This window comes from Mesobacillus thioparans (assembly GCF_965138835.1).
GTDB classification, from domain to species: domain Bacteria; phylum Bacillota; class Bacilli; order Bacillales; family Cytobacillaceae; genus Mesobacillus; species Mesobacillus thioparans.
The window spans coordinates 172493-230163 of sequence record NZ_CBCSFH010000007.1 but is presented as its reverse complement, the minus strand read 5'-3'; the positions used below and the strand labels follow the sequence as shown (position 1 = coordinate 230163).

The window sequence follows — 57671 nt, the reverse complement described above, 5'->3', positions numbered from 1 at the left end:
GAATGGCATGAATGAGCAAATCAGGAATAAGCTTGCTCTTCTCCCTGCGCAGCCAGGATGTTATTTAATGAAGGACAGGCAGGGAACCATCATTTATGTGGGGAAAGCCAAGGTTTTGAAAAACAGGGTGCGCTCCTATTTTACCGGATCGCATGACGGCAAAACACTTCGGCTAGTGAATGAAATCGAGGATTTTGAGTACATTGTCACCTCATCCGATATGGAGGCCCTGCTGCTTGAAATCAATTTGATCAAAAAACATGACCCGAAATACAATATCATGCTCAAGGATGACAAGAGCTATCCTTTCATCAAGCTGACGGCAGAACGGCATCCGAAGCTGATCATCACGCGCAAGGTCAAAAAAGACAGCGGTAAATATTTTGGGCCGTATCCGAACGTCCAGGCAGCGAATGAGACGAAGAAGCTGCTCGACAGGATCTATCCGCTCAGGAAATGCTCGACGCTGCCGGACCGCGTCTGTCTCTATTACCATATGGGACAGTGCCTAGCACCCTGTATCAAGGACGTCAGCAAGGAAGAGTATAAGCAGATTACCGATGAAATCACGAAATTCCTGAATGGCGGTTATAAGGACATCAAGGTTGATTTGACGGCAAAAATGGCTGCGGCTGCCGAGGAACTGGATTTTGAGAGGGCAAAGGAATTCCGCGACAAGATTGCCCACATCGAGGCAACGATGGAAAAGCAGAAGATGACCACGACAGACTTTACCGACCGGGACGTGTTTGGCTATGCTGTCGATAAAGGCTGGATGTGTGTCCAGGTATTCTTTATCCGCCAGGGGAAATTGATTGAAAGGGAAGTTTCGATGTTCCCGATCCATAATGAGCCTGAAGAAGATATCCTCACATATTTGGGCCAATTTTATTCGAAAAATGAGCATTTCAAGCCGAAGGAAGTATTGGTGCCTGAAAGTGTTGATCTGGAATTAGCAGAGGGATTGCTTGGCGTAAAAGTCCTCAAGCCCCAGCGCGGCAAGAAAAAAGAGCTTGTCCATTTAGCTTCCAAAAATGCCACCATCGCCCTTCAGGAAAAATTCTCGCTGATCGAGCGCGATGAGGATAGGACCATCAATGCTGTCGAAAACCTTGGCAAACAAATGGGGATCTATACACCGCATCGGATCGAATCATTTGATAACTCGAATATCCAGGGGACTGACCCGGTTTCGGCGATGATCGTTTTCATTGATGGAAAGCCTGAGAAAAGGGAATACCGCAAGTACAAAATTAAATCAGTCAAGGGCCCGGATGACTATGAATCTATGAGGGAAGTCGTGCGGCGCCGGTATACCCGTGTGTTGAAAGAGGGGTTGCCGCTGCCTGATTTGATCATCATCGATGGAGGGAAAGGGCATATCGAGTCGGCCCGGGATGTCCTCGAGAATGAACTGGGTCTCGATATTCCGATTGCCGGACTGGCCAAGGATGATAAGCACAGGACCTCCCAGCTTCTATATGGCAATCCATTGCAGGTGATCGAATTGCCGCGGAACAGCCAGGAGTTTTACCTGCTGCAAAGGATCCAGGATGAGGTGCACCGCTTCGCCATCACTTTCCATCGCCAGCTGAGAGGCAAAAGTGCCTTCCAATCGATCCTCGATGATATCGCAGGCATTGGTGAAAAGCGCAAGAAAGCACTGCTGAAGCATTTCGGTTCGGTTAAAAAAATGCGTGAAGCCTCTGTGGAAGAATTGACTGCAGCCGGGCTGCCGGCGAATGTAGCTCAGGAACTATATCAGAAATTACAGGATTAAGGTAGCAATCTATTTTTTTGTATGCTATAATGATAAAAATTTCATATTGCTATCACTTTAGAGTACTAAAGTGAAGATAGAGGTGCGAGCTTCAAGAGTAAAAGTCCGGAGAATTTTAGGATTCGAAGAAGGCTTTGAAAGGGGATGCTTGCCGAAGTGGGGAAATGCCTATTCATTTTCTCGCTGGTCCTTCGTTGAATAAACGCTGGATTGTCAAGATTGCCATCTTGGAGTGCTATCTCATGTTGCAGCGTATATACACGTTTATTAAGCAATGGGAGCCACTTCCATTGCTTTTTCTGTTTTTACGGCTCTTTTTTAAAGGTACGGGGAAAATACATATGCGGATAAGCCATGAAGCTCTTACAGAGGCAAAATACTGAAAAAGAGGCAGGGGAAACTTATGGGATTAATTGTACAGAAATTCGGCGGAACATCGGTTGGCAGTGTTGAAAAAATCAGGAATGCTGCCTCAAGGACAGCAGAAGAATTGAAGAACGGCAATAATGTCGTCGTTGTCGTATCAGCAATGGGCAAGACAACAGACCATCTTGTCGACATGGCGAACGATATTACCAAATCGCCATCCAAAAGGGAAATGGATATGCTTTTGACAACGGGAGAGCAAATCACCATCGCGCTTTACTCGCTGGCTCTTGCACAGATCGGCATAGAGGCCGTTTCTTTTACAGGCTGGCAGGCTGGAATCAAAACTGAAGCCATCCATGGAAATGCCCGGATCATCGACATTGACACAGATAGGATCTCCAATGAGCTGGAGTCAGGTAAGGTCGTCATTGTCGCTGGATTCCAGGGGGTAACGGATGATGGAGAAATCACGACACTCGGACGCGGCGGCTCAGATACAACAGCTGTCGCGCTTGCAGCCGCATTGAAGGCGGACAAATGTGATATTTATACAGATGTAACAGGCGTGTTCACGACCGATCCAAGATTTGTGAAAAGCGCAAGGAAACTGCTGAGCGTTTCTTATGATGAGATGCTTGAACTGGCAAACCTGGGGGCAGGCGTGCTCCACCCGCGTGCGGTCGAATTCGCTAAGAATTACGGACTGCCGCTTGAAGTAAGATCCAGCATGGAAAAAGAAAGAGGCACGATCATCGAGGAGGAGAATGAAATGGAACAAAATCTAATTGTACGCGGAGTAGCATTTGAAGACCAGATCACGAGAGTTTCAGTACTGGGAGTGAGCACTTCATTAAAAGGGCTTTCGACGATTTTCACAACACTTGCCCAAAATCATATCAATGTGGATATCATCGTCCAGAGTCGCACAGAAGCCGGCACGGCCAATATTTCATTCTCTATCAAGAGCAATGATCTGCCAGAAACACTGGACGTACTGGAACGAAATAAAGAATCATTGAATTATCAATCCGTCGAATCAGAAACAGGCCTGGCAAAGGTATCGATCGTCGGATCAGGCATGGTTTCTAATCCCGGGGTTGCCGCGAAAATGTTCGAAGTCCTCGAAGGAAACGGCATCCAGGTGAAAATGGTAAGCACTTCCGAAATCAAAGTTTCCACAGTCGTAAACGAAAAACAAATGGTCCATGCCGTCGAATCACTCCATGAGGCATTCGAGCTTTATTCAGGAGCGGTTAAGGCGAACTAATAAATCAATCAATGCTTATTGCTTTCCTGGTTGCCCTCCAGGAAAGCTTTTTTATAAAATATCGCCGCTTGCCCGGTGTTCGGATGAAGGAGGAGAAAGCAATCAAGTCAAGCTGTCTGTGCCTGTCAGAGGGAAACGATGGAATTGTGGGATACAAAAAAGAGAAACATATGCCCGTGAAAAGGAAAAGAAAGAGTTGACGGGCACAAATTAGGCAAACATGTGCCCGAAAGGTGGAGGAACAAAAGATTTCGGTAACAAGTATGAGAAACTTGTGCCCGAAAATCGGAGGAACAAAGGATTTCGGTAACAAGTAAGAGAAACTTGTGCCCGAAAATCGGAGGAACAAAGNATTTCGGTAACAAGTAAGAGAAACTTGTGCCCGNAAAGTGGAGGAACAAAGAATTTCGGTAACAAGTAAGAGAAACATNTGCCCGAAAATCGGAGGAACAAAGGATTTCGGTAACAAGTNAGAGAAACATGTGACCGAAAAGCGAAGGAACAAAGAATTTCGGTAATGGGAGAGGGAAAAAAGAGGGTTGATGGCCATATAAAAGAAAATAGGGGTAACTGCTCCATTTCAAAACGTATCGGTCAAGCAACCGGAATATCTCAATTTTTCGGCCGAAATTAAAAGGCTACTGCGACCGAATTTCGAATCAATCCAAATTCGTGCGCAGTAACCCTCAAATAAGGCTACCATTATTTACTCAATAATATCAGTCTTATCCCACTTGATTGTAAACTGGACTTTCGATGACTTCTTATTGGGATGCTCGAATGCTTCTGCTGAAAATTTTTTCTGCTGTTCCATTTGCTGGGCAATGAAGCCCGCTTCCAGTTGGAATGTGGAGTGTGGATTTTTTTTCAGTCGGGAGGAAATCAGTTCGCTGCTGAGTTCCATCAGTATTTCTCTTCTGGATTCTTCCTTGACGGTGAGACGGCCCCAGCCTGCGTCCTGGAAAAACTGGATTGTCTCTTCAAGGTTTGTCAATGGATGTTTGCGGGCGATTCGTTTACCTGCCCAGTACAGGATTTCAGGTGTATCTTTGCCGAGCAGTTCGTTTAATAGTTCTTCCCTGATCAATTCATAGCCGAATGCGCTGACAACGGGTGGGGCGCATTCGGTTTTTTGTTCTGAAGTTGTTGTTTCGCTCATGTTCTCCCCTCTTTCTATGACTCTATTATAAACAATTTGCCGAAGAAACGACCGGCGTTGTTAAAAATAAGGCACTGTAAAATTTTTGTTTCCATTTAAAAATTTATAAATTATTTCCATGTTTATTCCATACCCGTAACCGGGGATTTCAAAAATTAATTTTTGAATATTTCATTGTACAGGGCAATAGTGTTATTTTAATATACTCTTTCAAAGGTTGGAATACATAAAAAGTGGGATTTTTATAATATCAATATATTTTAAAAATTTTATTTATATAAGCATTTTTATGTATACGTTTTCTTGACGCTCCAATATGATGGGAGTAAAATGAACATGTCACATAATTGTAAGAAATGCTTATTTATTTGATGTAGGGTTGAATCAATCTGTTAGGTTAATAGGGATGGGTAGAGAACCTTAACATCACGGCCAAATTTCAAGGGGGGTATACATATGGCAGGTAGACAAGAGTTTTATTGGCGGAGGCTGCATTCATTGCTGGGTGTCATTCCGGTAGGTCTTTTCCTCACGCAGCACCTTGTAGTCAATCACTTTGCTACTGGGGGAGAGGAATCATTCAACAATGCTGCACATTTCATGGAGCAGTTGCCTTTCAGGTATTTTCTAGAAGTTTTCATTATCTTCTTACCATTATTATTCCATGCTATTTACGGTCTTTATATTGCTTTTACAGCCAAAAACAATATAGGCCAATATGGCTATTTCAGAAACTGGATGTTCATGCTTCAGCGTGTGTCCGGTGTGGTTACTTTGATCTTCGTAGCTTGGCATGTGTGGGAAACACGTATTGCTGCGGCATTCGGTGCTGCTGTTAACTTCCAGATGATGGAGACGATTCTTTCAAATCCATTCATGCTATGGTTCTACTTGATTGGTATCATTTCTACTACTTTCCACTTTGCGAACGGATTATGGTCCTTCTTCGTAAGCTGGGGAATCACAGTTACACCGCGTTCTCAAGTGATTTCAACTTATATCACGATTGGTGTATTCGTTGCGCTTTCCATCGTCGGAGTCCGCGCGATCCTGGCGTTTGTATAAGATTTTCACATGAACAGATCAGCTAATGCTGAAAAAAAGATTTACCCATGAACGGATATGAAAGTCAGACTTGGATTTAAGGGAGTGAGTCACGATGAGTAAAGGTAAGGTTATCGTAGTCGGCGGCGGTTTGGCTGGCTTAATGGCTACTATAAAAGTTGCAGAAACAGGAACTCCTGTTGAACTGTTTTCTCTTGTGCCGGTAAAACGTTCCCACTCTGTTTGTGCACAGGGCGGAATCAACGGTGCAGTAAATACAAAGGGTGAAGGTGACTCTCCATGGGTGCACTTCGATGATACAATATACGGCGGTGACTTCCTTGCGAACCAGCCTCCTGTAAAAGCAATGGCTGAAGCAGCACCAGGAATCATCCACCTTCTTGACCGTATGGGAGTAATGTTCAACCGTACACCTGAAGGATTGCTGGACTTCCGCCGTTTCGGAGGTACACAGCATCACCGTACAGCTTTTGCTGGTGCGACAACAGGCCAGCAGCTATTATACGCTTTGGATGAGCAGGTTCGCCGCCATGAAGTGGCTGGTTTGGTCACCAAGTACGAAGGATGGGAATTCCTCGGAATAGTTAAGGATGAGGAAGGAGTGTGCCGCGGAGTTGTAGCACAGAACCTGACTTCAATGGAAATCAAATCATTTGCTTCAGATGCAGTAATCATGGCAACTGGAGGCCCTGGCATCATTTTCGGTAAAACAACAAACTCTGTCATCAATACTGGTTCAGCTGCTGCGATCGTATACCAGCAAGGCGGTTATTATGCTAATGGTGAATTCATCCAGATCCACCCTACAGCAATCCCTGGGGATGACAAACTCCGCTTGATGAGTGAATCTGCCCGCGGTGAAGGTGGACGAGTATGGACGTACAAAGATGGTAAGCCATGGTACTTCCTTGAAGAGAAGTATCCTGCTTATGGAAACCTTGTACCGCGTGATATCGCTACACGTGAAATCTTTGACGTGTGCGTAAGCCAGAAACTTGGCATCAACGGCGAGAACATGGTTTACCTTGACCTATCACACAAGGATCCTAAAGAGCTAGATATTAAGCTTGGCGGGATCATTGAAATCTATGAAAAATTCATGGGTGATGACCCAAGAAAAGTTCCGATGAAAATCTTCCCTGCAGTCCACTATTCCATGGGCGGACTTTGGGTTGACTACGATCAGATGACGAATATTCCTGGCCTGTTTGCTGCCGGTGAAGTTGATTACTCACAGCACGGTGCGAACCGCCTTGGCGCCAACTCATTATTGTCCGCAATTTACGGCGGAATGGTGGCAGGACCGAATGCGATCCGCTACATCAACGGGCTTGAAAAAAGCTCAGATGCTGTTTCATCAGCTCTGTTTGATGATGCTATCAAGGTGCAACAGGAGAAGTGGAATAATGTTATGTCATTGGATGGCACTGAAAATGCATACGTCCTTCACAAAGAGCTTGGCGAATGGATGACAGACAATGTCACAGTTGTCCGCTACAATGACAGACTGAAGAAAACTGATGATAAAATCGTTGAACTGATGGAGCGTTACAAAAATATCAATATCAACGATACAGCAAAATGGAGCAACCAGGGTGCGGTGTTCACGCGCCAGCTTCAAAACATGCTGCAGCTTGCACGTGTTATCACAATCGGTGCCTATAACCGTAATGAAAGCCGTGGTGCACACTATAAGCCTGAGTTCCCAGACCGTAATGATGACGAGTTCTTGAAGACTACTATGGCTAAGTTTGTTGATGCAAATTCAGCACCAGCTTTCCACTATGAAGAAGTTGATGTTTCCTTAATCAAACCGCGTAAGCGCGATTATTCCAAGAAGAAAGGGGAGTAATAAGGTATGTCAGAGAAAAAGACTGTCCGTTTTATCATCAGCCGCCAGGAAACTCCTGATTCAGCCCCTTATCAGGAAGAGTTTGAACTTGATTATCGTCCAAATATGAATGTCATTTCCTCATTGATGGAAATTCGCCGAAACCCGGTTAACGCCAAAGGAGAGGCGACTACACCAATTGCTTGGGATATGAACTGTCTTGAAGAGGTATGCGGAGCTTGTTCAATGGTCATCAATGGCCGTCCGCGCCAGTCCTGTTCAGCGCTGGTTGACCAGCTTGAGCAGCCAATCAGACTTGAGCCAATGAGAACGTTCCCGGTTGTCCGTGACCTTCAGGTTGACCGCAGCCGCATGTTTGACTCATTGAAGCGTGTGAAGGCATGGATTCCAATCGATGGAACTTACGATCTTGGACCAGGACCGCGTATGCCGGAGAAAAAGCGTCAATGGGCGTATGAACTATCCAAGTGTATGACTTGCGGTGTCTGCCTTGAGGCTTGCCCGAACGTTAACGACAAGTCAGATTTCATCGGCCCGCAGTCATTATCACAGGTTCGTCTGTTCAACGCTCACCCAACGGGAGCATTGAACAAAGGAGAGCGACTTGAAACAATCATGGGAGACGGCGGACTTGCAAACTGCGGTAACTCGCAGAACTGTGTCCAGTCCTGCCCTAAAGGCATTCCTTTGACTACATCAATTGCTGCCCTGAACCGTGATACAACATTCCAATCATTCAAAAACTTCTTCGGAAGCGACCAAGTGTAAAGAAAAGCGCAAGCGCCTTGGTCAGCCTCGACAAGCGCTGGAGGGCCGACCGGTGAAGTCGTTCTTTGACTTCAATGGGCAGACTGAAGCGACTCTGAGCTGCTCAAAGCTAACGCTTTTCGCAAGATACTCTAGGAAGTCCACTTGAGGGTGAAAACTGGCTAGGCGCTGGAGCTGGACACTCGTCTAAGTTTGAAAACTTTATCCTTAATGTAATACTGCCTCCTTTTCCATTTGGAAGAGGAGGTTTTTCATTTTATGCTTTTTTTACAGAAGCCCGGCTTGGTATACTGATATCAAGAACAAAATCAGGAGCGGTATATGAAAATATCAAAAATGTTAGCTATTGTCATCGTCATCAGTGGAATCGTGATTCTCGGCATTGGTTTGTTCCAATTATGGGATCTGAAGCGACAGGAGCAAGTTTCCCTTGAAGCGGCGAGGGAGCTGGTTAAAAAGAATCAAGAGACTGTGACAAAGGAAGAATTCATGCCAGATACAGGGGAAGCATCCGGCCTGCTGCTGATTCCGAAAATTGAAGCGGAATTGCCGATTGTCGAAGGGACCGATCCGGATGACCTTGAAAAAGGAGTCGGCCATTATAAAGACTCTTTTTATCCTGATGAAAAGGGACAAATCGTGCTTTCGGGACATCGTGATACCGTTTTCCGGAAAGCGGGGGATCTGAAATTGGGAGATCATATGACGGTGAAAATGCCTTACGGAGATTATACATACGAAATCGTCGGCACAAAAATCGTTAGCGCTGATGATACCAGCATCATCACTCTGCAGAATTCCGAGGAGGAACTCGTGCTAACAACCTGCTACCCATTCAGTTATGTTGGCGATGCCCCGGACCGTTATATTATCTATGCCAAGAGAACGGATGAAGGCAATTAAATATTGAGTTTTCCGCCAACCTTGTATTCATGGTTGGTTTTTTTGTATGGCCAAAGCCAAATAAGGTAAACTTATATACTCTTTATCTGTTTTTATTTCCAAAATCAATAAAAATACTTATAATAAAGAAAAGAATGAATGTTCATTCAGTTTACGGGAGGTTTCAACATGAAGAAGATGGAATACATTGACGAGATTGTCAGCTGGGAAAAAGAATTCGATTTTTTTTACCAGGTGAAGGTGCGTTTTTCTGAAACAGATATGTTCGGACATTTAAATAATACAGTGCCGTTTACATATTTCGAACAGGCAAGAATCGAATATTTCAAGAGTCAGGGATTCATGCAGGATTGGGTAAAGCCCGAAAACAAAACGATCCCGGTGGTCGCTGATCTGCAATGCGATTATTTAAGCCAGATCTTCTTTGATGAGGACCTGAGGATTTTCGTCAAGGCCAACTCAATCGGCAATTCCTCGGTCGACCTTCACTATATGGCAAAGAAAGCGGACGGTTCGATTTGCCTAACTGGCAGGGGAACGATTGTCCAGATCTCCAAGAAGACGGGCAAAGGTGAACCCTGGACAGAAGAGATGAGGGATTTATTTTTTAAAAGCAAAAAATCCACCGTTCGATAATAAATCGGCATTTTGTTATCCATTCACAAAGGAAAAGGTTTGTCCTAAAGCTTTATGCACAGGCATGGCTTTTCAGTGATTTGGCGCATTAGAAAACCAATCAACGTGCGGAATTCCGCCTATTTATAAAAATTGGCATGAAGTCCTTTAATTATTGTCACTCCAGTAGTTTCCTTCACATATGATATTTTGACTAAATTTATACCCACCCCGCAGTTCACAGCTGGCGAAGGCAAGGAGGGTTACAATACTTGAAGGAAAATGAATATACTCACAAGCCATTACTCACTAAACGCGAAAGAGAAGTTTTCGAACTGTTAGTACAAGACAAAACAACAAAAGAGATCGCTAGTGATTTATTTATCAGCGAAAAAACAGTTCGGAACCATATTTCAAACGCCATGCAAAAGCTTGGTGTAAAGGGGCGTTCCCAAGCTGTTGTAGAGCTCCTGCGAATGGGAGAGCTAGAACTTTAATCATGACCGGCCGACCCTTGATGGTGGGCCGGTTAAGATATTTATAGGGCGGATACTTGCTCAAATCAGAATTCTGTCTTGAAATTTGCTCGAAAAAAGTAGAAAATAAGGGCAATAGTATAATTATTATTTCGGCTTGGGTTCCAAGTTTTATGGATAAAGCATATTTTTAGGAGTTGTTACGGATGAAGCTTGAAGGGATTGACAATAATCAGACACTGGGAACGGTTGCTGATATTGAAAAGGATTTAAGGTACATATCGGGAATCATTAAGCAAAAGGGCCGGGAGCTTCTCAGCAATTACACGATCACGCCGCCTCAGTTCATTGCCCTGCAATGGCTGTTTGAAGACGGGGATATGACGATCGGTGAATTGTCGAATAAAATGTTCCTGGCTTGCAGCACGACGACGGATCTTGTTGACAGGATGGAAAAGAATCAGTTGGTTGTAAGGGTGAAGGACCCTAATGACAGGCGTGTGGTCCGCATCCATCTCCTGGACGAAGGGGAAAGGATCATTGATGAAGTGATCAAGAAACGCCAGCTGTACCTTCAGGAAGTCTTGAAGGATTTCTCCGGTGAAGAAATTCTGTCGCTTAAGGAAGGACTAACAAAATTACATCAAGAAATGCGTGGAGAATGAGGCGAGTTTTTTGAACCGACCAATCGGAATCATTGATTCAGGAGTAGGCGGGTTAACCGTTGCCAAGGAAGTCATGAGGCAGCTGCCTTACGAACAGATCATCTACGTCGGTGATACGGCCCGTTGTCCATATGGACCAAGGCCAGTTGAGGAAGTGAAGAGATTCACCTGGCAAATGACCCGGTTCCTGCTTGAGAAGAATATTAAAATGTTAGTCATCGCGTGCAATACAGCGACTGCGGTGGTGCTCGAGGAAATCAGGGAAGAGCTCTCCATTCCGGTCCTCGGTGTCATCCAGCCTGGCGCGAGGACAGCTATCAAGGTAACGGAGAATTACAAGATCGGAATCATCGGGACTGTAGGTACAGTGAAAAGCCGTGCGTACGAGCATGCGCTGAAATCAATCAACCGAAAGACTGCTGTTGAAGCACTTGCCTGTCCAAAATTCGTGCCGCTGGTGGAAAGCGGTGAATTTAATGGCCGTGTTGCAAAGAAAGTCGTGACAGAAACGCTGAAGCCATTGCAAGGACAAGGACTCGACACATTGATCCTGGGCTGCACCCACTATCCTTTGCTTGAACCGCTCATCAAAGAAGTCATGGGACCAGAAGTGAAGGTCATCAGTTCTGGAGAGGAAACAGCACGTGAAGTGAGTACCATCCTCGGCCACAATGATATGTTTGCCGACCGGGACGAGCTTCCTGAGCATTCGTATTACATGACAGGATCCAGGCCGATCTTTGCCACCATTGCGTCACAGTGGCTCGAAAGGCCAATCGAGAACGCGGAGAAAATCAAATTAGGTTGATGTTAGAGGCCTCCAGGGATGGAGGTCTTTTGTGGTTTTTAGTGAATTATAAAAGTATTTTNGTGTGGATAACTANATATGGGAGTCTTAATCCAGCTCCAGCGCCTAGCCAGTTTTCTCCCCTGAATAAACTTCCTCGAGTATCTTGCGATAAGCGTTAGCTTTGAGCAGCTCGAGACGCTTGGCTAGCTGCGGCTCCTAACTCCTCGAGACGTTTCGGTCCTGCCAATGAAGTCAAAGAAGGACTTCACTGTCCGGCCCTCCAGCGCTTGTCGGGGCTGAACAAGTCGCTTCCGTTTTTGTATAAAACTAGCATTCCAAAAAATCTTCCCAGAGACGGTCTAAAATATCGAAAGGCTCGTATACATGATAGTACAAACTGTCTTTGGAGGGATTTATATGTCAAAAAATAAAAAGGCTGTGGTCGTTACAGCTGCTACATTGGCAACTACGGTATTCCTGTCTGGCTGTGGGCTTTTCGGAGGCGAGGAAAAGAAAAAGATTGACCCGCCTCAGGATGTGACTTTGATGGAAAATGGCCAGGCGCTGGATGAAAATGTTACGACAGAAACAAAAGAGGATGGCAAAGAAGCGGTCGAGACATCCATCCAGACAGAGCTGTACTTGATTGATAAAAATGGTTATGTCGTCTCCCAGACATTGGCGCTTCCTAAGACAGAGAGTGTCGCTAAGCAAGCATTGGAATACCTAGTGGCGAATGGACCAGTTGAGCAGATGCTCCCGAATGGTTTCAGGGCTGTCCTTCCAGCTGACACGCAAATGACTGTTAATATCAAGGACGGGACAGCAACGGTTGATTTTTCAAAGGAATTCGCTACCTATAGAAAAGAGGATGAGAAAAAGATCCTTCAGTCTGTGACCTGGACGCTCACACAATTCGATACCATCGATGAGGTGAAGCTCCAGATGAATGGCACGCCGCTGGAAGCGATGCCTGTTGATGGAACGCCAATCGGAGGGGAATTGAGCCGTGCTGATGGCATCAATGTCGACAATTCGGATGTCGTGGACATCACTAATACGAAAGCTGTAACCGTCTATTATATCGGGGGTGAGGAAGGCGCGTACTATTATGTTCCGGTAACGAAGCGTGTCAGCTATGGGGTGAAGGATAATATCACTGCCATTGTCAATGAGCTTGTCGAAGGTCCTGCCTATGCATCAAATCTGCTGTCGGATTTCCAGTCCGGTGTGAAGCTGCTTGATGATCCGAAAATCGAAGATGGCAAGGTGACGCTGAACTTCAACGAATCGATTTTTGAAAGCTTTGAAGAAAAAATGGTATCGGAACATCTGCTTAATTCCCTTGTGCTCTCACTGACAGAGCAGGAAGGTGTCAAGAGCGTGGCATTGACTGTGAATGGTAAGGGCGATGTGCTGTCAGAAAAGGGTGAGAAACTGGCTGAGCCGGTCACAAGGCCTGAAAAAGTAAACACAGGTAGTTTTTAATCGCAAAATTTTGATATACTAATTAAAGACATTCAAAGAGGCAGGTGTATTTCCTGCCTCTTATTTATTTTGTATACAGGCAAACTGATTGCCATCATGCTAAGGAGGGCTTTTAATGCGATACGATGGGCGAGAACCCTTACAATTAAGACCAATACATATTGAAACCGATTATTTAAAACACCCGGAGGGCTCCGTGCTGATCTCTGTTGGAGATACGAAAGTGATTTGCACTGCAAGCATTGAAGACCGTGTACCGCCGTTCATGCGCGGCGAGGGAAAAGGATGGATCACGGCTGAGTATTCCATGCTGCCAAGAGCTACCGAGCAAAGGAATATACGTGAGGCGGCCAAAGGGAAGATTTCCGGCAGGACGATGGAAATCCAGCGCCTGATCGGCAGGGCATTGCGCGCAGTCGTGAATCTGGAAGCCATTGGCGAGCGGACAGTATGGGTGGACTGTGATGTCATCCAGGCAGATGGCGGCACCCGGACGGCATCAATTACAGGAGCCTTTATTGCCATGGCGCAGGCTCTTGAAAAACTGAGTAAGCAAAAAAAGCTGTCTGCCTTCCCGGTGAATGATATGCTCGCAGCTACAAGCGTTGGGGTATTGAAAGACGGGGAAGTTGTGGTTGACTTGAATTATGTCGAGGACTCTGCTGCCCATGTGGACATGAATGTGGTCATGACTGGCAATGGGGAATTCGTTGAATTGCAGGGGACAGGCGAAGAAGCTACTTTTTCATACAATCAGCTTCAGGAGCTATTAAAGGCTGCACAAGAAGGAATAACGGAACTATTCGAATTGCAGAAGGCCGCACTGGGTGAGGAATTGGCCGCAAAGATCGAAGGAGCAAAAAAGCGCCAGGGGAGATCTTAAAATGGAATCAGTGATTATCGCAACAAAAAATCAGGGGAAAGCAAAAGAATTCGAGAAGCTTTTTTCGCCCAAAGGGCTTTCCGTGAAAACCTTGCTCGATTATCCGGAGCTTGAGGATGTCGAAGAAACAGGCTCGACTTTCGAGGAGAATGCTGTCCTGAAAGCCGAGACAATTGCCAGGGAACTTGGAGTCAGGGTGATTGCGGATGATTCTGGTCTTGAAATTGAAGCCTTGGATGGCCGGCCTGGGGTCTATTCAGCACGATATGCCGGAATCGAAAAGAATGACGAAGCCAATATCGACAAAGTTCTTGCTGAACTCCAAAATGTTCCAGAAATCGAACGCACTGCCAGATTTTGCTGCGCTTTGGCGATGGCAGAGCCTGGCAAGGAAACAGTGACAGTTTTCGGTACATGCGAAGGACGCATCCTTCCTGAGCGAAAAGGCACAAATGGATTTGGCTATGATCCGATCTTCTTTGTCGAAGCAGAAGGGAAAGCAATGGCCGAGTTGTCATCTGAGGAAAAGAACAGAATCAGCCACCGGGCCAATGCGATCAGGAAATTGGATGAAGTTCTCAAGGAGCGGGAGTAATCGCTATGAGTAAAGTGCTGATTGTCAGTGACAGCCATGGGTCGACAGAAATGCTTGAGGGAATCGAGAGGCAGCATGGAGAGGATGTGGACCTGATGATTCACTGCGGCGATTCGGAGCTTTCCGAGAAGGATCCTGCCATTGTGAATTTCAGGTCAGTCAAAGGGAACTGCGATTTTTACGGCAATTATCCTGATGAAGAGATCCACGTGTTGAACGGCAGGAAAATCCTCGTGACCCACGGGCATTTATACTCAGTGAAATCCACACTCGTGAACTTATATTATAAGGCAAAGGAAATGCAGGCTGACATCGTCTGTTTTGGACATTCTCATATCCTTGGTGCTGAAATGGTGGATGATGTGATTTTCATCAATCCGGGGAGCGTCAGGCTTCCGCGCGGCAGAGACGAAAAGACCTATACCATCCTCGAGCTTGAGAATGATCAGGCTTCATTGAGGATCTTTGACTATGGTAACGGAGAGCTGTCCGACTTAAGACAGGAGTTTTCACTTCACAAAAAAGGCTAATCCTACTATAATAGTTTTCTGAGGGGAATAAGATCTCCCCTCGGAAAAAAGTTTTGATTTATTATTGACTTTTAGTTGTTTGGCTAATATAATAAATCTTGTCTTTAAAAAACAACTATGTCCCAGTAGCTCAGTTGGATAGAGCATACGCCTTCTAAGCGTACGGTCGGGAGTTCGAATCTCTCCTGGGACGCCATTAATCTACATACCTTAACTCACCTTCCTCGAAGGTGAGTTTTTTTTATGTTCTTGATCCTCCTCAGGGAAAAAAATTAAAAATTAACGAATGTGAATATATCAACAATGTAAGCGTATACAAATTGATTAACAAATCTAAATTATCAAATAATTTAGAAAAAGGGTGTTGACGAGGCTGATAAATGGGCGTAAGATAATCCTCAAATATAAAAATACAAGTTTTCACCACTGCAGTTTTTGCAATAACCTATTGTGTAAAATTGTATTTTTTTAAAACTAAATTTTATTTATTTAAAGCGTTTATTTATTAAAGGAGTGTTGTGTTGTGCCCGATCAGTGGATCTACTTGAATGGTGAATTCGTCACCAAGGAAAATGCTAAGATTTCGGTATATGATCATGGATTTTTATACGGGGATGGTATTTTTGAAGGGATACGGGTATACAGCGGCAATATTTTCAGGATGGAAGAACATATGGATCGGCTTTACCGGTCAGCAAAATCCATCATGCTGAATATGCCACACTCTAAAGAGGAGTTCACTGATCTGGTTGTAGAGACAGTAGAACGGAACCAATTAAGAGATGCCTATATCCGGATCGTTGTGTCACGGGGTGTTGGTGACCTGGGACTGGATCCCTATAAGTGCCCGAATGCGAATGTCGTCATCATTGTGGAACCGCTGGCCATCTTCCCTAAAGAATTGTATGAACGCGGTCTTGAGATCGTTACGGTGGCGACCAGAAGAAATCGGCCGGATGTTCTGAGCCCGAAAGTGAAGTCATTGAATTATTTGAATAATGTTCTAGTGAAGATCGAGGCGCATCTGGCAAATGTGAGTGAGGCTTTGATGCTGAATGACCAGGGCTATGTTGCCGAAGGTTCTGCGGATAATATTTTCATCGTGAGAGGCAGCACGTTCCTCACCCCGCCTGGATATGTAGGGGCTCTTGAAGGAATCACAAGGAATGCAGTCATTGAAATCGCTGGAAAACTAGGTTACGAGGTGAAGGAAGAACCGTTTACACGCCATGATGTATACACGGCAGACGAAGTGTTCCTTACCGGTACTGCAGCCGAAGTGATCGCCGTCGTCAAAGTGGATGGAAGAGTCATCGGCAATGGGGTGCCAGGAGAGCATACGAAAAACATCCTGAAGGAGTTCAGGGCAAAAGTTGTTGCCGACGGCATCCAGGTCTACCAGGAAAAGGCCCATCAAGTCAGTTAAGAAAAGTTTTCTGATAGTCTTGGAGTCATATTGCAAACTTATAAACGAACCGAAGAAAATTCAATATAGATAAAGCGAAGACAGGGACAAGTAATTCAATGCGATCAGCATGCACAGAGAGCCGGGTTAGCTGGAAGCCGGTGATGCCGTATTGAATGAACTCACCCTGGAGCGCCAGTTTGAAAGGAATCCTAGTAAAACTGGTCGAGTGCATCGCACTTGTTATCAAAATCACGAGCGCACGCGTAATGCGTGAAGAAGGGTGGTACCGTGGAACAAGGAGATAAAGCCTATTCCATCCCTTTGCCTGGGCAACCTTAGGCATATGGAGATGGATGGGCTTTTTTATTTTGAAAAAATACACTGAATCCAAAACGGGAGGTTCGATAAATGGAAGCTGCCTTGAAGGAAACCAAGGTTAAAACGAGTGAAGTGAGCGGCGCAGACTTGCTGCTAAAGGCTCTGGAAAAGGAAAACGTCGAAGTCATTTTCGGCTACCCAGGAGGAGCGGTCCTCCCAATCTACGACAAACTCTATGATTCTAAGATTCTTCATGTACTGCCAAGGCATGAACAGGGGGGAATCCATGCTGCTGAAGGATATGCACGGATCAGCGGGAAACCGGGTGTGGTCATCGCAACTTCTGGTCCTGGCGCGACAAACATTATCACCGGCATTGCCGATGCGATGATGGACTCGCTGCCGCTGGTTATTTTCACCGGCCAGGTCGCGACAGGCGTCATCGGTACAGATGCCTTCCAGGAAGCTGACATACTGGGAATCACTACCCCGATCACGAAGTACAACTATCAGGTCCGGGAGATCAAAGATATACCACGGATCATCAAGGAAGCTTTTTATATTGCAACAAGCGGCAGGCCTGGTCCGGTGGTCATCGACTTCCCGAAGGATCTTGCGGCGGGATTATTGGCAGAACTGGAGCCGGCAGACCAGGAAATCCATTTGCCAGGTTACCAGCCGACAATCGAGCCGAATTTCCTGCAGGTCAGAAAGCTCTCTGAAGCTGTCAGTAAGGCAAGAAGACCAGTCATCCTCGCTGGCGCTGGCATCCTTCATGCAAAGGCATCGACTTTGTTAAAAGAATATGCCGAACAGCAGAACATCCCGGTTGTTCATACACTGCTGGGATTGGGAGGATTTCCGGCAGGACATGAATTGTTCACGGGAATGGCTGGGATGCATGGCTGTTATACGGCCAACATGGCTCTCTATCATTGTGACTTGCTGATCAATATCGGAGCACGGTTTGATGACCGTCTCACAGGGAACCTGCAGCATTTCGCGCCAAAAGCAACTGTCGCCCATATCGATATCGACCCTGCAGAGATCGGCAAGAACGTCCCTACGCAAATTCCGGTTGTAGGAGATGCGCGGGAAGCGTTAACACAGCTGCTCAAGCTCGAGGGGAAACCACCGGAGCATCAAGAATGGATTGAAACACTTGGGTCCTGGAAACGAGATTATCCTTATCAGTACGAAGACAATGACGTCCTTAAACCACAAAAGGTCATGGAACTGCTTTATGGAAAAACGGCAGGCGAAGCGATTGTCGTTACCGATGTCGGTCAGCATCAAATGTGGGCAGCTCAATACTATCAGTTTAAAACAGCTGATCGATGGGTCACCTCAGGGGGACTCGGAACAATGGGATTTGGACTTCCGGCAAGTATCGGAGCACAGCTGGCAGACCCGCAGGCTTGTGTAATCGCGGTCCTCGGTGATGGCGGATTCCAGATGTCGACCCAGGAACTTGCGGTGATCGCCGAATTCCAGCTTCCAATCAAGATTGCGATTTTCAATAACAAGGCACTCGGGATGGTGAGGCAATGGCAGGAGATTTTTTACCAGGAAAGATATTCACACAGCAAAAACCCGGTACAGCCATCCTTTGTGAAACTGGCTGAAGCATATGGCATCAAAGGGTTTGAAATCAACTCCGAGGCTGAAGCGCATGCCATCCTGGATGAAGTGCTCAATGACAATGAACCGGTTCTGCTCGATTTCAGGGTCGATGGAGCGGAGAATGTCTATCCAATGATTGCCCCGGGAAAAGGAATCCACGAAATGGTGGGAGTGAGGAAATGAAACGAATCATAACGATGACGGTCCTGAACCGGCCCGGAGTCTTGAACAGGATCACCAATCTTTTTACAAAACGAAATTACAATATTGAGAGCATTTCGGTCGGACTTACCGAGCAGGAAGGCGTTTCGCGGATGACCTGCGTCGTGCATGTTGAGAATGACAGCATGGTTGAGCAGATTACAAAGCAGTTGAATAAGCAGATTGATGTGCTGAAGGTGGCGGATATCAGCGACCAAGCGATTGTCGCCCGCGAGCTGGTTCTTGTAAAAGTACCAGTCCTTCCCCAGAACAGGGCAGAAATCTATTCTATCATTGAGCCATTCCGGGCTTCGGTGATTGATGTCAGCAAGGATAGTATCATCATTCAACTGACAGGTGAAACGGAAAAAATCGAAGCGTTTATCGATTTGATCAAACCATATGGAATCAGGGAACTGGCCCGGACTGGGACGACTGCATTCCCACGGGGTAACCAGCGTACCAATCAGCAAAAAACATTTTCTTTTGTCTGATCAAAGGCTCTTTTCTCAAACTTTGTTGCTATTGTCTACAAAATAGAATTGAATTACCTAAGATTATTCACACAATTAACGCTTATGCTGAGAAAAGAGCTTGCAAACTTAGTACCGACATACAAAATGGCTATTATCACGTTAAAATCGGCTTTAGGATTTTAACAACAATCTATACGAAAACAGCCAATCAAAAACAAATTTTTTTAATAGAAAGGAAGAGGGAATATGGCGGAAATGTACTATAACGGTGATGCGAATGAGGCTTATTTCAACGGAAAGAGAGTTGCGGTGGTCGGGTATGGCTCACAGGGTCATGCGCACGCACAGAATCTACGTGACAGCGGTGTGGAGGTTGTCGTTGGCTTAAGGCAAGGAAAGTCTTGGGAAAAAGCTGTTGAAGATGGATTTGAGGTCAAGACAGTTGCAGAAGCGGTTGCCACATCGGATGTAGTCATGGTGCTTTTACCGGATGAGCGTCAGACAGCGGTCTACAAAAATGAAATTGAACCCCAGCTTTCTAACCAGGCTTTGATGTTTGCCCACGGTTTCAATGTCCATTTCAACCAGATCGTGCCGCCGGAAACTTGTGATGTCTTGCTGGTCGCACCAAAAGGGCCGGGACATCTTGTCAGAAGGACTTACGAGGAGGGAGCTGGCGTACCAGCATTATTCGCTATCCATCAGGATGTATCGGGAGAGGCGAGGGAACTTGCGCTCGCTTATGCTAGAGCGATCGGGGCATTAAGAGCAGGAGCGCTGGAAACAACCTTCAAGGAAGAAACGGAGACGGACCTGTTCGGGGAGCAAGCAGTGCTTTGCGGAGGGCTGACTTCGCTCGTGAAAGCGGGCTTTGAAACGCTTGTCGAAGCAGGATACCAGCCGGAGCTGGCCTATTTTGAAACGATGCATGAACTGAAGCTGATCGTAGATTTGATGTATGAAGGCGGACTTGAGGGAATGCGCTATTCCATCTCTGACACGGCACAATGGGGCGATTTTGTCAGCGGGCCAAGGGTCGTCAATGAACAAGTGAAAGCGGAAATGAAAAGGGTTTTGACAGACATCCAGGAAGGAACCTTCGCAAAAGGTTGGATTGCAGAAAATGAAAAAAACAGACCGGTCTTCAATGCGGTCAATGAAAAAGAAAACAGCCACCAGATTGAAGTGGTGGGAAGAGAACTGAGAAAGATGATGCCGTTTGTCAACAAACAAAAGCAGAGAGAAGTGGCTGCCAGTGCGAAGAATTAAAATCTTTGATACGACGTTGCGGGATGGTGAGCAGTCAGCCGGAGTCAATTTGAATTTTACAGAAAAATTAGAAATCGCCAGGCAGCTTGAGCGGTTGAATGTCGATATAATTGAAGCCGGATTCCCGGCAGCTTCCAAAGGGGATTTTGCCTCGGTTGCCGAAATTGCCCGTGAGATCAAGGGAAGTTCGGTGACGGGTCTGGCACGCTCGGTTTTAACGGATATTGATGCTGCTTGGGAAGCGCTGAGATATGGAGCGGAGCCGAGGCTTCACCTTTTCATCGCAACTTCTCCGATTCACAGGGTGCACAAGTTGAAGCAGACAAAAGAAGAAGTGGTCGAAACAGCGGTACGGACCGTTAAATATGCGGCAGCCAAATTCCCGGTCATTCAATGGTCTGCGGAGGACGCATGCCGCACCGAGCTTGATTTTCTTGCAGAGATTGTTGAAGAGGTAATCCAGGCAGGGGCGAAGGTGATCAATATTCCTGACACTGTCGGATATATTTCGCCGCAGGAATATGGCCAGATTTTCACTTACTTGCGTGAGCATGTTCCTTCTATTAGTAAAGTTGAACTTTCAGCGCATTGCCACGATGACCTCGGGATGTCGATTGCGAACTCCCTTGCCGCTGTATCTGCAGGAGCTTCGCAGGTGGAAGGAACCATAAACGGAATCGGCGAGCGGGCCGGGAATGCAGCACTAGAGGAGTTCGCTGTTGCCCTTCATATCCGTAAAGATTTTTACGAAGCCGAAACAAGGATGAACCTCAAGGAAATCAGCAGAACGAGCAGCCTTGTCAGCAAGCTGACGGGAATGGCGGTTCCGGCGAACAAGGCGGTTGTCGGCCGGAATGCCTTTGCACATGAGTCGGGAATTCACCAGGACGGTGTGCTGAAAGAGAAAACGACTTATGAAATCATTTCTCCTGAGCTAGTTGGCTTGCAGAATAATTCAATGGTCCTCGGAAAACATTCAGGACGCCATGCTTTCCGGAACAGATTAAATGAAATCGGGCTATCGGTTCCGGAGCACGAAATCAATCATTTATTCTCTGTATTCAAGGAGCTGGCTGACAGGAAAAAGGAAATGACCGATGATGATCTTGCAGCCATCATCCTTGAAGAGAAGCTGTCAAAAGAACAGCAGTATTACCGGCTTGAATCCATTCAGGTCCAGTACGGGACCAACCAGGTACCTACCGCAACGGTCACCCTGTCTGGCTGTCAGAATGAAAAAATCCAGGAAGCTTCAACAGGTTCCGGAAGTATCGAAGCTTTATATAATACGCTTGAAAAATGCATGGAAGAAACAGCGAGTTTGCTAGATTACCGGATCCAGTCAGTCGGGGCGGGCAGGGATGCTTTGGCACAGGTTTACGTGAAACTGGATTTCGGGGGAATGGAGACAAGCGGAAGAGGCCTCGCACAGGATGTGCTTGAAGCTTCAGCGAAGGCTTATCTCAATGCTGTCAACAGAGTCCTATATATGGAAGAAACAAAGAAGGTTGCCGTTAACGGTTAATCAAAAACTACTAAAAAAGTGGAGGCGAGTGTAATGGAAAAAAGGATCGCAATCCTGCCAGGAGATGGCGTAGGCAAAGAAGTAAGCAGGGGGGCGGTCACCATCCTCCAGGCAGTGGCTGAGCTTTTCGGGCATAAATTCCAATGTGTATATGGAGAAATTGGCGGTGCAGCCATCGATGAATATGGAACCCCGCTTCCCGAGCACACCCTGGATCTCTGTAAAGCCAGCGATGCTGTACTTTTAGGAGCAGTAGGCGGCCCGAAATGGGACCGAATGCCAGGACATATCCGCCCGGAAAAAGGCTTGTTGAAAATCAGGAAAGAGCTCGGATTATACGCCAATGTCCGCCCGGTCCAATATTACTCCAGTATTTCCGGAGTATCACCGCTTCGCAAGGAAGTCGTCGAGGGAGCTGACATGGTAGTCGTCAGGGAACTGACAGGCGGGCTTTACTTCGGGAAGCCGAGTGAGCGGACAGTCCAAAAGGGTGAAGCTTCCGTAGTAGATACTTTGTTTTACCAGAAAAATGAGATGGAGAGAGTCATTCGCTATGCATTTGAGCTGGCTGCCACACGCAAAGGCAAGGTCACTTCCGTGGATAAAGCCAACGTCCTGGAATCAAGCAGGATGTGGCGGGAAACTGCTGAAGAAATTGCGAAGGAATTCCCGGATGTCAAGCTTGAACACATGCTCGTAGATAACGCAGCGATGCAGTTGATCAAAAATCCGCGGCAGTTCGACGTGATGGTTACGGAAAATATGTTTGGAGATATTTTAAGCGATGAAGCCTCGGTGCTGACAGGGTCACTTGGCATGCTGCCGTCAGCCAGCGTTTCAGTCCAGGGACCATATTTATATGAGCCAATCCATGGTTCAGCACCAGATATCGCCGGAATGAATGCCGCCAACCCAATCGCGATGATCCTTTCAGCTGCGATGATGCTGAGGATGTCCTTTGGGATGGAGGAGGAAGCGGAAGCAGTCGAGAACGCCGTGAAGCAGGTCCTTGAATCGGGAAGCAGGACACGGGATATCGCTGTAACCGGGAGCTTCCCGGTCACAACTGAACAAATGGCCGAAGAAATCAAAGCAGCATTGCTCGATAATGAAGCGATTTTCAATATCATGGGCGCTTACGCCTAAGCCAGTTTAGAGGAGTAATCTTAAGCTGGATAAAGGAAAACAGTTCAACCTATTCAAAGAACAATGAAAGGGGAGGGTATTTTGGGGAAAACGATCATCGAAAAAATCTGGGAGAAGCATGTTGTCCATCAGGAAGAGGGCAGGCCTGACCTGCTGTACATCGACTTGCATCTTGTCCATGAAGTGACCTCCCCGCAGGCATTTTCAGGGCTGAGGATGAAAGGCCGGACAGTTAGGAGGCCTGACCTGACGTTTGCGACGATGGACCACAATGTTCCTACCATTAATCGCAAGGAGATCAATGACCAGGTTGCGAGGAACCAGATGGACACATTAAGGGATAATTGCGAGGAGTTTGACATTCTGCTTGCTGATCTTGACAGCCCGGAACAGGGAATCGTCCATGTCATCGGCCCTGAGCTCGGATTGACGAAGCCGGGGATGACCATCGTCTGCGGGGACAGCCATACATCGACACATGGCGCCTTCGGTTCACTTGCCTTCGGAATCGGAACAAGTGAGGTGGAGCATGTTCTTGCAACGCAAACGCTCTGGCAGACTAAACCGAAAACATTGAAAATCGAAGTTTCCGGTTCGCTCGGGCCGGGGGTAAGCGCCAAGGATGTCATCCTTTTCATCATCAGTCAATATGGCGTCAAATTCGGTACTGGATATGTCATCGAATTTTGCGGCGATGTGATCAGGAATATGTCGATGGAAGAAAGGATGACCCTTTGCAATATGTCGATCGAAGGCGGGGCAAAAGCATCAATCGTTGCTCCTGACCAGAAAACTTTCGCCTATCTTAATGGAAGAAAGTATGTTCCAGAGGGAGATGCATTTCTCGATCAGATCCGTGAATGGCAGCAGCTTGCCTCTGATGAAGATGCAGAGCATGATGATGTGATAGAGGTTGATGGAAGTGAGATCGCGCCGATGGTCAGCTGGGGTACGAATCCGGCGATGACGGCCCCGGTGACTCACAGAGTGCCATATTTGGCAGAATGTGAAACGGAAGCAGAAAAGAAATCCGTTCAAAGAGCATTTGAGTATATGGGAATTGAAGAAGGCCAGCTTATTAAAGATATCCATGTGACGAAAGTGTTCATCGGTTCCTGCACGAATTCAAGGATTGAAGACCTGCGGACAGCCGCTGAGATTGTCAAAGGCAAAAAGGTCGCTGCCGGAGTTAATGCGATCGTCGTACCTGGTTCGCAGCAGGTGAAAAAGGCAGCAGAAGAAGAAGGCATAGCCGCTATTTTTATCGAAGCAGGATTCGAGTGGCGGGAATCGGGCTGCAGCATGTGCCTAAGCATGAATGCAGATATCGTACCAGCCGGTGAGCATTGCGCCTCGACATCAAACCGGAATTTCGAAGGAAGACAGGGTGCAGGGGCGCGGACACATCTAGTCAGCCCGGCCATGGCTGCTGCAGCTGCACTTCATGGACACTTTGTCGATGTCAGGACGCTCGCTGGAGTAACCGTATAGGTGATTTTTTACCAAAAAGTGGTTAATGATGCAATTATTGACCCTGAGTGTGCAATTAATGGATATATTGGTGCAATTACTGGCACACAAGCTGCAATTATCGCATCTTTTCGTGCAAATATCGCTTATAAGTAAGAGGATAATTTTTTCCAGATGGGAAAATAGCTGCAAAATTGCTTGGGAACTCAAAGGAATTTCTTGAAATTTCATACAAAATGAAGATTTTTCGATGAAAGGAGCCTGAAATGTCCAGTTTTAAAGAAATGACAGGAAAAGCCGCTGCAATGGACCGAACCAATGTGGACACAGACCAGATCATACCGAAGCAATTCCTGAAAAGAATCGAGAAGACCGGGTTTGGTCAGTATTTATTTTACGACTGGCGCTTCAAGCCAGATGGGGAGCCGGATGAAAAGTTTGAGCTCAACCATCCTGCCAGCCAGGGGGCATCGATTTTGATCGCCAACGAAAATTTTGGCTGCGGCTCATCCCGGGAACATGCGCCATGGGCATTGCAGGATTATGGTTTCAGGGTGATCATTGCTCCATCTTTTGCAGACATTTTCAAACAGAACTGCCTGAAGAATGGTATTCTTCCGGTTGTATTGTCTGATCAGGAAGTATCCTATTTGCTCGGAAAAGCAGCAGGACGGGAGTATGAACTGACCGTTTCGCTGGAGCAGAAATGTGTGTATGACAAAGAAGGTTTCAAAGCGGAGTTCGAAATCCACCCATACTGGTATAATATGCTCCTGAACGGGTGGGACGAAATCGAATTGACTCTCCAGCTTGAAGGAAGCATTAAGGAATATGAAGATAGAGTGGCGGTAACAGGGTCTTAGTTTTCTGTCCAGGCCAGCACATAATCCAAAAATAATTGATTGATTCACAGGCGCTGCTTGTGAATCTTTTTGTTTTTTTCGAAAATCATGCTACACTTTCTAAAAAGCTGAAGTGCTGACCATTATAGCTATTTTTTAAAAAGTAAGGCGGTATGCATATGAAAAAACGGGATGCAAATATGGATAATGTGATCCTGTTTCCTGGTGTGGGAAAGCGGCTTTTGGAAAAAGGCCTGGATTATTTAAAACAGCAAAAATACCGGGATGCCATTCAATACCTGGAGCAGGCTCTGGAGCACGAACCTGAGGACAGCGACATTTATGTAGCGCTCATTCTCGTCCATTCTGAAACAGGGAACCACAAGCTGGCCAAGGAAATTGCAGCGGAAATGCTAAAGAGCGGCCGGGGTGATTATATTCAGGTCATCGAATTGTACCTGATGATCCTCGTCCAATTGAATGAATACCGTGAAGTCGTTACCACTGTTGAAGCACTGCTCGAAGATCGGGAAATCCCACCGGATAAGCATGAGCATTTTGTCCGGATGCTCGAGTTTGGGAGAAAGATGCAGGATTTACCTGAAACGGAAGAGATTCACGAAGAAGAACTTCAAATTGACGATGATGAACTAGAAGAACAGGAACTCAATCTGTTTGACACGAAAGACATCAATAAACAGGTGATCGCTCTAGCCAGCCTCACGAACGTGAATATTCGTCCATTCATCAAAGTCCTGCAAAACTATGTGTTATCAGAAGAAGGCCATGCATTTTTGAAAACCATGACAGTGAATATATTGAGGGAACAAGATTTTTCAAAAGAATTTGGAGTAAGTAAGTTTGGCTGGACCGAATCCTTTATTCCAGCTCAATTGCCTGATGTCAGGGAGTATATCGAGGAAAGCGGAGTTCTTCAGCTATTAGCTGATGAAATCGAAAATGATGATCCAGTATTGTTTGAACAGGTGCAAAGCTTGGTTGAAAGGTATTTTTTCCTGATTTATCCTTTTGAAAATCCTGTCGGCGAGCCTGCTGCCTGGGCAGCTGCGATTCATTTCATTGCCAACGAGTACTACGGATTTGAGGATCCGCTGGAGGATTTCGCAGAACTTTACGGCAGTGCAGAAGAAGAAACAGCAAAGGTTCTTGAGTTTATCAGGGAGCTAGAAGAAATTTCTTACCCGATAATATAGTCCAGGCTGTTGAAACGAAATAATCCTGTGTTATAATGTAGTGGTTGTATTATGTAAAAATCATTCTATTTTACATTTAATCTGGAATATTGCTTGGTTAACAAGAATATTCATCGTCGAATGAAAATGACAATAGATTATTGTTGGAGGGAACTATATGTCTGCAAAGGTAGAAAAAAGAGAAGGGAACCAAACGGTTCTAACAATTGAAGTAGATGCAGAAAAGGTCAATAAAGGTCTTGACGCTGCATTCCAGAAAGTCGTTAAGCAAATTAACGTACCAGGATTCCGTAAAGGGAAAATGCCTCGCCAAATGTTTGAAAAGCGTTTCGGCGTAGAGTCTTTATATCAAGATGCAATTGATATCCTTCTTCCAGAAGCATATGCAAGTGCAATCGACGAAACTGGTATCGAGCCAGTTGACCGTCCTGAAATCGATGTTGAGCAAATCGAAAAAGGCAAGAGCCTGATCTTCAAGGCAACTGTAACAGTTAAGCCAGAAGTAAAGCTTGGGGAATATAAAGGACTTGAAGTAGAAGCATTCGATACAAACGTAACAGATGAAGAAGTAGATAATGAATTAAAAGCAATGCAAGAAAAGCAGGCTGAGCTTGTAGTTAAAGAAGAAGGCACTGCAGAGAATGGCGACAATGTTGTCATCGATTTCGAAGGATTCGTTGATGGCGAAGCTTTCGAAGGCGGAAAAGCTGAAAACTACGCACTTGAACTTGGATCAAATTCATTCATTCCTGGATTCGAAGAACAGCTAGTTGGAACAGCTACTGGCGAAGAAAAAGATGTAGAGGTTACTTTCCCTGAAGAGTACCATGCAGCTGAACTTGCTGGTAAGCCTGCAACTTTCAAAGTGAAAGTACACGAAATCAAAGGTAAAGAGCTTCCTGCTCTAGATGATGAGTTCGCTAAAGATGCTGACGAAGAAGTTGAAACTTTAGAAGAGCTTAAGACGAAGATCAAAGATCGTCTTGCACACGATAAATCACACCAAAAAGAACATTTCGAACGCGACACTGTTGTAGAAAAAGCAGCAGCTAACGCTGAAATCGAAGTTCCTGAATCAATGATCAACACTGAAATCGACCGCATGGTGAACGAATTCGAACAGCGCCTGCAAATGCAAGGCATGAACCTTGACCTGTACTACCAGTTCTCTGGTCAAGATGAAGCTGTTCTTCGTGAACAAATGAAAGAGGAAGCCGCTACACGCGTACGTGTGAACCTGACTCTTGAAGCAATCGCAAAAGCTGAAAACATCGAAGTTACAGATGAAGAAGTAAGTGCAGAGCTTCAAAAAATGTCTGAAATGTACAACATGACTGCTGACCAAATCCAGGCAGCACTAGGCGGAAGCCTTGACGGAATCAAAGGCGACCTTCAACTGAAAAAAGCAGTTGATTTCCTTGTAGAAAACAGCAAGACTGTTGCATAATATTAGAAAAGCGTAAGCGCCTTGGTCAGCCCCGACAAGCACTGGAGGGCCGACCGGTGAAGTCGTTCTTTGACCTCATTGGCCGGACCGAATCCGAAAAGTATAGCCGACTGCCCAGAAACGGAGAAACTGGAGACTCGGACAAAGAAGCGCTTTTTGCTTCTGCCGGCGGAGTTGAAGTTTCGGAGTTTCTAGGAGGCGACACTAGACAAGTGACTCGAGGGGCTAGGCGATGAAGCTAGACATTTCTCAAAGTGAATTTTATAATTAGTATATAAGATAGAAACAAGGCGCGAGTGAATCGTGCCTTGTTTTCTACAATTATCACCATTATACATACATAATTTTTTAGCAATTTCCATTAAGCCGATTTAATGGCCGGATTTATGGTTAAGATGATTTAGTACATATTTTTTTCGATTCATAAGCGCGAAACAAAAATGGCCGAGGGTTATTATTTCCTGTACCCTGGCAAAATATGATACAATGCAATACATACCTGCTACAATGCAGCAGAAAAACCGTTACTTAACTGTTCGTTTGCTTATGAATCGCAGCTTTATATATGATTTTGAAGTTCTCAAGGGGTGAAGGCATTGTTCAAATTTAATGATGAAAAAGGGCAGCTCAAATGTTCTTTCTGCGGCAAGACACAGGATCAAGTCCGCAAATTGGTAGCCGGTCCAGGTGTCTATATCTGTGACGAGTGTATTGAATTATGCACAGAAATCGTTGAAGAAGAACTTGGTACTGAAGAAGAAGTTGAGTTCAAGGATGTTCCAAAGCCACAGGAAATCCGTGATATCCTTAATGAGTATGTAATTGGCCAAGACCAGGCGAAGAAAAACTTGTCTGTAGCCGTTTACAATCACTATAAGCGAATCAACTCAAACAGCAAGATCGATGATGTTGAACTTTCGAAAAGTAATATTGCGATGATCGGGCCAACTGGAAGCGGTAAAACTTTACTTGCCCAGACTTTAGCTCGTATTCTCAATGTACCGTTCGCAATCGCGGATGCAACATCATTGACAGAAGCAGGATATGTCGGTGAAGACGTTGAAAATATCCTGTTGAAACTGATCCAGTCAGCTGATTACGATGTGGAAAAAGCTGAAAAAGGGATCATTTACATCGATGAAATCGATAAGATTGCCAGAAAATCCGAAAACCCTTCTATTACAAGAGATGTTTCCGGTGAAGGCGTACAGCAGGCATTATTGAAAATTCTTGAAGGAACAGTTGCGAGCGTACCGCCACAAGGTGGACGAAAGCACCCTCATCAAGAATTCATCCAGATTGATACAACGAATATCCTGTTCATTTGCGGCGGGGCATTCGATGGTATCGAGCAAATTATCAAACGCCGCCTAGGCCAGAAAGTAATCGGCTTCGGCTCTGAGAAAAAAGAAGAAGATCTAGACAAGAAGGAATTGCTTTCAAAAGTGCTTCCAGAAGACTTACTGAAATTCGGCTTGATCCCAGAATTCATCGGCCGTCTTCCGGTTATTGCCAGCTTGACTCCGCTTGATGAAGAAGCGTTAGTCGAAATCCTGACAAAACCGAAGAACGCACTTGTAAAACAGTATCAAAAAATGCTTGAGCTGGATGATGTCGAGCTTGACTTCGAAGACGATGCACTCATTGAAATTGCCAAAAAGGCAATCGAACGCAAGACAGGTGCCCGCGGACTTCGTTCCATCATCGAAGGCATAATGCTTGACGTCATGTTCGATCTTCCTTCACGCGATGATATCGTAAAATGTATCATCACTAAGGAAACAATCGAAAACAACATGCCGCCAAAGCTAGTGCTAGAGGATGGCACAGTCCTGAAAGACGAAAGAAATTCAGCATAATGCTTGTTAAATCCCGGTGATTATTCACCGGGATTTTTTTCTATATTTAATCCCCTTTGAAAATTAGATTGGTGTCAGTATCTGGGCGAAGTTCGGACAGATTTAGAGGCAGAAAGAGAAAAGTAGTCCGAGAATCAGCCTCTCTTCGGACAGGTTCAGAGGTAAATGAAAAAAAGTTGTCCGAACTAAGGCAAACTTCGGACAGGTTTGCTGATTTAACATGAAAAGCTGTCAAAACAACTACAATCATGAACGAAAAACACCTTCATTCCCCGCCGTACCAAGCTTTCTTCACATGGAAAATTTCACATGAAAATATTGTTTATTCCAACACGCTCAGGGGGATACTAGGTTAAAGCGAATAGTATCAACTTACGGGAGGGAATGTACATTGAGTTGGACCGGAATCGCCTTATTTATACAGCTTTTTTTCGGTATCATCATCGGGCTGTATTTCTGGAATTTACTTAGGAATCAGAGGACGCAAAAGGTATCGATTGATCGGGAATCCCGAAAGGAAATGGAACAGTTAAGAAAGATGAGGTCGGTGTCACTGAGTGAGCCGCTTGCTGAAAAAGTCAGGCCAGCAAGCTTCAATGATATTGTCGGGCAGGAAGATGGAATCAAGGCATTGAAGGCTGCTTTATGCGGGCCTAATCCGCAACATGTCATCATTTACGGTCCACCTGGAGTCGGTAAAACGGCGGCGGCGAGGCTGGTTTTGGAAGAAGCGAAGCAGAATCTTAAATCTCCATTTAAGAAATCATCGGTGTTCGTGGAGCTGGACGCCACGACTGCACGCTTCGATGAAAGAGGAATTGCGGATCCGTTGATTGGTTCGGTGCATGACCCGATCTATCAAGGAGCCGGAGCAATGGGACAGGCCGGTATTCCTCAGCCTAAGCAGGGGGCGGTGACCAACGCGCATGGCGGAGTTTTGTTCATCGATGAGATCGGTGAACTGCATCCAATCCAGATGAACAAGCTTTTAAAAGTACTGGAAGACAGGAAGGTATTTTTAGAGAGTGCGTATTATAATGAGGAAAACACGCAGATCCCGAGCCATATCCACGACATCTTCAAAAATGGGCTGCCGGCTGACTTCCGTCTTGTAGGCGCTACGACTAGAACTCCAAACGAAATCCCTCCAGCAATCAGGTCAAGATGCATGGAAGTATTTTTCCGCGAGTTAACCCAGGAAGAAATATCCGAAGTGGCAAGGAATGCAGCTGAAAAAGTAGAGTTGTCCATGAGTGAGAAAGCAATTGAAATCCTCTCCAATTATGCCCGGAATGGCCGTGAAGCCGTCAATATGGTGCAGATCGCAGCAGGTCTTGCGATTACGGATGAACGGACATACATCAAGGAAGAGGAAATTGAATGGGTCGTCCATTCAAGTCAGCTGACACCAAGGATGGAAAGAAGAATAAACGAAAAGTCAGCGGTAGGGCTTGTGAATGGCCTGGCTGTCTATGGCCCGAACACTGGCGCACTCCTTGAAATCGAGGTCACGGTCATCAAGGCGAAGGAGAAAGGGTCCATAAATATCACTGGCATCGTAGATGAAGAGAGTATTGGCGGCCAGGGGAAATCTATCCGGCGAAAGAGCATGGCGCGCGGTTCGATTGAAAATGTCATAACTGTCCTCAGATCGATGGGCGTACCGGCAGATGATTTCGACATCCATGTCAACTTCCCGGGCGGTACTCCGATTGATGGCCCATCGGCCGGAATTGCGATGGCAACTGGCATTTATTCAGCCATCTATAAAATCCCGATGGACAATACTGTCGCGATGACAGGTGAAATCAGCATCCATGGCAATGTGAAACCAATTGGCGGTGTCTATCCAAAAGTTAAGGCCGCGAAAAAAGCGGGCGCCAAAAAGGTCATCATTCCAAAGGAAAATGTGCAGACCATCCTGAATGAAATCACTGGGATTGAAATCATTCCAGTCACCCATCTGGATGAGGTCTTTGAAATCGCTTTGCTAAAAGAGCATCCGAGAGAGCAGATCATCAAGGCTGCGAGTGATTTAACACAAAAAGAAACTAGCTGAATGGATGAAAAAGAACGCGTGCCTGCGTTCTTTTTTTATGTCGTTGTTTCAGAAATCAAAACGGGTTTATTTCTGGCTGAAAAAGGAAAAGGGTTTGTAGCTGTATTTAAAACTTTGATTTTAACTTCAAAGTCAATCATGATTCGGACATATTTTAACAGGATTATCAGGATACTAATCATTAGGACGAAAACAGGGCAATGCGCTCTAGATATTAGACACTTGAAAATAAATACGATAGAATTGAACAACAAAGTATTAAAATGCTAATGGTTTGATACAATGCATGTTGGAGGTGCAATGTCATGGTGAACAAGAATGAGTACACTGTCCCTCTCCTGCCGCTGCGCGGTTTGCTTGTGTATCCGACGATGGTCCTGCATCTGGATGTAGGCCGGGAAAAATCGGTACAGGCACTGGAGAAGGCGATGGTGGACGACCATTTGATCTATCTTACTACCCAAAAAGATATATCCATAGATGAACCGGGCGAGGAGGACCTGTACCAGATGGGCACGCTAACCCGCGTCAAGCAGATGCTGAAGCTGCCTAACGGAACCATCCGCGTGCTGGTAGAAGGTTTGTCCAGAGCTGAGATCATTGAGCTTTTCGATGAAAATGATCATTTTTCCTGTAAGGTCAGGACGTTCGAAGACGATGACACGAAGGATGTCGAAGATGAAGCATTGATGAGAACGATGCTTGAGTATTTTGAACAATACATAAAGATGTCGAAGAAGATTTCTGCAGAAACGTATGCATCCGTTTCAGATATCGAAGAACCTGGAAGGATGGCGGATATCATCGCGTCGCATCTTCCTCTCAAATTGAAGGAGAAGCAGGAAATCCTTGAGACGATCGACATTAAGGAACGGATGAACCGTGTCATTGAAATCATCCACAATGAAAAAGAGGTGCTTGGCCTCGAGAAGAAAATTGGCCAGCGCGTAAAACGTTCCATGGAACGGACCCAGAAGGAGTATTACCTTCGTGAGCAAATGAAGGCCATCCAGAAGGAGCTTGGCGATAAGGAAGGCAAGACTGGCGAAATAGCCGAGCTTACCGAGAAAATCGAGCTTGCCGGAATGCCTGAACATGTGAAAGAAACGGCATTGAAGGAACTTGACCGATACGAAAAAGTGCCGACAACCTCTGCTGAAAGCGCGGTAATCAGGAATTACATTGAATGGCTGATTGCTTTGCCATGGTCAAAATCCACCGAGGATGACCTTGATATCAGCAAAGCGGAGAAAATCCTTGATAAGGACCATTACGGACTGGAAAAAGTGAAGGAAAGAGTCCTTGAATATCTGGCTGTCCAGAAGCTGACGAATTCACTGAAAGGTCCGATCCTTTGTCTGGCTGGACCTCCAGGGGTAGGGAAGACAAGTCTGGCCAAGTCGATTGCCAAGTCCCTGAACCGGAATTTTGTCCGCGTCTCCCTGGGCGGAGTGCGGGATGAGTCAGAAATCCGCGGCCACAGAAGGACCTATGTAGGTGCGATGCCTGGTCGGATCATCCAGGGAATGAAAAAAGCAGGAACCATCAACCCTGTTTTCCTTCTAGATGAAATCGACAAGATGTCCAGCGATTTCCGTGGCGATCCATCTTCGGCGATGCTTGAGGTACTGGATCCGGAGCAGAATCATAACTTCAGCGACCATTATATTGAAGAGACGTATGATCTCTCTAAAGTCATGTTCATCGCTACAGCCAATAATCTCTCCACTGTCCCAGGGCCGTTGCTCGACAGGATGGAGATCATCAACATTGCCGGCTATACCGAGCAGGAAAAGCTGCATATTGCCAAGGATCACTTGCTTCCTAGACAAATCAAGGACCATGGTCTGTCAAAATCCCAGCTTCAAATGAAGGATGAAGCCATCACGAAGGTGATCCGTTATTATACCCGTGAATCTGGTGTCCGTTCACTGGAAAGGCAGTTGGCGTCAATTTGCCGGAAAACGGCGAAGATCGTGGTTTCCGGATCAAAAAAGCGCGTGATTGTGAGCGAGAAGAATGTCGAGGAATTCCTTGGCAAAACCAAGTTCAGGTATGGACAGGCTGAATTGGAAGACCAGGTAGGCGTTGCAACCGGACTCGCCTATACCACGGTTGGCGGAGATACGCTGCAGATCGAAGTTTCTTTATCTCCAGGAAAAGGGAAACTTGTCCTGACTGGAAAGCTTGGGGATGTGATGAAGGAATCTGCGCAGGCAGCATTCAGCTATGTCCGTTCAAAAGCGAAGGATCTGGACATCGATCCGGATTTCCATGAGAAAAATGATATCCACATCCATGTCCCTGAAGGTGCAGTTCCTAAAGATGGACCTTCGGCGGGGATTACGATTGCTACTGCACTCGTTTCGGCTTTATCAGGAAAGCCGATCCGCAGGGAAGTGGGAATGACAGGAGAAATAACATTAAGAGGGCGGGTTCTGCCGATTGGCGGCCTCAAGGAAAAATCTTTGAGTGCGCACAGGGCAGGTCTGACAAAGGTTATTTGTCCAAAAGATAATGAAAAAGATATTGATGATATTCCTGAAAGTGTACGTAAGGAGCTTGAATTTGTGTTAGTTTCGCATGTAGATGAAGTATTGAAGCACGCTCTTGCCAGCGGTGATTCACAATGAAGGTAAATAGCGCAGAAATCGTGATCAGTGCTGTAAGGCCGAACCAGTATCCGGAAAGCAATCTTCCGGAGTTCGCCCTTGCAGGACGGTCGAATGTTGGTAAATCTTCTTTTATCAATAAAATGCTTAACAGGAAGGCACTTGCCAGGACTTCCTCGAAGCCAGGCAAGACACAGACCTTGAATTTTTACTTGATCAATGAAATGCTGCATTTTGTTGATGTTCCAGGATACGGATACGCTAAAGTATCGAAATCCGAACGTGAAGCATGGGGGAAGATGATCGAGACCTACATCACTTCGCGTGAGCAGCTGAAAGCTGTGCTGCTGATCGTCGACCTGAGGCATCCGCCTTCAAAGGATGATGTCATGATGTATGATTTCCTTAAGCATTACGGCATCCCGGTCATCATCATTGCCACGAAAGCGGACAAAATTCCGAAATCCAAATGGCAAAAGCATTTGAAGATCACAAGAGAGACACTTGATCTGGATCCTGAAGATAGTATCATCCTTTTCTCTTCAGAAACAGGTGAAGGGAAAGACAAGGCGTGGTCCGTCATGGGAAGCTTCATGAAATAAAGTGAATCTGAATAAGGAAAACCCGCACCAAGATCGACATCAGTGCGGGTTTTCCTTATTTTTTCTTAATGAATAACAAGTACAGTCCAATCAATATCAATGCAGCAGGCCAGAATCTCCATGCTGTCGAAACTCCATTTTCCAATAAACCGAGCCATTCAGTGACTCTGTCATAAAACAGCAGCAAACCTGCTAAAATGAGAAAGAGGACTCCGTGGAACAAGCCGTTGCCGGTCTTCTGATAACGAAGCAAGAAACCGAGGGCGATGATCAAGATGAAGGCACCAAGATGATCGGGCCACAGCTCGAACTTATTGACCACATGAAAGTGGACACCGAATCCAACCAGGATCACACCTGGGAAGATGGATTCATAATCCCTGCCCCAATATCCCTGGACCAAAAAGGCGGCGCCGACAATGATCAACAGGGTCGGCCACGTATAAAACTCATTGAACAGCGCAATTTTTTCCTGCTGAAGATAAAAATAGACCCCAAAACCGATCAAAATCATTCCGGGGATGATTTTCTGATTTTTCATTCTTCCACCACTTCCAATAAGGCTCACTTGAATTAAAGGACAAACTTTGATAAGGTACATTAGGGAGTATGTTTAGTTGCTTTATAGATAGTATATAAGTATAACGAACATACAGGCAAAAGTGTTTATTTAATCAATGTCAATATAAATGTAATTTCAAGAGTTGTTCACATTTACAACGTTAAAAGTGGAAAAACTCATGTATAATTGCCTTAGCCAATTATGCAATTTCTATGTGGGGGTGTCAATTCATAATGCATATTATCGTAGTCGGTCTTAACTATAAAACTGCCCCTGTCGAAATCCGCGAAAGGTTGACATTCAATGAAGGAAATCTGGAGGAAGCAATGAGTGCTCTCCAGCAAAAGAAGAGTATCCTTGAGAATGTCATCGTATCAACTTGCAACCGTACAGAAATATACGCCGTTGTGGATCAGCTTCACACTGGCAGATATTATATCAAAGAGTTTTTATCTGAATGGTTCGGGATCCCTCAGGCAGAATTCACGCCATTTTTGTTCATCTACGAACAGGATGGGGCTATTGAACATTTATTCAAGGTGTCATGCGGCCTTAACTCAATGGTACTGGGTGAGACCCAGATCCTTGGTCAGGTGCGTTCAAGCTTCATGCTTGGCCTTGAAGGCAACACGACTGGAACTGTTTTCAACCAGTTATTCAAGCAGGCTGTCACACTGGCAAAACGAGGCCATTCCGAAACGGATATCGGCGCGAACGCTGTATCGGTCAGCTATGCGGCTGTTGAACTTGCCAAGAAGATTTTCGGCACTCTGGACCAGAAGCATGTGCTAATCCTTGGTGCTGGCAAGATGGGTGAACTGGCGATCCAAAACCTTCATGCAAATGGAGCGAGGAAAGTGACGGTCATCAACCGTACCTATCAGAAGGCTGAAGATTTGGCGAACCGCTTTTCCGGAGTTGCCAAAAGCCTGGAAGAGCTCCAGACTGCGCTGGTGGATGCGGATATCCTGATCAGTTCCACAGGAGCGAAGGATTTCGTTGTCACTAAGGAAATGATGGCGAACGTGGAACAGAAGCGAAAAGGGAAGCCGTTATTCATGGTGGATATCGCTGTTCCTCGTGATCTTGATCCGGAAATCGCTACACTGGAAAATGTCTTCCTTTATGATATTGATGACCTGGAAGGAATTGTCCAGGCGAACCTTCAAGAACGCCAGAAGGCAGCAGAGAAGATCCTGATCATGATCGAAGGCGAAATCGTCCAGTTCAAGCAGTGGCTGAACACGCTTGGTGTTGTGCCTGTCATTTCTGCCTTGAGGGTCAAAGCACTTTCTATCCAGGAAGAGACGATGATGAGCATTGAACGCAAGCTGCCGCATCTATCCGACCGGGATAAAAAAGTGCTTAACAAGCATACGAAAAGTATCATCAACCAGCTTCTGAAAGATCCGATCCTGCAGGCGAAGGAGCTTGCGGCCGGACCGGATGCGGAAGATGCTCTCGATCTTTTCGTCAAGATTTTTAATATTGAACAGCTGGTCGCAGAACAAGAAGGAATGAAAACGGCTGAGACAAAGCAGGCAAAAGTTCCTTCGCCTCAGGCTTCTTTTCAGCCGTAAGAGAGGTGTTGCCCATGGGTGATCTTTATATAACGCGTCTCCATGAAATAACGATTGTGATTTATGCGGCCAGCGTGCTCTTATATTTCATTGATTTTCTTAACCGTAACCGGAGGGCGAATAAAGTTGCCTTCTGGTTACTTGCATTTGTATGGGGATTCCAGACAGTTTTCCTGGTGTTTTACATGATCGGCACTGGCCGGTTCCCGGTCCTTACTCTTTTTGAGGGGCTCTACTTTTATGCATGGGTGCTGGTGACGCTGTCGCTGGCCATCAATAAACTGCTGAAAGTGGATTTTATTGTGTTTTTCACGAATATCCTCGGGTTCATCATCATGGCAATCCATACATTCGCACCGGTGCAATTTGACTCGAATGTCATGTCTGAGCAGCTCGTATCAGAGCTCCTGCTCATCCATATCACGATGGCGATCCTGTCGTATGGGGCTTTTTCCATATCATTCGTCTTTTCGCTGCTATATCTTCTCCAATATGACCTTTTAAAGAGGAAAAAGTGGGGTAAGCTGTTATGGAGGATATCAGATTTATCACGGCTTGACTACTGGTCTTACATATTGAACGTCATTGGGGTGCCGATGCTGATACTCAGCCTGATCCTTGGGCTGCAATGGGCATGGATCAAGGTTCCCGATCTTGAATGGTATGATGCCAAGCTATTAGGGTCCTTCATCGTCCTGGCAGTCTACAGCATCTACCTGTATTTGAGGGTCGGCAAAGAGATGTATGGAAAATCGCTTGCGCTATTGAACATTGCATCGTTCCTGATCGTATTAATTAACTTCTTTCTTTCTGGAAAGTTATCATCTTTCCATTTTTGGTATCAATAAATAGGAGGCTGTCATGAGAAAAATTATCGTTGGCTCCAGACGGAGTAAGCTGGCATTGACACAAACAAACTGGGTGATACAACAGCTTAAAAATTTAGGTGCTCCATTCGAATTCGAAGTGAAGGAAATCGTGACCAAGGGGGATAAGATTCTCGATGTCACTCTTTCTAAAGTCGGAGGAAAAGGGCTTTTTGTAAAAGAAATCGAGCAGGCCATGCTTGATAAAGAGATTGATATGGCTGTACATAGCATGAAGGACATGCCGGCAGTATTGCCGGAAGGACTGGTTATCGGGTCGATCCCAGAGCGTGAAGACCACCGTGATGCCTTGATTTCAAACGGCCATGTTTCTTTCAAGGACTTAAAGCCGGGTTCTGTCATCGGCACAAGCAGCCTGCGCAGAAGTGCACAGCTTCTGGCCCAGCGTCCGGATCTTGAAATGAAATGGATCCGCGGAAATATCGATACAAGGATCTCTAAGCTTGAAACAGAAGACTATGATGGTATCATTCTCGCAGCAGCCGGTTTGAAGCGGATGGGATGGGCAAGCGATGTCGTCACAGAATTCATCGATCCAGATATCTGTGTGCCAGCAGTCGGACAGGGTGCGCTATCAATCGAGTGCCGCGGCGATGATACAGAGCTTCTTGAGCTTCTCGAAAAGTTCACTTCGAAAGAAACAAGTGCGACAGTTCGGGCAGAAAGGGCATTCCTTCATAAGATGGAGGGCGGCTGCCAGGTTCCGATTGCCGGATATGCCTACCTGAATGACCAGGAAGAAATTGTCATGACAGCCCTTGTTGGATCTCCTGATGGAAAGACGATCATCAAGGAGCAGGTAACTGGAACAAATCCAGAGGAGCTTGGAGAACTTGCGGCTGACAAATTGATCAGCCAGGGTGCCAAGGACTTGATCGATAAGGTGAAACAGGAGCTCGAGAATGAATGATAGCGCCTTTTTCGCTGCAGAATAGAACCGTAATGATTCCCAGGGGAAAGGCCCATGCAAAGCCTTTCTCCGAATTGGTTTCAAGAAATGGAGGGATTCCTGTGGAAATCCCTCTTATTGCCTTTCAGCCGGTTGCAGCTTCGGAAAAGTTGCTTCATGCACTTGCAGGATTACATACTTATGATTGGATCATCTTCACCAGCAATGTAACGGTGGAAACCTTTTTTTCCTTTTTTGAAAAAAATAGCCTGTCCCTGCCTAAAATAGCGGTTATTGGCGACAAAACGAAAGCTTCCCTTGAAGAAAGGGGAGCACAGGTGGATTTCATGCCTGAAGAGTACGTAGCAGAAGGATTTGTGGAAGCGTTTTTGCCACATGTGAAAGCTGGCGACAAGATCCTCATCCCAAAAGGGAACCTGGCCAGGGACTATATCTCCTCATCCTTGAAGGAAATTGGCGCGCTCGTGGAAGAACTCATTATCTATGAGACCTATCTTCCGGACGAAAGCAGGGATAAGCTCGTTCAGATGCTAAGTGAAGAAAGACTTGATATACTTACATTTACAAGCCCTTCTACGATTGATCATTTTATGAAAATCGTCGAAGAACATCATTTAAGGCATAAGCTGGAACATTGCCTCATTGCCTGCATCGGTCCGGTGTCCAAAAGGAAGGCAGAAAAATGGGGATTAAGGGTCCATTCCACGCCTGAAAAATACACAGTCGAAGAGATGCTGAAAAGCATTGCACAGTATATACAAATTGGAGGGTAATATATGAAACACCTTGAATTCAGCCGCCATCGCCGTCTTCGCCAGACTGCGAATATGCGTGCACTCGTACGTGAAAACTATCTCCGAACTGAAGACCTGATTTACCCGCTCTTTGTCGTTGAAGGAGAGAATGTGAAAAAAGAAGTTTCTTCAATGCCGGGGGTCTACCAATTATCGCTTGATAACCTAAAGGAAGAAATGACCGAAGTAGATTCATTGGGCATTAAATCAGTACTGCTTTTCGGCGTTCCTGACGAAAAAGATGAAGTAGGCTGCCAGGCGTATCATGACCACGGTGTTTTGCAGGAGGCAATCAGGGTCATCAAAAAAGATTTTCCTGATATGGTTGTCATCGCCGACACATGCCTTTGTGAATATACAAGCCATGGCCATTGCGGCGTCATCGAGGATGGAAAGGTCCTGAACGATCCTTCCCTTGAGCTGCTTGGAAAAACAGCAGTCAGCCAGGCGAAAGCCGGAGCAGATATCATCGCGCCATCCAATATGATGGACGGTTTTGTTACAGCGATTCGTTTTGCTTTGGATGAAGCAGGATTCCAGGATGTGCCGATCATGTCTTATGCAGTCAAATATTCATCCGCATTTTACGGTCCATTCCGTGAAGCGGCAGAAAGCACACCGCAGTTCGGTGACCGCAAATCCTACCAGATGGATCCGGCAAACCGCATCGAAGCAATGCGCGAAGCTGAATCAGATGTCATGGAAGGCGCTGACTTCCTGATTGTGAAGCCGGGCATGCCTTACCTGGACATCGTCCGTGACGTGAAAAACAACTTCAACCTGCCAGTTGTCATCTATAATGTCAGCGGGGAGTATTCAATGGTCAAAGCAGCAGCACAAAACGGTTGGGTTGACGAAAAGAGCATCGTCATGGAAATGCTGACAGGAATGAAGCGCGCCGGATCGGACCTGATCATCACCTACCATGCGAAGGATGCAGCACGCTGGCTGAAGGAACAGTAATCAGCAGAACAACACTTAGTTGTTCCTGTAAAATAGAGGCAGCCAATCAAAAGAAATGAGGGATAATATGCGCTCATATAATAAATCGATTGAAGCATTCAAAGAAGCGAAGGAACTTTTGCCGGGCGGAGTGAACAGCCCTGTCCGCGCGTTCAAATCTGTCAACATGGATCCGATTTTCATGGAAAAAGGAAAAGGTTCAAAAATCTATGATATCGATGGCAATGAATATATCGATTATGTATTATCATGGGGACCACTCATCCTCGGCCACACAAATGACAGAGTCGTCGAAGGAATCAAGAAGATAGCTGAGCTTGGGACAAGCTTTGGCGCACCAACCGTTGTTGAGAACGAGCTTGCACAGCTTGTCATTGACCGCGTGCCATCGATTGAAATGGTCAGGATGGTATCATCAGGAACGGAAGCAACGATGAGTGCACTGCGCCTGGCGCGTGGTTATACAGGCCGGAACAAGATCCTGAAGTTTGAAGGCTGCTATCACGGCCATGGCGATTCATTGCTCATCAAGGCAGGCTCAGGGGTCGCAACACTTGGCTTGCCTGACAGCCCGGGTGTTCCTGAGGGCGTCGCCAAAAACACGATCACCGTACCTTACAACGATCTTGAGAGCGTCCGTTACGCATTCGAACAGTATGGTGATGACATCGCCGGCGTCATCGTTGAACCAGTTGCCGGAAATATGGGTGTCGTCCCGCCGGTTGAAGGTTTCCTCGAAGGCTTGCGTGAAATCACGACTCAGTATGGAACCGTCTTGATTTTCGATGAAGTCATGACAGGCTTCCGTGTTGGCTATAACTGTGCCCAGGGCTATTACAATGTAACGCCAGACCTGACATGCCTAGGAAAGGTAATCGGTGGAGGACTTCCTGTTGGAGCATACGGTGGAAAACGGGAAATCATGGAGCAAATCGCTCCGAGCGGACCGATTTACCAGGCGGGCACACTATCGGGGAACCCGCTGGCCATGACAGCCGGCCTCGAAACATTGAAGCAGCTGACTCCTGAATCCTATAAAGAATTCGAGCGCAAAGCTGATATTCTTGAATCAGGCCTGAAAGCCGCGGCAGAAAAATACGGAATCCCGCATACCATCAACCGCGCAGGCTCGATGATTGGCATCTTCTTCACCAACGAAAATGTCATCAACTACGAAGTGGCCAGGACATCGAATCTGGAATTCTTCGCAGCCTACTACCGTGAAATGGCAAACGAAGGAGTATTCCTGCCGCCATCACAATTCGAAGGCCTGTTCCTGTCAACAGCACACACAGACGAAGACCTGCAAAAAACAATCCAAGCAGCCGAAAAAGCATTTGCCAAGCTGCAGGATATGTAAATAAAATTGGACACTCTCAACTTATTGGGAGTGTCTATTTATTTGTCCGAGTGGTTCGGATAAAACTCCGAGTGAATTAATCGAAGTAGCTCCGGGTTCGGACAAAACTTGGATTCAAACCCGCAACTTTGTCTGGAGTAGGATCAAGTTCGGACAAAATCCCGAGTCAAATCCGTAACTTTGTCCGAAGTAGCTCCGAGTTCGGACAAAACTTTGGGACATTGCTACAACTTTGTCCGAAGTAGCTCCGGGTTCGGACAAAACTTAGAGGTAATCCCGGAACTTTGTCCGAAGTAGCATCNGGTTCGGACAAAACTCCGAGTCAAACCCNTAACTTTGTCTGAAGTAGCATCAAGTTCNGACAAAACTCCGAGTCAAACCCNTAACTTTGTCTGAAGTAGCATCAAGTTCGGACAAAACACNGAGTCAAATCCGNAACTTTNTCNGANGTAGCTCCAGGTTCGGACAAAACTTGGAGGTAATCCCGTAACTTTGTCCGAAGTAGCATCAGATCCGTATAAAACCCTGGCGCATTACCGCCCTCCACACAATAATCTTTATCAATCTCTCATTAACCCTTCTTCTCCTTTTTATGTTCTAAATTATCATAAAAGCAAATATAGACTCATAAAGTGTTAATGACATAGTGATTTTACGTTTAAGGAATGAAAGGAGGAGTCGCTTTGTCTCAGGGGAATCAATCGTGCCTGCGATTTTCACTAGAGGAGTCAGTGTGGTTTCAAAGAGGACAGGAAGTCGCGGAGCTTGTCTCGATTTCACTCGATCCGAATATAACGATCCAGGAAAATGAGCAGTATGTATCCATTCGCGGATCACTGGAGTTGACAGGGGAATATACATGCCATGAACAGCAGCAGGAGAATGATGGGGAGGAACAGCTATCGGCTCTTAAGTACGTCCATTCTGTCATGGAGAGGGATGAAGGAGTTTATGAATTCCTCCACCGTTTCCCGGTGGATATCACCATTCCGAAAAACAGGATAGAGAGTATCTACGACATCGATATCCAGGTGGAAGGTTTTGACTATGTTTTTCCGGAAAAGGAGCGTTTGAAGCTGAATGCCGACCTGGCGATTACCGGTCTGTACGGCGAGCAGCAGCATGATGCTGAGCAGGAAGCTGAAAATGAAGAAGCGGAGGAACTGGAAATCAGTTACCGTGAAGAAACTGCAGAAGTGGCGGATTCAGCCGCAGAGGCAGATCAGAGTGCAGGAGAAGCGGCAGAACTGGACTTCCCGGAACCTCCGGCATATTCTTTTGTTCAGCAAAATGAGACATTGAATCAAAAAGAAGAAGATTCTTATGAAGAAGAATTGTATGCGCCGTTCAGGGCAGAAGCGAAGAAAACAGCTGCAGCGGAAGAGGCATCACAACCAGCACCGCAGGCCCAAAGAGAACCGGAGCCGGAATTTGCTCTAGCTGATTTTAGAAGTGAGAAACAGCCGGCTGCCGAGGTCGAACAGGAAAGTGCAGAGGTCGAGATGGAGGCAGAAGAAGAGGCAGTGCCTGAAAGCATCCCTGCTAAAGTGGAAGAAGCCCCTGAAAGCTCATCTTCACCTTTACTGAAAAAGAAAAAGCCGAACATGAAAAAAGGCATTTCCATTGCTGAATTTTTAGCGAGGAAAGAAGAAGAATCGGAAGTTGCCAAAATTAGAGTATGTATCGTCCAACAGGGCGACTCGCTTCAATCGATTTCGGAACGCTACGATGTGCCGGTGCAACAGCTTTTAAGAGTGAACCATCTGAGCATCGACCATGAAGTACATGAAGGTCAGGTATTATATGTTCCCGGGGTGGCAATCCACCAATCATAATCTTTAAAATGGAGCAATGCCTTGTCCAAAAGGAAGCTGGTTGTCAGGGCTGGCTGGGCTGCTGGCTGGGCTGCTGGCTGGGATTGTGACAGCACTAAGTATGGGCAGGTGTGTTCTAGCACCTGCCCAACTCTATTCATGCATAGAAGTTCCAGAAAGTAGGCGAGTGATCCGATGGATGATCGCAATTTTTTAAAAGAAGAATCTGCTGTGTTGAAGCACTATCCAATCGAGCCCTATTTTGCGGAGGACTATGGGAAAATCAAGAAGGTCTATAGCAAATCAGGAACCTTTGCTTTGAAAAAAATCCATCCGTACGAAGGAACGGATTTTATCAAGCATATCCAGACTCTTTACCAAAAGGGCTATAACAGGATTGTTCCTGTCTACCCAGCAAATGACGGTCGATATGGGATTTTGCATAATAATTCCTTGTATTATTTAATGCCATGGATGCCCAATGCCATCAGGGAGGATCAATCTGAAAGGCATAAGCAGCTGTTCAGGGAGCTGGCGCGAATGCATACCCTGTCAGCCAAGGAGCTGGAAATCAGCCCGGAAGTTAAGCAAGAGCATTATGAGCAGACATTGAAGGAGTGGGAAAAAGAAGAGGAATTCGTCAAAGGTTTCCTTGAGAGCTGCGAAAACAGGGTGTATATGTCTCCATTTGAACTGACTTTCTGTCTGTATTACATCCAGATTCAGCAGGCCATGCAGTTTGCCAGACAAAAGCTGGAAGCATGGAGTGAAAAAACGAAGGAGAAAAAGAAAACGAGGACCGTGACGCTTCATGGCAAAGTCTCTCCTGATCATTTTTTGTTCGATGAACGGGGTTACGGCTATTTCATCAATTTCGAAAAGGCAAGAAGGGGTTCTCCTATCCAGGATTTGCTGCCGTTTTTGGCCAGGTCGTTAAAAACACAGCCGAAATACGGCGATGAAATCATTGACTGGATTTATGTATACCTGAAGCATTTTCCATTCCGGGACGATGAAATGCAATTATTCATGAGCTATCTTGCCTTCCCGTCAGGCATCATCCGTGTCGCGGAGACGTACCATCAGCGCAAGAAAGAAGTGGATGAGCGGAAATTTGTCCAGAAGCTCCAGCGCCAGTACTGGCTTTTGAGCAATACTGGTTATGTGGTAACCAAAATGGATGATCTCGAGAAGCAGAAGGAGCAGGCAAAACAAGAGGGAGCCCAGAGCTGAAAGCTGCTCTAAGGCTCCCTAAATCATTTCGAATTTGATTGCCAAAGCGATCAGAATGAAAATCGAAAGCAAGAAAACATCGAAGGTCGAAGGGAAGAAAAGGGTGCGGATTCCCTGGAATACACAAAAAGGAATGATCAGCTGTGCGCACACTGCCCTCGCCGTCCTCGCCCACCTTGGGAGTGTATATGGATTATACCTCTTTCTCTTCATTGCCATCCCTCCAAGCATGTAAGATATCCCTTTTTTATTCTATGTGGCATGGGCTCAAAATGTGCTGATTATTGGCACAGCATGAGCCAAGAAGTATAAAATAATAAAAAATAGGAAATGATGATTGACGTCAATCCTCTTTTTTAGGTAGTATAACTAATATACAAAAACCAAAAATAACGCAAAGCAGTGACAGGGAAGAGTACATGAGCAGCCAGCTTTAAGAGAGGAAGTCCAGCAGCTGGGAGGACTTCTAAGCAGGAACCATGGAAGGTCGCCCTTGAGCATCGCCTGGGAACGGAATCTTCTCAGTAACAGGCGACGGTGAAGAACCGTTATCCGTATTTGAGCCAGCAGCAGAACTGTTTTTACCGTTGCTGGGAAAAAAGGTGGTACCGCGAACATACTCCATTCGTCCTTTTATGGCGAATGGAGTTTTTTATTTTTCCAAAGAAAAGCATTGGAATGGAGGAAAAAATGATGGAAGAGAATTTGTCGATGCCGACCAAATATGATCCGTCTTCGATTGAGCAGGGGCGCTATGAATGGTGGGTCAAGGGAAAGTTTTTCGAAGCGAAAGATGATGAAACGAAGAAGCCTTATACAATCGTGATTCCGCCGCCGAACGTAACCGGTAAGCTGCATCTTGGCCATGCGTGGGACACAGCTCTGCAGGATATCCTGACACGCATGAAGCGGATGCAGGGCTACGATGTTCTATGGCTCCCGGGAATGGACCATGCCGGGATCGCCACACAGGCGAAGGTTGACGAGAAGCTTCGCAGCCAGGGCATCAACCGCTACGAACTGGGCCGAGAAAAGTTTTTAGAAGAAGCATGGAAATGGAAAGAAGAATATGCACAGCATATCCGCACACAGTGGTCTAAGCTTGGCCTTGGCCTTGATTATAGCCGCGAGCGTTTCACATTGGATGAAGGCCTTTCGAAGGCAGTTAAAGAAGTATTCGTTTCGTTATACCGCAAAGGCTTGATTTATCGCGGCGAATATATCATCAACTGGGATCCTGCTGCGAAAACAGCTTTATCTGATATCGAGGTTATCCATAAAGACGTTCAGGGCGCTTTCTATCATATGAGATATCCGCTAGCAGGTGGCAGCGGCCATATCGAAATCGCCACGACAAGACCGGAAACGATGCTTGGTGATACAGCGGTTGCTGTCCATCCGGAAGATGACCGCTACAAGCACTTAATCGGCAAGACAGTCATCCTGCCAATCGTTGGCCGTGAGATTCCGATTGTCGGTGATGATTATGTTGACATGGAATTCGGTTCTGGCGCAGTAAAAATCACGCCGGCACATGACCCTAACGACTTTGAGATCGGCAACCGTCATAACCTTGAAAGAGTCCTGGTCATGAACGAAGATGGCTCAATGAACGCGAAAGCAGGCAAGTATCAGGGCATGGACCGTTTCGAGTGCCGCAAGCAAATCGTCAAGGACCTTCAGGATGCTGGCGTATTGTTCAAGATTGAAGAGCACATGCACTCAGTAGGACACTCTGAGCGCAGCGGAGCAGTTGTCGAGCCATACCTGTCAACTCAGTGGTTTGTTAAAATGCAGCCGCTAGCTGATGAGGCCATCGCGCTTCAAAGCAAGGAAGAAAAGGTCAACTTTGTTCCTGAGCGCTTTGAAAACACGTATATGCGCTGGATGGAAAATATCCGCGACTGGTGTATTTCCCGTCAGCTATGGTGGGGCCATCGCATCCCGGCCTGGTACCATAAGGAAACAGGTGAGGTATATGTAGACCATGAGCCGCCTGCAGACCCTGAGAACTGGGAACAAGACAATGACGTTCTTGATACATGGTTCAGCTCAGCGCTATGGCCATTCTCGACAATGGGCTGGCCGAACGAGGAAGCAGCTGATTACAAGCGCTATTACCCGACAGCTGCACTAGTAACCGGATATGATATTATCTTCTTCTGGGTTTCAAGGATGATTTTCCAGGGACTTGAGTTCACTGAACAAAGACCATTCAAGGATGTATTGATCCACGGACTCGTTCGTGCCGAAGATGGCCGCAAGATGAGTAAGTCACTTGGCAACGGCGTTGATCCAATGGATGTCATCGACCAGTATGGCGCAGACTCACTCCGCTACTTCCTGACAACAGGAAGCTCACCGGGGCAGGATCTTCGTTACAGCACGGAAAAGGTTGAAGCGACATGGAACTTTGCCAATAAAATCTGGAACGCATCCCGTTTCGCGTTGATGAACATGAACGGCCTTAAATACGAGGAAATCGATCTAAGCGGTGAGAAATCCGTTGCGGATAAGTGGATTCTGACAAGGCTCAATGAAACAATCGAAACAGTGACAAGACTGTCAGACCGATATGAGTTCGGCGAAGTCGGCAGAGCGCTTTACAACTTCATCTGGGATGACTTTTGTGACTGGTATATTGAAATGGCGAAGCTCCCGCTTTACGGCGAAGACGAAGCTGCCAAGAAGACAACAAGGTCCATCCTTGCATACGTTCTAGACAACACGATGCGCCTGCTTCATCCATTCATGCCATTCATCACGGAAGAAATCTGGCAGAACCTTCCTCATCAAGGGGAGTCCATCACGGTTGCAAGCTGGCCGCAGGTTGATGCCGCTCTTACAGACCAGCAAGCTGCAGAAGATATGAAGCTGCTTGTTGAGGTCATCCGTTCGGTAAGGAATATCCGCTCTGAGGTGAACACACCGCTCAGCAAAAAGGTTGATATGTTCCTGAAAGCGAAGGATGAGAAGATATTGAGCATGCTTGAAAACAACCGCGGCTACATCGTCCGTTTCTGTAATCCAGAGAACCTGGAGATCGGGCTTGAAGTCAACGCTCCTGAAAAAGCGATGACAGCGGTCGCTACAGGACTCGAGATCATCATGCCGCTTGAAGGCCTGATCAATATCGACGAAGAAATCGCCCGTCTTCAGAAGGAAAAAGAGAAGCTCGATAAAGAAGTCGATCGTGTACAGAAAAAGCTTTCAAACGAAGGCTTCGTTAAGAAAGCTCCTGAAAAAGTCATTGAAGAAGAGCGTGCGAAGGAAAAAGATTACGTTGAAAAACGTGCAGCAGTCGAAGCTCGCATCAATGAATTAAGAAACTAATAAATGAAACTTTGAAGACGAACCATTTTGGTTCGTCTTCATCTTGAATTGAGGTGTTGTATATGTTTGAAACATATGAACAAGCAATTGACTGGATTCATGCAAGGCTGCGCCTGGGGATGAAACCAGGACTTTCAAGAATGGAATGGATGCTTGAGAAGCTAGAGCATCCTGAAAGAAGGATCAAGACCATCCATGTCGGCGGTACGAACGGTAAAGGCTCGACAGTCACCTTTCTGCGCAGCATCCTGCAGTCAGCTGGTTACAGGGTCGGCACGTTTACTTCGCCTTATTTTGAACAATTCAATGAGCGGATCAGCATTAACGGACAGCCGATTAGTGATGAGGAACTTGTTAAACTGACGAATGTGATCAAGCCGCTTGCAGACGAACTGGATCAAACGGAATTAGGCGGACCGACGGAATTCGAAGTGATCACCGCCATGTCAATCTGTTATTTTGCCAAGATGTCTCCCGTTGACGTTGCCATCTATGAAGTGGGACTCGGCGGACGTTTTGATTCGACCAATGTCATCCATCCTCTGCTGTCGATCATTACCAGCATTGGGCTGGACCATACAGCAATACTCGGTGATACATATGAACAAATCGCATTTGAAAAAGCGGGCATCATCAAGAATGGTGTGAGTGTCATGACGGGAGTGAAACAGCCGGAAGCGCTCGAAGTGATCAAGAAAAAAGCGATGGAAAGTAAATCACCTCTGTACGTGCTGGAAAAAGACTTTTCTACAAGTTCAAGGGAATCCTTGCAGCAAGGTGAGCAATTTTCCTTCTCCAGCATGTTCGGAAAGTACAAAAATCTGGAGACATCCATGATTGGTTCCCACCAGGTTGATAATGCGGCTTGTGCGGTAATGGCAACACAGGTCCTTGCCAACTATTACTCCTTCATGATTGAAGAATCGGATATCCGGGAGGGACTCATCCACGCTTACTGGCCGGGACGTCTTGAAGCCCTCAGTGCAGCTCCTTATGTCGTAATCGACGGTGCGCATAATGAAGAAGGTATAAATGCCCTCGCCAGTGAAATCAAATCGCGATATGCCGATAAAAAGATTACGATCTTATTTGCAGCGCTCAAAGACAAGAAATTCGACAAGATGATTGCAACCTTGGAAGAAGCAGCCGACCATCTGGTATTCACGACATTCGATTTTCCGCGTGCTGCCTCCGCAGAAGATCTGATGGAAGCTGGAAACAGTGATAAGCTTAGCGTTGCCAGTGATTATCATGACTTCCTCCGCCAGAAAATAACTGAGATAAAAGACCATGAAATTTTAATCGTGACAGGCTCTCTGTATTTTCTTTCAGAAGCAAAGCCGGTGATTTTGAACCTGTTGGAAAATAAATAAGAAAATTATGACATTCGACAAAAAGTTTGCTAAAATATTCTAATAGTGAGACTTTTTACCCAGTCGGAAGGAGGTGGATAGGTGAAGATAACGCCAATGTTCAAAAACTCTATTTGGTTTGCCTGGCTGCTGGTCGTTCCAGTGGGTATCTGGGTGATTTATCAAGTCTATCCACCGCCGGATGTAAGCGTATGGGAAGTCATTCCTTTCCTGATCCTGATGGCCGTAGTCGCTGCGATGCCGATGGTCGTCAACAATACGCCGATTTTCCTGATCCAATGGGTTTCGCTCGCAGTTTTTCTGATATATGGAATTTTTCTCGAAATGGTATTGATACAGATTTCGGTATTGATCCTCTTGATGAGGCTTCGTGTCCAAAAAACGGATTTATACAGGTTTCCATTAAACTCGTTAATGTTTTTTATTGTATCCCTTTTGAGCGGTCTTTTGTTTTATTCATTGGGAGGAAGCAATGGTGTAGATTTAGCAATGGAGCCATATACTTATGTCCTCGGAACTATATATGGCATCAGTAATTACGGGGTGAATACCCTGATCCTCCTGTTTTTGCAAGCTTTGATCTTAAAGCAGAAGGGACCATATTTCGGGAAAGACTTCATCTGGGAAACGGTCACGACGCTGATTACCTTCCCGATAGGGTTTGTGCTATACGAGCTGTATTTGAGTGATATGGGGCATTTTTCACTTCTGTTCGTTGGGATTCCGTTTGCAAGTCTGTCTATCATTCTCAGTCTCTATTATTCAAGCGATAAGGTGAACCAATTTTTACAGAATGCTGCGGAAATCGGTCATCAGCTGGCAGAAAGATTGAAGGCAGATGAAGTACTCGACCTGTTCGTCAAAAAGCTGATTGAGATGCTGCCGGTAGACTATGCTTACATATTGGATGTAGTGGAAGATAAGGAATTGAAATTGATCCATAAGGTTGAATTCGGGGAAGTGTTTGAACCGCTGGCAGCACGTCTGGGAAAAGGGAAAGGGATCAGCGGACTTGTATGGGATGGGAATGAGCCTGTAATCTTCCATTCCAAGAAAGAATGGAGCCATATAAACTCTGGCTACATCCCGCAAGGAGCTGAAAGCATCCTTGGCGTTCCCATTGCCCGGAACAACCAGGTAGTCGGTGTACTCATCCTCGCGGCAAAGAAAAAAAGAGCATTCGAAAAATCACAATTGATGATCGTCGACATCCTCTGCTCCCACTTCGCGATTGCCGTGGAAAATGCAAGACACCACGAAAAAACGAAGGAAAACAGCGAGCGATGCGCACTTACTGGATTGTATAATTACCGTTATTTCGAAAACATGCTGACCACCGAATTCGAAAAATTGCAATCAGGCCAAAGGGACCTTCTCTCCCTCATCCTGCTCGACATCGACCACTTCAAATCCGTCAACGATACATACGGGCACCAAAGCGGGAATGAGATATTAATAGAACTCGGCGAACGCCTCAGGAAAAAAATCGGCCATATCGGCACACTCGCACGTTACGGCGGAGAAGAATTCGTCATCCTTGTGCCAGATATGATGAAAGGCGATGCACTCAAACTCGCCGAACAAATCAGGCTGCTGATTGCCAATGAACCCTTCACCCTGCTCCAATCCATGGATCAAGAAGGTAAGCAGCTGCATGTCAGCATCACCGCCTCAATCGGCGTAGCCACCGCCCCGCAGGACGCCGATGACTCCCTGGCACTGATCAGGCATGCTGACCGTGCTTTATACGTTGGTGCGAAGCGTTCCGGACGGAACCGGGTGGCGGAATATGTGAAATGACAAAGGCTGATCCCGGGGGATCAGCCTTTTAGTATTGTACGTCGACACCTTGGTCTGGGTTGATGAACCATTCTTCGGCGAATGGTGCAGGACAGCTTGCATTGGTTCCGCTTGGAAAAGGTTTGTATAGTTTAAGTTTATTATTTTCTATATAGAATGTGTTGCCTCTGACACAAAATGAGTAGGAGTTTCCATTGAATTCAGGTTTGAATCTGAATATCGCATCACCATGTATTAATATATCAGCAGTACCAAAGAAGTTAATGGGACTATTAAAAAATGCATTTCCGTAAACCTCTAACAAACGTTGACCATGGATGTCAATAGACTTTACAAAATAGGTAGCAGATGGATAGGATATGTATTTATCTCCACCTTTTAAATCAATATAATTATTCTCAGTTATATAAAAGTCCTCTGGTTTTGGAACAGAATCTCCGGCTTTAAAATTCGTTTTTTTCTCTATGGTTATTCGGCCATTTAGTGTTTTGCTAGCTGCACTTGTTTTCCCTATACTATCAAATGTAATGATTACCTTATCATCTTGCACTTTTTTAAGGATCACATTGGTTATTCTATATGAATTAGAATCAATTGTATTTGAAATCGTGCTTTCTTGTGGTAATGATTGTTGAAGTTTGCTGTCAAAAGTACCCGATGGCCATTTTGTATTTTTCACGATTTTATTTAAAACTGTTTCGTAGTGTGCCACTCCCATTTCTGCTAGGTCAGTTGCTTTATTGATCTCATCCGTTTTATTAACCTGTTTTCTAGCTGAAAGTGCCATGCCACTCATAGAAAGCGCAAAAGTGAAAGTAATCGTTATGATGACTAAAACTAGTAAAAGGGCATATCCATTTTCATTTTTCATTAGAATTTCCCCCTAATACCTTTTAAGTATTGTTTCCACTTCATAAGTTTGTCCTTGTTTATTGAATAATTTCAGTTTTAGGGTTAAAGGCTGCTTTGTTATTATGGACATTTCTCCTTTGAATACAGAGGGTTGTGTAACTCCAGCCTCAATCACTACTTTGATGTCGCCCTCATTTAAAAGTTTGGAAGCGGGTGTTGATTCGCCAATAAATAATTTGTAATTGTCATTATCATAGTTAATAAAGTATTGGTCATTGTTTAAATGATAATTTTTGATTGTTGCCAGTATAATATTGGCATTTTGGGCAAGATTGTTTTTTTGGGATATTTGGTTATAGTTGCGGTTATAGCTAAAAAAAATGCTATATATGACCGCTGAAATGATAAATAGGATTGTAAGGGCTGCCAGTAATTCAACCAAGGTCAATCCGTTCTGGTTCTTCATAAATTCACCTTCTAATATATGTATAAGTTTTTGACGAACTGTCAGGATTGGATATGTCTGCAACACTTATTTTTACTAGGATTAAACTCTCTACATTCTTTTCAAATTTAGCCGATATAGCATACGTGGAAGGAATAGTTTGCCCTACAAGAATCTCTAGTTTATCTTTATTTAATTCACAAGGCAGAGAGGAACAGGTTGAAATTGACGATAAAGCACTTTTGGAAATGTTCAATTCAATTAAATTGACCAACTGCTGTGCAGTCTGTGATGTGGACAGTTTTTCTTCATTTTTTTTGACGAATAATGCTGATTGGCTGAAAAATCCTGCGAAAGAAGTCAGTACAATTGTCAGTATGACGATTGATAATAAAACTTCAAGCAATGTCAGGCCGTCTTGGTTATCCAACTTTTTACCCAATACACTTGACCTCCATCTTCTAAATCTCGTGAATCTATTATACAATAGGAAATAGGGAAATTTGTCATATGATGTTATGAAAATGTCAGTTTTTATATAAATGGTGAAACAATTTCATCTAAGGGAGCAGTGAAATGGAAAAACTGTTGTTTATCCTTATATCAACTCTGTTAACTGCAGTTATTATTTTTTTTCTTCCAATTGGTTTAACTAAAAAAGAGAAAATAGTTATTACGTTAACAGCTTCTTTAATAGGTATTATCGGACTTGTTGCAGCCACATCATTACTTTTATGGCAAGTAGTAGCAGTATTGATCCTGCTTGCAACAAGCAATGGCTATTTGCTGGCTAATCGGTTGAATAATCCAGAACAATCAAAGCTATTTTTTGAAGAAATACATATTGAAAATCAAGAGTTTACTGAAGAAATCTTCCAGTATGAAATGACCGCTGCAGAGCCAACAGAAGAGACAAACACTATACGGTCCACCATTAAAATGAATGATCTGACTGAAGATCAATTACCTATGTCGGAGGAGGATATTTCTTTTTTGGAAAATCCTGATCGTTTTGATGTCGGTCTGATGAACGATGAAGATGATCATATTAAACCCTTTACTGCAGGGAATGAATACTTGTCAGTTGCAGAAACTGAAACAGAAACAGAAAGAATATATTCTGGTTCGTAATGCTCAAAAAAAATCACCTCCAGGAGGATGTACCTAGTGAGAACCCGGCAAATAGTAAAATTTCCGCTGATTCTTTCTGTCTTTTCCATTTTTATATTTAGCTTTTCTTTCTTTGGTTCATCAGTAATAGGCACTGGCACCTCTGCCAATCAAGTATTCTCTGAAAATACATTTATTGGCGGCACTGATGTTTCGGATAAATCTAAAGATGACGCAACAAAGAAATTACATGAACACATAAATAACTGGATGTCTGAGGCTAAGATTAATTTGGTTTATAAAGGCCAAATCTATCCTATAGAAAGCTCCAGCTTTTCTTTTTTTATAGAGGAATCGGTTGATTCTGCTATTAGTGGAACAGAGAACGAATTACAGGTTAAATGGAAAGAGGGGGCGTTTAATAATCTTGCACTTCCAACTTCCGTAAAATCAAAACTTGATGCTGAAGAACTGAATATGAAATTAGAAGCTGCAGTGCAAAAACTGAATCCGTTAATTGAGATGAAGCTTGAAGAGTTTCTTCCCGCTGAAGAGCATGTCATTATTTCAACAGCTTCAATCAAATTATCAAATGCTGAAGAACAAGAGGTCAAAGGTATTATTGAGGGCTTTAACCAGATTGAAGTGTCACCCGAATCTATGTTTTCACTTATTGCTTATGCAGAAGATACAAAACAAGCAGAGGGGTCAGCTAAAGGCATGAATCTTATTGCTTCAGCTTTATATAAATCCATTCTGCCAACTAACATCGCAATATCGGAACGGCATATAAGCAGTGTGCTGCCAGAAAATATCGAACTTGGTTATGAGGCAAAATTGGATTTTACAAGAAACTTGGATTTGAAGTTTTATAATCCTAATGAATCTGCTATTAAGATCACTTTCTTAGTAAAAGGGCAGGAGCTTTATGTAACAGTTAGTGGAACACCACAAATATATGAGTACAAGGTCACAGCATCAGGTAAGCAGGAGGTGAAACCAAGAGTCATAAAACAATATTCTCCTCTCTTGACGCAGGGGCAAAAGTCAGTTGAAAAAGAAGGGCAATCAGGTCTTCTAATCCGGATGAACAGAGAAATTTATGGCGAAAAGGGAAATCTCTTGAAAAGTGAGTTCATTTCCGAGGATTTTTATCCTCCCGTCCACAGGGTAGAAGTCCTGCCAATTGCCCCGCATGAAGTTCAGCTTAGCACCGACCAGGTTAGTGGAAGTCCTATTAAAGAAACTGTAGTCGGACCAGGGACTGATAATCCTGAGCAAACGGGAGAGAAGCCTTCTTCACAAGAAAATAATAGCGGAGGGCAGCAGTCTGAGTCTGATCAGGAACAAAATATGAATAATGATCAAAATAAAGATGAGGATGGCCTTTGGGGTAAACCAAATGAGGAACCCAAATAACCATTGGGACAGGGAGTGAAGGGATGAGACAAACTCGTAAGAGGCTGGGTGATTTGCTAGTTGAAACAGAATTGGTCACTTCCGAGCAGCTGCGGGAGGCTTTGGCGAATAAAGCCGAGGGACAGAAGCTAGGTGATGCATTGTTACAACAAGGACTGATCACAGAGCAGCAGTTGATTGAAGTACTGGAATTCCAGCTTGGCATTCCTCATATCAGTTTGTACAGGTATCCTTTTGATACAAAATTGTTTACTCTTATACCAAAAGAAATGGCAAAACGGAAATTGGTCATTCCGCTGAAAAAAGAGGGAGACAAACTTTTTGTTGCCATGGCTGACCCAATGGACTTTTTTACAGTCGATGACCTTAGGCTCTCAACAGGGTTCCATGTTGAAACGGCAATTGCCACAAAGGATGATATCCTGCGGGCGATCAATAAGTACTATGACAGCAATGAAGGCTTTGAAGACCTTTTGGAAATGAATGCTCCAATTGAAAACATCAAGGAAGAAATACAAAATGAATCCGACTCGCCAATCATCCGGCTTGTGAACCAGCTGCTGTCAAATGCCTCAACAAGCAAAGCGAGCGATATTCATATTGATCCACAGGAGACGAAAGTGATCGTCCGCTATCGTATTGATGGAATTCTGAGGATAGAAAGAATTCTTCCAAAGCATATGCAAAATGTTTTGATAGCGAGAATTAAAATCATGGCCAATCTTGATATTACAGAAAATCGTGTTCCTCAGGATGGGCGGATTAAAGTAAATGTTGATTTCCATCCGGTTGATTTGAGGGTTTCTACCCTACCCACTGTTTTTGGAGAAAAGGTTGTCATGAGGATCCTTGATATGGGAAGCACCTTAAATGATTTAGAAAAACTTGGTTTTAATAAGCTTAATCTGATGCGCTTTAAGGATATGATCAGCAGACCGAATGGAATAGTGTTGATTACTGGGCCTACTGGTTCTGGAAAGTCTTCGACAATGTATGCGGCGCTCAATAAGTTGAACAGTGAAGAAGTAAATATCATAACTGTTGAAGATCCCGTTGAATATCAACTGGAGGGTATCAACCAAATACAGGTCAATACGAATGTTGGCATGACCTTTGCCGCAGGGTTGAGATCCATTCTCCGCCAGGATCCGGACATCATCATGGTTGGGGAAATTCGTGACAGGGAGACTGTCGAAGTAGCGGTCAGAGCTTCCTTGACCGGCCATTTGGTGCTGAGCACAATTCATACGAATGATGCCCTTAGTTCCATCACAAGAATGATTGATATGGGAGTAGAACCGTTCCTGGTGGCTTCTTCGTTAAGCGGGATTGTTGCCCAGAGACTTGTAAGGAGAGTCTGCAGGGATTGTGCGGAGGCCCACGAGCCAACCAAACGTGAAATTGATATATTCTCAAAAAGAGGCATACAGATTGATCGGGTTTGGAAAGGAAGAGGCTGTTCCTCTTGCAATATGACAGGCTACCGGGGCAGGATTGCGATTCATGAGGTATTGCAGATAGATGGGAATTTACGAAAAGCAATCATGAATGAGGAGCCTGTCAATATCCTTCGGGATATAGCGGTCGGAAACAAGACAATCTTCTTGATAGACGATGGCTTATTTAAGGTCAAACAGGGTCTTACAACTACCGAAGAGGTTTTAAGAGTGGCAATAACAGAGTAGACGGGGAGTACGAATGAAAGAAAAAATCGATTATTTGCTTAGATCAGGTTTTGAATTAAGAGCTTCCGACATTCATATTACGGTCGGCATTCCACCGGTCATGAGGATAAACGGTGATTTAAAAAAGTATGGAACGGAAATAACTTTGCCTGAAGATACAGAAGGTATGGCAAAAGCAATCATACCTCAAAAGTTATGGGATCAGTTCAAGTCGAAGGGCGAACTGGATTTTTCCTATGGCATACCTGGTATCTCTAGATTCAGGGTTAATGCTT

General features: G+C 45.3%; 51 protein-coding genes, 1 tRNA gene, 1 riboswitch and 2 other annotated features (1 of these 55 cut by a window edge). Of the genes, 45 read left to right on the top strand and 7 right to left on the bottom strand.

The genetic code is table 11. The features are described from left to right. The first annotated feature begins 7 nt into the window (after positions 1-7). Entirely contained in the window at positions 8-1780 is a 1773-nt protein-coding gene (gene uvrC, locus ACNAZ4_RS13815) for an excinuclease ABC subunit UvrC (protein ID WP_415815119.1), read from the top strand. A gap of 69 nt (positions 1781-1849) precedes the next feature. Beyond that, positions 1850-2026: riboswitch (Lysine riboswitch) on the top strand. 157 nt (positions 2027-2183) lie between these two features. Beyond that, positions 2184-3416, top strand: a complete 1233-nt coding sequence (locus ACNAZ4_RS13810; RefSeq protein ID WP_415815118.1) for an aspartate kinase — start codon at positions 2184-2186, stop codon at positions 3414-3416. A gap of 706 nt (positions 3417-4122) precedes the next feature. On the opposite strand, the gene ACNAZ4_RS13805 is transcribed toward ACNAZ4_RS13810, so the two are convergent. Beyond that, positions 4123-4575 (bottom strand): YslB family protein, encoded by a 453-nt coding sequence (locus tag ACNAZ4_RS13805; protein ID WP_415815117.1) that lies wholly within the window; start codon positions 4573-4575, stop codon positions 4123-4125. Positions 4576-5031: 456 nt separating this feature from the next. Between ACNAZ4_RS13805 and ACNAZ4_RS13800 the strand changes: the two genes are divergently transcribed. From ACNAZ4_RS13800 to yihA, 28 genes are all read left to right on the top strand, one after another. Continuing rightward, positions 5032-5640, top strand: coding sequence for a succinate dehydrogenase cytochrome b558 subunit (locus ACNAZ4_RS13800; protein WP_415815116.1), 609 nt, complete (start codon positions 5032-5034; stop codon positions 5638-5640). Between the two features lie 94 nt (positions 5641-5734). After that, complete coding sequence (sdhA, locus tag ACNAZ4_RS13795; protein ID WP_415815115.1) at positions 5735-7492, top strand: succinate dehydrogenase flavoprotein subunit; 1758 nt, start codon at positions 5735-5737, stop codon at positions 7490-7492. 6 nt (positions 7493-7498) lie between these two features. Then, the gene (gene sdhB, locus ACNAZ4_RS13790; RefSeq protein WP_415815114.1) at positions 7499-8260 is read left to right on the top strand and encodes a succinate dehydrogenase iron-sulfur subunit; all 762 of its coding nucleotides are present in this window, start codon (positions 7499-7501) and stop codon (positions 8258-8260) included. Positions 8261-8587: 327 nt separating this feature from the next. Next, entirely contained in the window at positions 8588-9163 is a 576-nt protein-coding gene (locus tag ACNAZ4_RS13785) for a class D sortase (protein WP_415815153.1), read from the top strand. Between the two features lie 168 nt (positions 9164-9331). Then, a complete protein-coding gene (locus tag ACNAZ4_RS13780; RefSeq protein WP_415815113.1) occupies positions 9332-9799 on the top strand; it encodes an acyl-CoA thioesterase in 468 nt (155 codons plus the stop codon). A gap of 251 nt (positions 9800-10050) precedes the next feature. Next, positions 10051-10275 carry a helix-turn-helix domain-containing protein gene (locus ACNAZ4_RS13775; protein WP_230497068.1) on the top strand — a complete coding sequence of 75 codons (225 nt, stop codon included), beginning with the start codon at positions 10051-10053 and terminating at the stop codon, positions 10273-10275. 185 nt (positions 10276-10460) lie between these two features. Next, positions 10461-10919: a MarR family winged helix-turn-helix transcriptional regulator gene (locus tag ACNAZ4_RS13770; protein WP_415815112.1), complete on the top strand. Its 459-nt coding sequence runs from the start codon at positions 10461-10463 to the stop codon at positions 10917-10919. Between the two features lie 10 nt (positions 10920-10929). Next, positions 10930-11727, top strand: a complete 798-nt coding sequence (gene racE / locus ACNAZ4_RS13765) for a glutamate racemase (protein ID WP_415815111.1) — start codon at positions 10930-10932, stop codon at positions 11725-11727. Between the two features lie 399 nt (positions 11728-12126). Beyond that, complete coding sequence (locus ACNAZ4_RS13760; protein WP_415815110.1) at positions 12127-13197, top strand: GerMN domain-containing protein; 1071 nt, start codon at positions 12127-12129, stop codon at positions 13195-13197. Between the two features lie 115 nt (positions 13198-13312). Then, positions 13313-14080: a ribonuclease PH gene (gene rph / locus ACNAZ4_RS13755; RefSeq protein WP_415815109.1), complete on the top strand. Its 768-nt coding sequence runs from the start codon at positions 13313-13315 to the stop codon at positions 14078-14080. A gap of 1 nt (position 14081) precedes the next feature. Continuing rightward, complete coding sequence (locus ACNAZ4_RS13750; protein ID WP_415815108.1) at positions 14082-14675, top strand: XTP/dITP diphosphatase; 594 nt, start codon at positions 14082-14084, stop codon at positions 14673-14675. A gap of 5 nt (positions 14676-14680) precedes the next feature. Continuing rightward, positions 14681-15205, top strand: coding sequence for a metallophosphoesterase (locus ACNAZ4_RS13745; protein ID WP_415815107.1), 525 nt, complete (start codon positions 14681-14683; stop codon positions 15203-15205). Between the two features lie 119 nt (positions 15206-15324). Further along, positions 15325-15401 (top strand) — tRNA-Arg (locus tag ACNAZ4_RS13740). Between the two features lie 327 nt (positions 15402-15728). After that, on the top strand, positions 15729-16631 hold the full coding sequence (ilvE, locus tag ACNAZ4_RS13735; protein WP_415815106.1) for a branched-chain-amino-acid transaminase: 903 nt from the start codon (positions 15729-15731) through the stop codon (positions 16629-16631). Positions 16632-16699: 68 nt separating this feature from the next. Beyond that, positions 16700-16937 (top strand) — a binding site (T-box leader). Positions 16938-17021: 84 nt separating this feature from the next. Next, positions 17022-18737: an acetolactate synthase large subunit gene (gene ilvB, locus ACNAZ4_RS13730; RefSeq protein WP_415815105.1), complete on the top strand. Its 1716-nt coding sequence runs from the start codon at positions 17022-17024 to the stop codon at positions 18735-18737. Further along, positions 18734-19249 (top strand): acetolactate synthase small subunit, encoded by a 516-nt coding sequence (ilvN, locus tag ACNAZ4_RS13725; RefSeq protein WP_415815104.1) that lies wholly within the window; start codon positions 18734-18736, stop codon positions 19247-19249. The genes ilvB and ilvN overlap by 4 nt, the downstream gene beginning before the upstream one ends. Before the next feature lie 228 nt (positions 19250-19477). Continuing rightward, the gene (ilvC, locus tag ACNAZ4_RS13720; protein ID WP_415815103.1) at positions 19478-20500 is read left to right on the top strand and encodes a ketol-acid reductoisomerase; all 1023 of its coding nucleotides are present in this window, start codon (positions 19478-19480) and stop codon (positions 20498-20500) included. Continuing rightward, the gene (locus tag ACNAZ4_RS13715) at positions 20487-22025 is read left to right on the top strand and encodes a 2-isopropylmalate synthase (protein WP_415815102.1); all 1539 of its coding nucleotides are present in this window, start codon (positions 20487-20489) and stop codon (positions 22023-22025) included. Before ilvC ends, ACNAZ4_RS13715 begins: the two co-directional genes overlap by 14 nt. Before the next feature lie 33 nt (positions 22026-22058). Continuing rightward, positions 22059-23171 carry a 3-isopropylmalate dehydrogenase gene (gene leuB, locus ACNAZ4_RS13710; protein WP_415815101.1) on the top strand — a complete coding sequence of 371 codons (1113 nt, stop codon included), beginning with the start codon at positions 22059-22061 and terminating at the stop codon, positions 23169-23171. Positions 23172-23252: 81 nt separating this feature from the next. Next, positions 23253-24662, top strand: coding sequence for a 3-isopropylmalate dehydratase large subunit (gene leuC / locus ACNAZ4_RS13705; protein WP_415815100.1), 1410 nt, complete (start codon positions 23253-23255; stop codon positions 24660-24662). Beyond that, complete coding sequence (locus tag ACNAZ4_RS13700) at positions 24663-24797, top strand: hypothetical protein (protein WP_415815099.1); 135 nt, start codon at positions 24663-24665, stop codon at positions 24795-24797. A gap of 110 nt (positions 24798-24907) precedes the next feature. Next, positions 24908-25504, top strand: a complete 597-nt coding sequence (leuD, locus tag ACNAZ4_RS13695; RefSeq protein ID WP_415815098.1) for a 3-isopropylmalate dehydratase small subunit — start codon at positions 24908-24910, stop codon at positions 25502-25504. 158 nt (positions 25505-25662) lie between these two features. Continuing rightward, positions 25663-26697: a tetratricopeptide repeat protein gene (locus tag ACNAZ4_RS13690; RefSeq protein WP_415815097.1), complete on the top strand. Its 1035-nt coding sequence runs from the start codon at positions 25663-25665 to the stop codon at positions 26695-26697. Positions 26698-26854: 157 nt separating this feature from the next. Continuing rightward, entirely contained in the window at positions 26855-28144 is a 1290-nt protein-coding gene (gene tig / locus ACNAZ4_RS13685; RefSeq protein WP_415815096.1) for a trigger factor, read from the top strand. 596 nt (positions 28145-28740) lie between these two features. Then, complete coding sequence (gene clpX / locus ACNAZ4_RS13680) at positions 28741-30003, top strand: ATP-dependent protease ATP-binding subunit ClpX (RefSeq protein ID WP_415815095.1); 1263 nt, start codon at positions 28741-28743, stop codon at positions 30001-30003. A 391-nt stretch (positions 30004-30394) separates the two neighbouring features. After that, positions 30395-32062 (top strand): ATP-dependent protease LonB, encoded by a 1668-nt coding sequence (lonB, locus tag ACNAZ4_RS13675; protein WP_415815094.1) that lies wholly within the window; start codon positions 30395-30397, stop codon positions 32060-32062. A gap of 305 nt (positions 32063-32367) precedes the next feature. Continuing rightward, entirely contained in the window at positions 32368-34695 is a 2328-nt protein-coding gene (lon, locus tag ACNAZ4_RS13670; protein WP_415815093.1) for an endopeptidase La, read from the top strand. Beyond that, entirely contained in the window at positions 34692-35276 is a 585-nt protein-coding gene (gene yihA, locus ACNAZ4_RS13665; protein ID WP_415815092.1) for a ribosome biogenesis GTP-binding protein YihA/YsxC, read from the top strand. Before lon ends, yihA begins: the two co-directional genes overlap by 4 nt. Positions 35277-35331: 55 nt before the next feature. On the opposite strand, the gene ACNAZ4_RS13660 is transcribed toward yihA, so the two are convergent. Beyond that, positions 35332-35817 carry a LiaI-LiaF-like domain-containing protein gene (locus ACNAZ4_RS13660; protein WP_415815091.1) on the bottom strand — a complete coding sequence of 162 codons (486 nt, stop codon included), beginning with the start codon at positions 35815-35817 and terminating at the stop codon, positions 35332-35334. Positions 35818-36071: 254 nt separating this feature from the next. On the opposite strand from ACNAZ4_RS13660, the gene hemA reads away from it, so the two are divergent. From hemA to spoVID, 7 genes are all read left to right on the top strand, one after another. Continuing rightward, complete coding sequence (hemA, locus tag ACNAZ4_RS13655; RefSeq protein ID WP_415815090.1) at positions 36072-37418, top strand: glutamyl-tRNA reductase; 1347 nt, start codon at positions 36072-36074, stop codon at positions 37416-37418. A 14-nt stretch (positions 37419-37432) separates the two neighbouring features. Further along, positions 37433-38266, top strand: coding sequence for a cytochrome C assembly family protein (locus ACNAZ4_RS13650; RefSeq protein ID WP_415815089.1), 834 nt, complete (start codon positions 37433-37435; stop codon positions 38264-38266). A 13-nt stretch (positions 38267-38279) separates the two neighbouring features. Further along, positions 38280-39215 carry a hydroxymethylbilane synthase gene (hemC, locus tag ACNAZ4_RS13645; RefSeq protein ID WP_415815088.1) on the top strand — a complete coding sequence of 312 codons (936 nt, stop codon included), beginning with the start codon at positions 38280-38282 and terminating at the stop codon, positions 39213-39215. Then, a complete protein-coding gene (locus ACNAZ4_RS13640) occupies positions 39212-39988 on the top strand; it encodes a uroporphyrinogen-III synthase (RefSeq protein WP_415815087.1) in 777 nt (258 codons plus the stop codon). The genes hemC and ACNAZ4_RS13640 overlap by 4 nt, the downstream gene beginning before the upstream one ends. 3 nt (positions 39989-39991) lie before the next feature. Beyond that, positions 39992-40972 (top strand): porphobilinogen synthase, encoded by a 981-nt coding sequence (gene hemB / locus ACNAZ4_RS13635; RefSeq protein ID WP_415815086.1) that lies wholly within the window; start codon positions 39992-39994, stop codon positions 40970-40972. A gap of 67 nt (positions 40973-41039) precedes the next feature. Next, positions 41040-42332: a glutamate-1-semialdehyde 2,1-aminomutase gene (hemL, locus tag ACNAZ4_RS13630; protein WP_415815085.1), complete on the top strand. Its 1293-nt coding sequence runs from the start codon at positions 41040-41042 to the stop codon at positions 42330-42332. 665 nt (positions 42333-42997) lie between these two features. After that, positions 42998-44167: a stage VI sporulation protein D gene (gene spoVID, locus ACNAZ4_RS13625; protein WP_415815084.1), complete on the top strand. Its 1170-nt coding sequence runs from the start codon at positions 42998-43000 to the stop codon at positions 44165-44167. Here the strand turns inward: spoVID and ACNAZ4_RS13620 are convergent. Next, the gene (locus tag ACNAZ4_RS13620) at positions 44125-44307 is read right to left on the bottom strand and encodes a hypothetical protein (RefSeq protein WP_415815083.1); all 183 of its coding nucleotides are present in this window, start codon (positions 44305-44307) and stop codon (positions 44125-44127) included. The genes spoVID and ACNAZ4_RS13620 overlap by 43 nt on opposite strands. A 34-nt stretch (positions 44308-44341) precedes the next feature. On the opposite strand from ACNAZ4_RS13620, the gene ysxE reads away from it, so the two are divergent. Continuing rightward, complete coding sequence (gene ysxE, locus ACNAZ4_RS13615; protein ID WP_415815082.1) at positions 44342-45379, top strand: spore coat protein YsxE; 1038 nt, start codon at positions 44342-44344, stop codon at positions 45377-45379. Between the two features lie 18 nt (positions 45380-45397). Here ysxE and ACNAZ4_RS13610 read toward each other — a convergent pair whose 3' ends face one another. Further along, positions 45398-45592: a hypothetical protein gene (locus ACNAZ4_RS13610; RefSeq protein ID WP_415815081.1), complete on the bottom strand. Its 195-nt coding sequence runs from the start codon at positions 45590-45592 to the stop codon at positions 45398-45400. 180 nt (positions 45593-45772) lie between these two features. Continuing rightward, positions 45773-46015 (top strand) — a binding site (T-box leader). A 54-nt stretch (positions 46016-46069) separates the two neighbouring features. On the opposite strand from ACNAZ4_RS13610, the gene ACNAZ4_RS13605 reads away from it, so the two are divergent. The 3 genes from ACNAZ4_RS13605 (at position 46070) to ACNAZ4_RS13595 (ending at position 51885) form a co-directional block, all read left to right on the top strand. Continuing rightward, the gene (locus ACNAZ4_RS13605) at positions 46070-48712 is read left to right on the top strand and encodes a valine--tRNA ligase (RefSeq protein WP_415815080.1); all 2643 of its coding nucleotides are present in this window, start codon (positions 46070-46072) and stop codon (positions 48710-48712) included. 62 nt (positions 48713-48774) lie between these two features. Beyond that, positions 48775-50085 (top strand): bifunctional folylpolyglutamate synthase/dihydrofolate synthase, encoded by a 1311-nt coding sequence (locus ACNAZ4_RS13600; RefSeq protein WP_415815079.1) that lies wholly within the window; start codon positions 48775-48777, stop codon positions 50083-50085. Positions 50086-50166: 81 nt separating this feature from the next. Then, positions 50167-51885, top strand: coding sequence for a sensor domain-containing diguanylate cyclase (locus ACNAZ4_RS13595; protein WP_415815078.1), 1719 nt, complete (start codon positions 50167-50169; stop codon positions 51883-51885). A 28-nt stretch (positions 51886-51913) separates the two neighbouring features. On the opposite strand, the gene ACNAZ4_RS13590 is transcribed toward ACNAZ4_RS13595, so the two are convergent. The 3 genes from ACNAZ4_RS13590 to ACNAZ4_RS13580 are packed head-to-tail and all read right to left on the bottom strand — an operon-like array spanning position 51914 to position 53624. Then, positions 51914-52756 (bottom strand): hypothetical protein, encoded by an 843-nt coding sequence (locus tag ACNAZ4_RS13590; RefSeq protein ID WP_415815077.1) that lies wholly within the window; start codon positions 52754-52756, stop codon positions 51914-51916. 12 nt (positions 52757-52768) lie between these two features. Continuing rightward, complete coding sequence (locus tag ACNAZ4_RS13585) at positions 52769-53203, bottom strand: PilW family protein (protein WP_415815076.1); 435 nt, start codon at positions 53201-53203, stop codon at positions 52769-52771. 4 nt (positions 53204-53207) lie between these two features. Next, a complete protein-coding gene (locus tag ACNAZ4_RS13580) occupies positions 53208-53624 on the bottom strand; it encodes a type IV pilus modification PilV family protein (protein ID WP_415815075.1) in 417 nt (138 codons plus the stop codon). Positions 53625-53758: 134 nt separating this feature from the next. On the opposite strand from ACNAZ4_RS13580, the gene ACNAZ4_RS13575 reads away from it, so the two are divergent. The 4 genes in view from ACNAZ4_RS13575 to ACNAZ4_RS13560 are tightly spaced (at most 36 nt apart) and all read left to right on the top strand, a layout consistent with a single transcriptional unit that may run on beyond the window. Continuing rightward, on the top strand, positions 53759-54313 hold the full coding sequence (locus ACNAZ4_RS13575) for a hypothetical protein (protein ID WP_415815074.1): 555 nt from the start codon (positions 53759-53761) through the stop codon (positions 54311-54313). A gap of 36 nt (positions 54314-54349) precedes the next feature. Next, positions 54350-55711, top strand: coding sequence for a VanW family protein (locus ACNAZ4_RS13570; protein ID WP_415815073.1), 1362 nt, complete (start codon positions 54350-54352; stop codon positions 55709-55711). Positions 55712-55734: 23 nt separating this feature from the next. Then, the gene (locus ACNAZ4_RS13565) at positions 55735-57396 is read left to right on the top strand and encodes a GspE/PulE family protein (RefSeq protein ID WP_415815072.1); all 1662 of its coding nucleotides are present in this window, start codon (positions 55735-55737) and stop codon (positions 57394-57396) included. Positions 57397-57409: 13 nt separating this feature from the next. Continuing rightward, a protein-coding gene (locus ACNAZ4_RS13560; RefSeq protein WP_415815071.1) for a type IV pilus twitching motility protein PilT crosses the window boundary here: on the top strand, positions 57410-57671 show its 5' end (the start). Its footprint extends 779 nt past the window's final position; the window shows 262 of its 1041 coding nt (coding positions 1-262); its start codon is at positions 57410-57412; its stop codon lies off the right edge, out of view.

Excerpts from the sequence above, each read along its gene's own strand:
- ACNAZ4_RS13640 (WP_415815087.1), top strand. The coding sequence starts at position 39,212 with ATGATAGCGCCTTTTTCGCTGCAGAATAGAACCGTAATGATTCCCAGG.
- ilvN (WP_415815104.1), top strand. The coding sequence starts at position 18,734 with ATGAAACGAATCATAACGATGACGGTCCTGAACCGGCCCGGAGTCTTG.
- ACNAZ4_RS13745 (WP_415815107.1), top strand. The coding sequence starts at position 14,681 with ATGAGTAAAGTGCTGATTGTCAGTGACAGCCATGGGTCGACAGAAATG.
- ACNAZ4_RS13620 (WP_415815083.1), bottom strand. The coding sequence starts at position 44,307 with ATGAATAGAGTTGGGCAGGTGCTAGAACACACCTGCCCATACTTAGTG.
- hemL (WP_415815085.1), top strand. The coding sequence starts at position 41,040 with ATGCGCTCATATAATAAATCGATTGAAGCATTCAAAGAAGCGAAGGAA.
- ACNAZ4_RS13690 (WP_415815097.1), top strand. The coding sequence starts at position 25,663 with ATGAAAAAACGGGATGCAAATATGGATAATGTGATCCTGTTTCCTGGT.
- ACNAZ4_RS13610 (WP_415815081.1), bottom strand. The coding sequence starts at position 45,592 with ATGAAGAGAAAGAGGTATAATCCATATACACTCCCAAGGTGGGCGAGG.
- ACNAZ4_RS13590 (WP_415815077.1), bottom strand. The coding sequence starts at position 52,756 with ATGAAAAATGAAAATGGATATGCCCTTTTACTAGTTTTAGTCATCATA.
- ACNAZ4_RS13805 (WP_415815117.1), bottom strand. The coding sequence starts at position 4,575 with ATGAGCGAAACAACAACTTCAGAACAAAAAACCGAATGCGCCCCACCC.
- ACNAZ4_RS13760 (WP_415815110.1), top strand. The coding sequence starts at position 12,127 with ATGTCAAAAAATAAAAAGGCTGTGGTCGTTACAGCTGCTACATTGGCA.
- ACNAZ4_RS13600 (WP_415815079.1), top strand. The coding sequence starts at position 48,775 with ATGTTTGAAACATATGAACAAGCAATTGACTGGATTCATGCAAGGCTG.
- ACNAZ4_RS13660 (WP_415815091.1), bottom strand. The coding sequence starts at position 35,817 with ATGAAAAATCAGAAAATCATCCCCGGAATGATTTTGATCGGTTTTGGG.
- hemB (WP_415815086.1), top strand. The coding sequence starts at position 39,992 with ATGAAACACCTTGAATTCAGCCGCCATCGCCGTCTTCGCCAGACTGCG.
- ACNAZ4_RS13650 (WP_415815089.1), top strand. The coding sequence starts at position 37,433 with ATGGGTGATCTTTATATAACGCGTCTCCATGAAATAACGATTGTGATT.
- tig (WP_415815096.1), top strand. The coding sequence starts at position 26,855 with ATGTCTGCAAAGGTAGAAAAAAGAGAAGGGAACCAAACGGTTCTAACA.
- ACNAZ4_RS13770 (WP_415815112.1), top strand. The coding sequence starts at position 10,461 with ATGAAGCTTGAAGGGATTGACAATAATCAGACACTGGGAACGGTTGCT.
- hemC (WP_415815088.1), top strand. The coding sequence starts at position 38,280 with ATGAGAAAAATTATCGTTGGCTCCAGACGGAGTAAGCTGGCATTGACA.
- rph (WP_415815109.1), top strand. The coding sequence starts at position 13,313 with ATGCGATACGATGGGCGAGAACCCTTACAATTAAGACCAATACATATT.
- uvrC (WP_415815119.1), top strand. The coding sequence starts at position 8 with ATGAATGAGCAAATCAGGAATAAGCTTGCTCTTCTCCCTGCGCAGCCA.
- ysxE (WP_415815082.1), top strand. The coding sequence starts at position 44,342 with ATGGATGATCGCAATTTTTTAAAAGAAGAATCTGCTGTGTTGAAGCAC.
- ACNAZ4_RS13750 (WP_415815108.1), top strand. The coding sequence starts at position 14,082 with ATGGAATCAGTGATTATCGCAACAAAAAATCAGGGGAAAGCAAAAGAA.
- leuD (WP_415815098.1), top strand. The coding sequence starts at position 24,908 with ATGTCCAGTTTTAAAGAAATGACAGGAAAAGCCGCTGCAATGGACCGA.
- ACNAZ4_RS13575 (WP_415815074.1), top strand. The coding sequence starts at position 53,759 with ATGGAAAAACTGTTGTTTATCCTTATATCAACTCTGTTAACTGCAGTT.
- hemA (WP_415815090.1), top strand. The coding sequence starts at position 36,072 with ATGCATATTATCGTAGTCGGTCTTAACTATAAAACTGCCCCTGTCGAA.
- ilvB (WP_415815105.1), top strand. The coding sequence starts at position 17,022 with ATGGAAGCTGCCTTGAAGGAAACCAAGGTTAAAACGAGTGAAGTGAGC.
- sdhB (WP_415815114.1), top strand. The coding sequence starts at position 7,499 with ATGTCAGAGAAAAAGACTGTCCGTTTTATCATCAGCCGCCAGGAAACT.
- sdhA (WP_415815115.1), top strand. The coding sequence starts at position 5,735 with ATGAGTAAAGGTAAGGTTATCGTAGTCGGCGGCGGTTTGGCTGGCTTA.
- spoVID (WP_415815084.1), top strand. The coding sequence starts at position 42,998 with ATGAAAGGAGGAGTCGCTTTGTCTCAGGGGAATCAATCGTGCCTGCGA.
- ACNAZ4_RS13780 (WP_415815113.1), top strand. The coding sequence starts at position 9,332 with ATGAAGAAGATGGAATACATTGACGAGATTGTCAGCTGGGAAAAAGAA.
- ilvC (WP_415815103.1), top strand. The coding sequence starts at position 19,478 with ATGGCGGAAATGTACTATAACGGTGATGCGAATGAGGCTTATTTCAAC.
- ACNAZ4_RS13810 (WP_415815118.1), top strand. The coding sequence starts at position 2,184 with ATGGGATTAATTGTACAGAAATTCGGCGGAACATCGGTTGGCAGTGTT.
- ACNAZ4_RS13800 (WP_415815116.1), top strand. The coding sequence starts at position 5,032 with ATGGCAGGTAGACAAGAGTTTTATTGGCGGAGGCTGCATTCATTGCTG.
- ACNAZ4_RS13585 (WP_415815076.1), bottom strand. The coding sequence starts at position 53,203 with ATGAAGAACCAGAACGGATTGACCTTGGTTGAATTACTGGCAGCCCTT.
- lon (WP_415815093.1), top strand. The coding sequence starts at position 32,368 with ATGGTGAACAAGAATGAGTACACTGTCCCTCTCCTGCCGCTGCGCGGT.
- leuB (WP_415815101.1), top strand. The coding sequence starts at position 22,059 with ATGGAAAAAAGGATCGCAATCCTGCCAGGAGATGGCGTAGGCAAAGAA.
- ACNAZ4_RS13565 (WP_415815072.1), top strand. The coding sequence starts at position 55,735 with ATGAGACAAACTCGTAAGAGGCTGGGTGATTTGCTAGTTGAAACAGAA.
- ACNAZ4_RS13605 (WP_415815080.1), top strand. The coding sequence starts at position 46,070 with ATGATGGAAGAGAATTTGTCGATGCCGACCAAATATGATCCGTCTTCG.
- yihA (WP_415815092.1), top strand. The coding sequence starts at position 34,692 with ATGAAGGTAAATAGCGCAGAAATCGTGATCAGTGCTGTAAGGCCGAAC.